Genomic DNA, 57,671 nt, shown 5'->3' on the forward strand with positions numbered 1-57,671 from the left:
CCGAACGAGCTGGTCTCGACGCTGGAGAAAACCGGCGCCACGGTCACCGCGCTCAGCGGCCCGGTCACGGTCCCAGCCACCCGCGGCACCATCCACTTGTACGCACAAAGCGGCCACTGGAGCATCGTGCTGCCCCCGTCGGCCGGAGTGCCCGACGTGGAGAACCTCGACCACGCCCTGGTCGAGCGGCTGGTCTTCAGCGAAGCGCTGGCCCTCGACCCCGGCGACAAGCGCATCACCTACGTCGGCGGCGACTACCCGGCCGACTGGCTCGCCGGCGAAGTCGACGCGGGCCGCGCCGCCCTCGCGATCCTGATCGCACCCGTGACCGTGGCCGACTTCGTGGCCGTGAACCTCGCCCGGGAGAAGCTCCCGCGCAAGTCGACCTGGTTCACCCCGAAAGCCCGCGCCGGCCTCGTCACCGCCCAGCTCTCCTAGCGGTTTCCGGTTGATCATGAACCTTCGGTCATGATCAACCGGCGTGTCGTGTTCCTGGCGCCCTGATCAACTCCGCAGCTCACTGATGACCTTGCTCGCTTGCTGGGGGATATCCATGCGGGGTCCCGTTGCGCTTCGTGTAGTATTCGCTGGGCGCTTCCCACGGGGAGCGCTACGCGGGCGTAGCTCAATGGTAGAGCCTCAGTCTTCCAAACTGATTACGTGAGTTCGATTCTCATCGCCCGCTCCACATGTGAGGCCCAGGTCACGGACATGATCCGAGACCTGGGCCTCATCCGTTAGCGCATCGGCCCTTGTCGTCCAAGCTGGATCAATTCGGTCCTGAGAATCACCGCCAACGCGGTCGGGACTGTGCCCACACCAGTGCGGCGATCTCGTCAGTGCACGATGAGCAGAAGATGTCGTTCTTGCGCGCGGCGACCCTGTGACACCACGAGCACATCCTCTCGGGTGGCCGGCAGTGTCGCCATGACCCGAGCATCACGAACCCGCCCCTTCCACGGGATTCATGGGACTGAAGAGCCCGGAGCAGCTGATCTTGGCGGACTGTGTGCTGGTATCGGGGCCCGATCGCCTCAGGAGGCCGGCTTTACGAGTGGATCGAACGGCATCATGTCGCCTGCGCGCCTCAACCAAGCTGGCGTCACGCCGACGAACTCCTCCTTTGACTGGCGACCGGACCGCTAAAGCGACGGTGGTCCCTGTTGCTGATTCGCCGCGAGCTCCACATTCGTCCCCGACAGGCTGCTGGACATGCCGGTCTCCAGGAAGACGTCGATGGCTGCCGTTGGTCACATGTGGCGGGCCATGTCCCCGTCCTGCGTCCGCGGGATGGCCATGCCAACCTTCTTCGCGCAGAAGTCGATGACCGCATCGAGGCTGGAGACGCAGGATTACCAGCTCCGTACACACGGTAACCTTGATCGAATTCGAGACCATCGACCCGACCTCCTTGGCCTCTTGATAGTTCACCAAATAAACCGACGCCTATATAGATGTAAGACATCTTACGAGCCCCATGAAGCCCTGGCAAGATGTCTTACATGCCGAGGTGCGCTAGTCGCCTAGCGCACGTACGCTGGAGTTGTCTTACGTCGTACAAGCAGGTGAGCAGTGGTGTCGGTGATCGAACCGTCCAAGTCGCAATACGTCCAGATCGCCGAACTTCTTCAGCGGCGTATCGACGACGGCACGTATCCGCCTGGTTCTGTCCTGCCGAGCGAGCCCGATCTCGCGAATGAACTGAACGTCTCGCGAGTGACCGTCAACAAGGCGGTAACCCTGCTCAGGGCCAGTGGCGCGGTGAAGGTGCGGCGTGGAGCGGGCACCTTCGTTCGCAGCCTGCCGAAGATCCCCCGTGATGCGGTGGCCCGCTTCGCGGCGCGAGGCCAGGGCACCGGAGCCGGTCAGGTCGAGATCACGAAGCTCAACCTGCAATCACGTACGGCCTACCTGCACATCGGCGAGGTGACGGCACCGCCGGAGGTAGACCGGCTTCTCCAGCTCAACGGCCGGCCCGCGCTCGTTCGCAGCCGGGTCCTGTTCGCCAACGAGGAGCCGACGCAGCTCGCCGACTCGTACTACCCGTGGGCGCTCGTCAAGAACAGCAACCTGACCGAGCCGGACGTCGGAAAAGGCGGCTCGTACGGACGCCTCGCAGACCTGGGACACGGACCCGTCCGGTTCACCGAGGACATCAACGTCCGCATGCCCACAGACGACGAACGCCGGAGGCTGGAGATCGAGCCGACGCTGCCCGTCTTCGAGATCACGCATGTCGCGTACGCCGAAGGCGATCAACCGGTCAGCGTGACGATCCACGTCATGCCCGGCCACCTCTGGACTCTGCGCTACGGCTGGAACGACATGGCCGGCGAAGGCGCGCAAGGATGATCGAGGTCAGATCCGCCACGGCTGCTGCTCCTGGTCGCCCGGAGAATGAGGATGCCGTCTTCCAAGTCGGGAACCTGGTCGGAGTTCTCGATGGCGTCACGCAAGCTGATGGGGTCGACTCCGGATGCATCCATGGAGCAGCTTGGTACGTGCGCCGTCTTGCTAGGCGGCTCGCCGAGCAGCACAGCGCCGACCCCGCCAAGCCGTTGAAGGAGATCCTGGCTGAGGCCATCTCGGCGGTGCGTGACGACCACCCTGACTGCGACCTCACCGCACCGACCACGCCGGCCGCGACCGTCTGCCTTGTGCGAGTCGACGCGGGTCGCTTCGACTATCTGGTCTTGTGCGACGTGACCCTGGTGCTGGAAGTCGAGGGTGAGGTCCAGGCCATCACCGACGACCGCTTTGAGCAGATCATTACCCGGCTGCGCCGGGCGCCCGCCGACTCAGATGACGCGTTCGCGGCCAACCGCGGCTACACCCCGGGTAAGTGGGACTTCACCAACCGCGACGGCGGTTACTGGATCGCTGCCGCTGAACCCGCCGCTGCCGCGCACGCGATCACCGGAAGCCTGCCAGCGCACGGTGATGGAAGCCCTAGCCGGATCGCGCTCCTGACGGACGGAGCCGCCTGCGCCGTCGACTCGCTCGGCATCTTGACCTGGCCAGCCTTGTTGAAGGTCCTCAGCGACGAAGGGCCGAGCGAACTCATCCGTCAGGTACGCGAGGCGGAGCGCCGCCGCAATGCCGCCGGCCGCGTCGTGGGTAAGCCACACGACGATGCGACCGCAGCCGTTCTGGTCATCACGGAGGAACCATGACCCTGCCCCGCCACTCCGTCAGCGTCACTGGAGTCGTCGTAGACGATCAGGACCGTGTTCTCGTCATCCAGCGGCGCGACAACGGCCGATGGGAACTGCCAGGCGGAGTTCTGGAGCTGGACGAGTCCATCCCGGACGGCATGAAGCGCGAAGTCCTGGAGGAGACGGGCGTCCACGTCGAACCTGTACGCCTCACTGGCGTCTACAAGAACATTAAGGTCGGCGTCGTCGCCCTGGTGTTTCTCGCTCGCTACGTCTCCGGCACGCCGATCACCACAGACGAGTCGCAGGCCGTCGAATGGTGGACCGTCGATGATGTCCGAGCCAGGATGCCGGAAGTCTACGCCGTCAGAGCGCTCGATGCGCTTCAGGCCACTAGTCCCGCCGTCCGAATCCATGATGGAGTGACGCTAATCGGTTAGAGCTACATCGTCCGGTCACTCAGAACGATGCTTACGGGCCGATCCTCTGTGATCGCCCGTGACATACTCATGGCGCTCCGTCACATCCCTCTACGCTGATGGTGGTGGCCGTGCCCGAAGCAGACGACTTGGACGTAGTTGATCAGCTTGCAGATGCGATCGACGAGCCCGAGGAGGATTCGTCCAGCCCCTTCTTCGTCAGCAAGAAGGCAGCCGCAGTTCTCAAGCACGAGATCTTGCGTCAGTACGTGACGCCATTTGTGAGTAAGATCGGACTATACGCTAAGGATCGTAGGGTCGTATTCCTCGATGGGTATGCAGGTCCGGGAACCTATTCGGACGGCACTCCGGGCTCTCCTGCCCTCATTCTCGGATCTGCTCAATCGGTGGCGGCGTTTCGCACGCTCGAATGCTACTTTGTGGAGCGTAGTCGGCAGGATTATCTGCGGCTGAGGGCGCTCGTGGAGCAACTGTCGGCGACTGGAATCGTGGCCGAAGCACTGAAGGGGCGCGTCGAGAGCCACCTTGATTACGTACTGGAGAAGGCTAAGGGCGCGCCGCTGCTAGCCTTTCTGGATCCGTTCGGCCTCGGAATCAGCTTCGAGGACCTTACCCAGAAGATATTTGGCCCTGCGCGGCCCCATGTCGCAGGTGGCACCGAGGTCCTCCTGAACTTCTCTTCGAACGCCGTTCGACGGATCGGCGGGCTGCTCCTGACGGAAAAGGCAGTGAAAAATCGCGATGTCACGCTCGCTCGAATGGACGAGGTATGCGGCGGTGATTGGTGGCGGGCGGTCTTCCTTGCTGCGCCCGACAATGCATCGGCGGTCGAGGCAATAGCGAATGGATACGCCGACCGAGTATGCAGGCAGGTCGGTGCCGTTGCATGGACAGTTGCCGTTCGAAACCGTAGGCATCACCAGCCGATCTATCACCTTGTGTTCTTCACACGGCACTGGGACGGCGTCTGGCTATTCGGCGAGGCAAACTCCATTGCCCAGGCGGCTTGGCGACGTGAATGCGCGCCGCCGCATGTTCCGGACGACAACGCACTTTTCGATCTCGGTGATCCCTTCGACGCCGAAGAGGCGACACGGGAGGAGAGCTGGGTAATTGAGGTCATGGCAAATATTCAAAGACTTCTTGCCGAGATTGGTGCGTTCCAGCTACAAAGCTTCCACGCTGCTGTGCTTGGGAGCGCCATCGATCATGCACGCAAAAAGCACATCCGGGAGGCGGTTAAGCGTCTGTACAAGGCGGGCGCGACTGGATGTGATGGCAAGGGAGACGTCGAGAAATTTGTGCTTACACCCTCGACTGCCGCCTAGACTCGTAAGAGTTCGTGCCCGACATATGTGTCAGGCATCTCGTCCCAGACTTGTCCGTCTAGGACGCGGCCACCTGACTTCGGGGTTGGTCCACCCCACTGCTTGAAGAAGAAGGGAACGTTGCTGCGTACGCAGACGTCTCGCAGCTGGCGAATTGCGGCCGCATCGACGGCCCGATACTGAGGCCCGCTCTCGCCGCCGGCTATGACCCAGTCGATATTCCGTAGGTGTAGATCCGGCAGTGCTCCCAGGAGCGGCTCACAGGAAAGAAATCGAACTGCTGCGGGAACGTCTCGCAAATGATCCGCTCTGTTAACGACCTTATTGTTCTCGATGGAGACGCCGACCCATACATTCGCTGGCCAGTCAATCAATCCCGCTAGTCGCCGAAGGCGTAGGGAGCGCTTGGTCAGTATCTGATAGGTGTGCTGTGGAGTTTCACGCATCGTATCGAAGACGTCGGCGATGAACGAGAGTGGAACCTTCGCGTGGAAGAGGTCGCTCATGGAGTTAACGAACACCAGGCGAGGCCGTTTCCATCGACGTGGCAAAGCGAGCGAGTCATGATGCAGCGTCACGCCAAATCCGGGGCCCGACGTCCGCGGGTCGCCGTCGTTCTGGTACCTGGGCTGACCCATAGCCTTCAGTCGTTTTGCCAAGGTCAGGGCGTAGCAGTTGTCGCATCCAGCCGACACACGATCGCATCCAGTTGACGGATTCCACGTGGCCTCGGTCCATTCGATCTGGCTGCGATCTCCCATGGTCGTATCCTTCCGCGGACCTGTCGGAAAAGCAGGAACTGTAGGGCGTGTCAACCACAGTTTTAGTCAGGCTAACCTACCCTTGCGGGTTTGTCGAACGTTCGTTCGATGATAAGTGGGAAGTCTGTGGATCATGCGGGCATCGCACGCTAACAATATTCCTGGATGGACAGCCTCGTCGGGCTGAGCGGTCAGAATCTCTTCGGCCAGCCGACGAGTTGCCCTGCGCGAATTCTCCCTGGGAAGGTCAACGGCAGTCGAACGCTCGTGACGCAGCACGTTCGATGGACTTGATTGCCGAATTCTTCTCTACAGGATCAAGGCGGCCCGCAAGCGGCCCGCAAGCGGGCCGCGCCGTGCCGCTTTCGCCGCCGCGGCTATACCTTCGGCCCGCCGCGCGGCGGCGGCCGGCGCACAGTTGGCGACGTCCGGCATCCTGAGGAACTACGGCATCATGTCATCGACGATGAGTGCCAGAGCGACGACGCCAAGCCGTTCCGGTCGTCATCGGCGCGGTCGACTCGGGCTGTTGAAGACCTGTGCCTCCGGCGGGGGCGCTCCGGCTCCAGGATGGCCGACGCGCGTACGCGACGAGAGGTAAGGGAGTGGTTGAGCTGGGGTATGCCATCCCGCCCGCCATCGACCCAGGCTGAAGCCTTCAAGATTCCCCTGAGCGGGTCAAGGTCGTTCAGTCGTGGAGTGCTCCACCTTGACCCGCTCAGGGGAATCTTGACCACGGTGTGTGGGTCGACGGCAGACGGGATGGCATCAGGCGGGTGGCGTGCGTGCGGCTACCGCTGTACGTAACGCTCACCCCGCTTGGGAGTACTCCATGGCAGGGGCCTACATCTGCGGTTACCGTGATGGAGTGTCCGCCCCACCTGCGCGCTTCGACGAGGCGGCCCAGCCCGTCCAGTACCTGCCACGTGACGGGGCACTGGTGCGCTGTCCGCGGTGCGACGGCCGTGCGGTAGTTCGGTCTTGTCGCGTGACCTGTTCGAGTTGCGGATATGTCGGGGACTCCGGCCGGTCGTATCCCGGGCCGGTGTGGATCCATGCGTCAGGCCGGTGTGGCGCCTGTGGGCGGAGGCTGACCTACCAGGCCAGCCGTTCGCGCTGGTCGGGTCAACCCCGCACGCGATGGCTGCGCTGCCCCTGCGGCAAGGCGACCCGGCTACCGCTGACGGTGCACGCGGTGACTGGCGGCCGGGAGGGGGTCGACCCGTGTTCGGGTCTGCCCTTGTGGCTGGCGGTGCCGTTTCGCGGTCGGGTGCTGTGGGCGATCAACGCCGACCACCTGACCTTCCTGGAGAACTACGTCGCCGCAGACCTTCGTGAGACCGCCCCCGGCAACAGCAGGTTGGCCAGCCGGATTCCGGCCTGGATCAAGTCGGCCAAGAACCGCGACGACATTCTGCGAGCACTCGCCCGCCTGCGGGCAAGGCTGGACGATCCGCAGCAGTGACCCGCGGGGGTCGGCAATGCTCCCGTGGCAGCATGTCGTCGTGATCGTGCCGCTGATTCCCGATACGGCCGCCTGGGACTGGGATATCCTCTCGTACAACGGGGCAACTCTCGTCCTGGCCGCCGCGCCCGACCTGACATACGGCCATCACTTCGAAGTGGCGTTCACGGATCTGAGCTATTTGGCGCTGCCCGCCAGTTTCGACAATCCCGAGTTCCGTGAGCCCACCGCCGAGGAGACGGCATACGTCGCGCGGTGTATCGGCGAGCAACCGAGGGTGCTCGTGGCTTTTGATATCGACGCGATGTCGGGCGGTGGCAAGGTGTCGTGTCTTGTGGCGGCGGACGCTTGCGAGGTCCGTGAAGGGTTCGTTCCGCGCGGAGGCGTGGGCCATTAGCGGGCCATTAGGCGGTTCCGCGGACGGTCGCCAACGGTCATGATCGGGCATATCGGCAGTGCGTCTGAGCAGACGTTTCGGGTATCACGGTCAGTTGATCGAGTTCTTCCAAACTGATTACGTGAGTTCGATTCTCATCGCCCGCTCCACACATGAAGCCCAGGTCACTGACCTGGGCTTCATCATGCCCAGGCCCGAGAGCCTTCGAGCTGGACGACCACCCCGGCGTCGGTGGACCGGAGGCTCAGGCAGAGCACGCGTTGATCGATGAGCCAGCCCAGCTTGCGACAGTCCGATGCGTCGTCGCCTAGGTTCCAGCCGCGCTCGACGAGGTGATCGCGAAGTCGCCGTTCGATCGCCTCGGTGGAATCGGCTCGGGTGCTGCTGATGGTGATGTTGCGATAGCAAACCGCCATCCCGCAGTCGTCGCCTTCGTCTGACGCGATCGTCAAGCCGTCGGGCAGCGGGGACAGCACGCTGGGACTGGTGTGCAGCTCCTCAGAGTCGACCATGAGGAGCATGGCCGGCGCGCATAGGCAGAACAGCCCGGCCAGGTGAAGAGCGAGGACGATGTACGCCGCCTTCGCAGTGGCGGCCGGCGTCGTCGCCTGGAACGAGCGCCGTTCTATCGAGCGGCCGATCGCGATGAGCGCGAGCGCCGCGAGCGGGTATGCGAAAAGCATGTCGGTGCCGCCGGGCAGGGGCAGTCCGCGCGCCAGTCCGAAGACGATCCCGACGGGCACGAGCACGAGCATCGCGCCCACGATGATGCCGATGAGGCGGGTCCGGGTGATCGCCGCCCAACCGAGCAGCGGCAACAGCATCGTGACGCAGGCGATGATGACGAGGTCGGCGAGGGGCATCGCCGCATCGTATGCAGATCCCGCGTTGTCCGGGGTCGTGTATGAATTTTGTGCATCGAATGTAGTCGACGTCTCTAGCCTCGGTTGCTGTCCACAAGTGACCAACCTCGACAGGAGGCGTCCGGTGAGCTCTCTCCGACTACGTGGGGCGCTCGTCGCGCTCGCGGCAACGGCCCTGGTCGTGACCGCGGGGGCGACGGCTCTCGCGGCGAGCACGTCGACTTTCCCGCTGGCCGACCCTGACACCGTCCTGGCGAAGGACGGCTCGTACGTCACCTATGGCACGACCGTCGGCGCCGGGAAGGGTACGCGTTGCGGCGCGACCGGCCGGCTGTTCGTGCCCGTTCTCGTCCACGGCTCCGGCAGTGCTGTCGGCATGGCCAACTGTGCGGCGTACGACGCGCTTCCGTCTGGGCCGGGTGCCTGGGCTGAGCCCGACGGTGCGATCTGGGCACCGGGTGTCGCGCGGTTCGGCGACCGGTTCTTCATGTTCTATACGGCCTCCCGCAAGGGCTCCGGCCAGAAATGCATCGGCCGGGCGATTTCCAGTAGCGCTCGCGGTCCGTTCGTCAACCAGGGCGAATGGGCCTGCCCCGACGCGGGTCGGTGGGCGCTCGACGCCAATCCCTTCGTTGCCGGCGGGAATCTGTATGTGACCTACCGGGATGACGCGATCGCGACGGGTGCGGAGACCGGCATCTCCACCGTCCGGACCGACAGCGAGGGCCGTGCGATCTGGGACACCCGGCGCGACATGCTCAAGAGCACCGACATCACCTGGGATACCGCGAAGACCAGCGGTGGTACGCATGTCGTGGAGAACCCGTCGATGTGGAAGGCCGCCGACGGGGACTGGTACCTGATGTACTCGGGCAACAACTGGGACAGCCCCCGGTACGCGACCGGCATCGCGAACTGCGGTACCACCCCGCTGCCGGGCTCGCGCTGTACGCCCATCCGCGAGGGTGTGGCGCGTCCCTTCTTCGGCTTCACCGGAGCGGCCGGGCTCAACCCGATCCGCGGTCTTCCCGGCAATCATCAGGGTCCCGGCGGGATGGACGTCTTCACCGCCGCCGACGGCACCTACCGCGTGGTCTGGCACTGGTGGGACGGGGCCACCCGGTTCCCGATGACCGGCGTGCTGACCCGGCCCTCCTCCGGCTTCCTCGTGTCCTGACCGCTGCTTCGACAAAGGAGATCCGTGATGCCAATCAGTAGACGACGCGCGCTCGGCCTGGCCGGTGGCGCCGCCCTCGCCGGAGCTACCGGCGCGCTGGGCCTGGCCGAGTCCGCCGGTGCGGCGACCGCTTGGCGAAACCTCGGCGTCGTCACCGCCAACATCGGCCGAGACAACCTCGGCCAGCGGGAGGCCGCGATCGTCGCCGTCCGCAACGCCCTCAGCATGGAAGGTCCCCAGGACCGGCCGCTCGTCGGCTGGCAGGAGATCGGCGAGGGCGACGGCGACGAGAAGGAGAAGGGCTGGATCAACGAGCACTTCGGGCCGTACTACAACAACCTGCACCTGAACGACGGCGGGCACCTCGTCCCGATGTCCGTGCCCAAGGTGTACACGGTGCTCGCCCAGCGGGTCACACCGGTTCACCCGGGCAAGGAAGGGGTTTCGCCGAACCGAGTCATCACCGAGGTCCTCCTGGGCGCGGCCGACGACCCGGCGCTCAAGTTCGCCTTCGTCAACACGCACTTCGTGGCCGGGGCGTACAACGGGAAGGAAGACCCGTATGAGGCGTGGCGGGACCGGATGTGGGCGCTGCACTTCGACACCCTCCGGAACACCGTCATGGAATATTGGCGTACGCGTGGCTATCCGGTGATCTGGACCGGCGACACCAACCGTGACCCGATGCCGAAGCTGTACCCAGAGCGGGAGACGCGGGCCTTCGGCTCCGGCATCGATCACATCGGCTGGATCCAGGGCACGAACGGCGTACAGATCCAGCTGCGGAACACGAAGGTCGTCCCGATGAACGTCGACGGCCACGACGCCCGGGTGGCGGTGCTCCAGCTCCGCCGGGTCTGACGCGCCGACCTTTCGCGCCCGGCATTCCTCGGTGGGATGCCGGGCGTCGACGCAGTTTCTGTTATCGATCTGTTTCGCGTGCATCTCCTACATGAGGATCACCGGATCGATCGGGGAGAGACATGTCAAGGTCAGCAACAACAAGCAGCCGGGCAACGGGGTTCAGCCTGGGCAGATCCGCCCGCGTCGCAGTGGCGTCAGTGGCGGCCGGCGTACTGGTGATGGCCGGAATCGTCGCCGGAGGCACCGCGGCCAACGCGGCGACGGTGGCGGCTTTCCCCGGCGCCGCGGTTCCGGCGATGTATGCGACCGGCGGCCGCGGTGGCGACGTCTACCACGTCACCAATCTCACCGACAACGCCGGCAGCCCGCAGGCGGGATCACTGCGATACGGCATCACGACCGTTCCCAGCGGTGGCCGGACGATCGTCTTCGACGTGGCAGGCACCATCAAGCTGTCGCCGGCCGGGCGGCAGGGCTGGCTGACGATCAACGCGAGCAACCTGACCATCGCCGGGCAGACCGCGCCCAAACCCGGCATCACGATCATGGGCCAGGCCACGAAGGTCACCGGGAAGAACGTCATCATCCGGCACGTGAAGTTCCGGCCCGGCAAGGATCAGGCCAATCCAGAGTCGGCGACCAACGACGGGATCTGGATCACTGGGGACAGCGTCATCGTCGACCACGTCTCGGTCAGTTGGGCCGACGACGAGGGGATCAGCGTCAGCGACGCCGCCGGTCAGGTCACGGTGCAGTACGCCATCGTGTCCGACGGGCTCAATTACAACGGTCACAGCTACGGAGCCCTGGTCGGCAGCGACGTCACCGGCTCGAACGTCGCGTACCACCACAACCTGTTCGCCCACCAGGTCAGCCGGCTGCCGCGGCTAGGCAACGAGACCGGTGCGGTGAACAACGTCGAGTGGAGCAACAACGTCATCTTCGAGGGCAAGGGCTACAGCGGTGCCGACCAGCTCGCCAACGGCAACTTCGTCGGCAACACCTACCTGCGGCAGAATTCCAGCAATCCTGAGGTCTACACCGGGGCCACCGGAACGGCGGCGTACATCTCGGGCAACCGAGCCGACTATGACGGCGACTCGAACCTGACCAACGGCGTGGACATCGCCTGGGACCGGTTCACCAGCGTGCCGACGCACAACTCCAGCCGTTTCACCGTCCCCAACGTGACCACCGAGTCGGCCGGTGCCGCGCTGACCAAGGTCCTCGACAGCTCCGGCGCGTTCTGGTGGGCGCGCGACGCCGTCGACACCCGGGTGATCAGCGACACCCGCTCGACCAGCGGCTCGGTCATCAACGATCCCAACTCTACCGAGTGGAACAACCTTTGGAACGCCGCGCAGGTGAGCAGCCCCAGCGGCTGGGACACCGACCGCGACGGTATGCCGAACGCCTGGGAGGCGGCGGCCGGGCTGAACCCGAGCGCCGACGACCACAACGGCGACGCGGACGGCGACGGGTACCGCAACATCGAGGAGTACCTCGACTACGCCGCTCAGGGCAGCAAGACTCTGCCGACGACCTCGCCCACCACTTCGCCGACGGCGTCCACCTCACCGTCGACCGTACCCACGACGCCCCCGCCCGGTGGTGCGTGCTCGGCTGCGTACCAGACGGTCAATTCTTGGCCGGATGGATTCCAAGGTGAGGTGACGGTGACGGCCGGCACCGCGGCGATCAGCGGTTGGAGCGTCAAATGGACGCTTGCCGGCGGCCAGACGGTCAGCCAGACCTGGAACGGCCGACTCGCCGTGAGCGGCACGGCGGCGACGGTGACCAACGAGTCCTACAACGGGGCGTTGGCGGCGGGAGCGTCGACCACGTTCGGCTTCACCGCAGCCGGCACCGCGACCGCACCGACGATGACCTGCACCAGCCCGTAGCGATCGGCCCGCCGCCGTGCCGCTCGTCGGGCGCACGGCGGCGGGGCCAGGTCTGGCGGCATCATGGTCAGGTGATCAATGGCGAACCCGACGACGTCGCACGCTACGTCACCGGAGGAACACGTCGGTACCTCGACCTGCTGCATGGCAGGTTTCTCTCGCGTCCAGACGACCAGCGCGCCGAATTCGTCCGTGCGTTGGTTCACGATTCCCAGACGATCAGCGACGAGCATCTTGCCCTCCTCCTGACGGGGCGCTTGGACTTGGGCGGCTGGCAGCCGAGAATCGTCGCGGCGTGGCTCGTCGGCATAGGCCGACGCGCCACGTTCCGGAGGCCGATCGGCGAGCTGCTGCTGGCGAGCGACATGACCTATGCGGGCCAGGGATACTGTGTCGCCCTGGCGGCACTGGGCACGGAGGAAGACGCCCGCATTCTTGCCGAATACCTCGATCGCTACCTGCCGCAGATCGAGCGTCGATACGACCAGCGCTGGGCGATGGCTGCTTTGGTCCATCTCGACTCGGTACGCGGAACCCACATCGCGGATTCATACCTGACTGTCGACGGACCCTGGCAGCGTTGGGTGAATGGGCTTCCCAATCAGCCTATTGAGTTCGAGTACCTGCGGTCCCGAATCGCTGATGCGTGCGCGCTCCAGTGATGCTGCGACGGTGCAGGAACGGATCTCGCCCGAAACGTCGAAGCCCGGACCTGCGCGAGGCGGGTCCGGGCTTTCCGAAACGAGCGGCTAGAGCTCGGCGACGAATTCGCGAATGTCGCCGACATAAAGGTCGGTCGCCTCGTGGGCGGCGTAGTGCCCACCGGCGTTGCGCGGGCCGCCCTTCGGGAGGTCGGCGTCGTACTTGCGCCAGCGGACGACGTTCGCGTGGTCGCGCTCGACCAGCGGCCGGATCGACTGGAAGTCGCCGGCGAAGATGGCCACGCCCAGCGGTGTGGTCGTCGGGCCTTCCGGCTTCTCGTCGGTGTGGGCGTCCTCGTAGTAGAAGCGGATCGCCGAGCCGGAGGTGCCGGTCAGCCAGTAGATCGCGGTGTTGGCGATGACGAAGTCCGCGTCGAGCGATTCGCCCATGAGCTGGGCGTTCCAGGCGAGCAGGCCCACCGGCGAGTCGGCCAGCGCGAACGCGAGGGTCTGCGGCTGCTGCGAGTGGAGAACGTTGAACGAGAACATGTTCTCGTAGAACCACTGCAGGTGCTGGAGGGCGGCGTAGTCCTCGGGGCCGAACGTCGCGAACTCGGCCGAGTCGCCGGACGGGAACGAGAACGCCTGCGTCACGTGGACGCCGATCACCTTGTCGGGCGCGACGCGGCCCATTTCCGGCGCGATCATCGAACCGGCGTCGTTGCCCGCCGCGACGTAGCGCTCGTAACCGAGGCGGTTCATCAGCTCGACCCAGGCGCGGGTGGTGCGGAAGCGGTTCCAGCCCGCCGAGCGGGTCGGGCCGGAGAAGCCGAAGCCGGGCAGCGACGGGATCACCAGGTGGAAGGCCGGCGCCGCCGAGTCGGCCGGGTTGGTGAGCGGCTCGATGACGTCCAGGAACTCGACGACCGAGCCGGGCCAGCCGTGCGTGAGGATCATCGGCGTCGCGTCCTCGCGCGGCGAGCGTACGTGCAGGAAGTGGATGTCTTCGCCGTCGATCTCGGTGGTGAACTGCGGGTACGCGTTCAGCCGAGCCTCCAGCGCCCGCCAGTCGAACGTCGTCCGCCAGTGCTCGACGAGCGTGCGTACGCGGTCGTTGGTCATGCCGTGGGAACCGTCGGCCCCGGGCAGCTCGTTCGGCCAGATGATCCGGTCGAGGCGGGCGGCGAGGTCGTCGAGCTGCGCCTGGGCGACGTCGACGCGGAAGGGGCGGATCGCGGTCATCGGAGCCTCCAACTGGAGCGGAATGTTTCGTTCCGTCTCAGCATAGCAGAACGGAACGCTCCATTCCAATGCCGATGACGGGGCAGGTCAGGTTCATTCACCTGTCCGGCTCGGTTAAACGGCGGTTTGCTGGAGCATCCGGCAACGAACGGCGACAAACGGGAGGTGGACGGTGTCCGGATCGGTGCTTCATCGAGTAGCCATGGCGTTCGGCCTGGCGGCGGCAGTCGTGATCACACCGGTGAGCGCACACGCGGGGCAGGTGGCCAAGGCCCTGATTGTCGGTGGCTTGGGGGTGGAGGGCGACGGCTTCTACAGCGAGCTGGTCGCGGTCACGACCTTCGCGATCCGGCTGCCGGTGCCGCAGCCGACCGAGGTCGACGTCACCGTCTTCGACGTGGACGGGACGGTGCTGGGAGGCACCAGTACGCAGGACGCCCCCCAGTTCGGCTACGACATCTGCCTGACGCATGCGCTCCATCGGGGCGGCGTACCGGTCGGGGTGGTCGGCATCAGCGGCGATGGGATCGATCAAGACGACATGATTGCGGCGGCCGGCCGCACAGGGTTTGCCATTACTGACTGAACGGGCGACCGAATCAGCACTGGAGTGCACTGTGGAATGGCCCATTCCCGAACGGGGTACGCCCCACGCCTGAGATGCTCGCAATGCCTGGTGATCGTCGGGTACGTTGCCGAACACCCAGTTCAACGTACCCCTGGAGCGCCATTGTGTTGAAGCGTGCCTCGATGCTGATCGCCGCCTCCGTCGCGAGTCTCGCGGTCGTGCTGCCCTCGTCCCCGGCATTCGCGGCCAACCCGCGAATCATGTTCACGAAGGTCGTCGTGGACCCGTCCGGAAAGGACACGACGGCCAATTCGCAGCTCGTCCGTGAGGTCGCCACGCTCAAGAACACCACGAGCAAGGCGATCACGCTGACGAACTGGACCGTGCGCGACAAGTCCAACCACGTCTACAAGTTCGGCACGTTCACGCTGGGCGCCGGCAAGTCGGTGCGCCTGCACACCGGCAAGGGCGCCAACACCAGCACCGACCGCTACTGGGGGCTCGGCTGGTACGTCTGGAACAACACCGGCGACGCGGCGTACGTGCGGGACGCGTCCGGGCGGGCGGTCGACTCCTGCTCGTGGGGCAACGTCGACGTCAAGTACTGCTGATCGCATTGGGCCGCTGGAACAACCTCCAGCGGCCCCTCAGCGACGAGTCAGCAATAGAGGTTGCCGCCCGCGGTCGTACCGAGGATCTGGACGAACTGCTGGTACGCCGTGACGCGGCTCTGCACCTGGCCGGGGTTGCCGCCGTTGCATTCGAGCGAGCCGTTGATGCTGCGGATGGTCTCGCCGAAACCGGCTCCGTTGACCATCGCGTTATGCGCCGTCATCGTGCCCGGCCCGGTCTGGGTGTTCCAGTACCAGAGCGCCGTACGCCAAGCGACCGCCGCGTCGGTCTCGACGAGCCACGGGTTGGTGAGCAGCGGGAGACCGAGCGCGTCGCCGGCGGCCTTGTAGTTGAAGTTCCAGCTCAGCTGGATCGGGCCGCGGCCGTAGTAGTTGGCCGCGCCGGCCGGGCAGCCGTACGACTGGCTCAGGTCGCAATAGGTGCCCCGGTTGATCTCCGTGATGTAGACGAGTCCACCGGTTTCGTGGTTGACGTTGGCGAGGAAGGCCGCGGCCTCCTGGCGGCGTACGGTGTCGGTGCCCGTGGCGGCGAACGCCGGGTAGGAGCTGAGGGCCGCGACGAGACCCTGGTACGTGTAGAAGGAGTTCCGGCTCGGGAACATCTGGTTGAACTGGATTTCGCTGACGACGAAGCCGCCCGGGTTGGTAGGCGGGGGAGTGGTGCCGCCGCCGCTGCAGGCGTACGGGTCCCAGTACCAGGTGCTGATCGTGGGGTCATAGCCGGGATTGCCGTGCTCGGCGATGTAGTAGTTGCCGTTCGTGTAGCGGACGATCGCACCGGTGTCGTACCAGGTGCCGGCGGTCCAGTTCGGATAGGCGCAACCGCCGCCGGGCGGCGGCGTCGATCCGCCGCACGTGCCCTGGTCGGCCCAGACGTCCGCGCCGCCCGGGGTCTCGTTCTGCGTCCACCACTTGGCCCGCCAGTTGTGGCCGTTGTAGGAGGCCGTCATCCCGCCTGTGTAGACCGCCGAGGACTGCCAAGGCGTCACGCAGTCCGCCGCCGTGGCCATGCCGGCGGGCAGCACCGCTACCACCGCGCCGGCGATCGTGATCATGAGTGTCGCCGCCAGAACGCGTACGCGCGACATCGATACTCCTTCCCGCAGGAATATATTGATGCGCATACGTTACATGGTTTTAGCAAAGTTCCCTAACAGTTTCCGTCGTAACCCAACCGTTACCGAATTCCCGTTGACCGTGAGCTGGGTCACGGCAAAAGATGTGAGCGTTAACAACCCCCATCTACCTCTGGAAACAACTCGCATCGCGCAGAAATGTGAGCGTTAACATCCCCCGTTCCTGAGGAGTGCCATGAAGATCGCGAAGCTGGCCGCGGCTGCGGCCGGCCTGCTCATCGCGGCGGGCCTGACGGCCTGTGGCGACACCACGAAGACGATCGACCAGCAGTCGAGCGCCGGCGCCGCCGGAGCGCTCGTCGGCGTCACGATGCCCACCAAGTCCTCGGAGCGGTGGATCCACGACGGGGACAACCTCAAGAGCCAGCTCGAGGCGCTCGGGTACAAGGTGGACCTCCAGTACGCCGAGAACGACATCCCCACCCAGGTCAACCAGATCGAGAACCAGATCACCAAGGGCGCGAAGCTGCTGATCGTCGCCTCGATCGACGGGACCGCGCTGACCACGCAGCTGCAGGAGGCGGCGGACAAGAAGATCCCGGTGATCGCGTACGACCGGCTGATCCGCAAGTCGCCCAACGTGGACTATTACGCGACCTTCGACAACTACAAGGTCGGCGTGCAGCAGGCGACCTCGTTGCTGGTCGGGCTCGGCCTGAAGAAGCAGGACGGCACCGACGGCACCGCGAAGGGCCCGTTCAACATCGAGCTGTTCGCCGGGTCGCCGGACGACAACAACGCCACCTTCTTCTTCAACGGCGCGATGGACACCCTCAAGCCGTACATCGACAAGGGCACCCTCGTCGTCAAGAGCGGGGAGACCGAGTTCAGGACGGTCGCGATCCTGCGCTGGGACCCGATGACGGCCCAGCGACGCATGGAGGACCTGCTCACGAAGGCGTACGCCAAGGGCGGCAAGGTCCAGGGCGTGCTGTCGCCCTACGACGGTCTGTCGATCGGCATCCTGTCGGCGCTGAAGAGCAACGGCTACGGCACGGCCGGTCAGCCCTACCCGATCGTGACCGGCCAGGACGCCGAGGTCGCCTCGGTGAAGTCGATCATCGCCGGTGAGCAGTACGCGACGATCTACAAGGACACCCGCGAGTTGGCGAAGGTCACCGTGAAGATGGCCGACGCGGTCCTCAAGGGCGGCAAGCCCGAGGTCAACAACACCAAGGACTACGACAACGGCGTGAAGGTCGTCCCGTCCTACCTGCTCGAGCCGGTGGTGGTCTACAAGGACAACTACCAGAAGGCGCTCATCGACACCGGCTACTACACGGCCGACCAGCTCAAGTAGCACGAGTGTCCGGCCGGGCCGTGCGACGGCCCGGCCGGGCATGCGATCACCGACCTGCGGCCGGCGCTCGCAGGCCTGAGACTGAGCCAGCCGATGACCGGCCGAGGGCCGGTCAAGAGCGAGGGAGATCACCGTGATCCTGCAGATGCGGGACATCACCAAGACGTTCCCCGGGGTCATCGCGCTCAAGGACGTCAACCTGACGGTACGCCGCGGCGAGATCCACGCGATCTGCGGCGAGAACGGCGCCGGGAAGTCGACGCTGATGAAGGTGCTGTCGGGTGTCTACCCGCACGGCTCCTACTCGGGTGACATCGAGTTCGACGGCGAGCCGTGCCGGTTCGCCGACATCCGGGGCAGCGAGCGGCGCGGGATCGTCATCATCCATCAGGAACTGGCGCTCTGCCCGAACCTCTCGATCGAGGAGAACATCTTCCTCGGCAACGAGCGCGCCAGGCACGGCGTCATCGACTGGATGCGTACGCACTCCGAGGCGGCCGCGTTGCTTCAGCGGGTGGGGCTGTCCGAGCATCCGGCGACGCCGGCCATGGACCTCGGGGTCGGCAAGCAGCAACTGGTCGAGATCGCCAAGGCGCTGTCCAAAGAGGTCCGGCTGCTGATCCTCGACGAGCCGACCGCCGCGCTGAACGACGAGGACTCCGCACACCTGCTGGATCTCCTGCGGGGCCTGCGCGACGAGGGGATCACCTGCGTGATCATCTCGCACAAGCTGAACGAGATCGAGGCGATCGCCGACTCCGTGACGATCCTGCGGGACGGCCGCACCATCGAGACCCTCGACATGGTGAACGACAACGTCACCGAGGACCGCATCATCGCCGGGATGGTCGGCCGGGACCTGGAGCACCGCTTCCCCGAGCATGTGCCGAACATCGGCGAGGAGGTGCTGCGGATCGAGGACTGGACGGTGCACAGCCCGACTCAGCACGGCCGGGTCGTCGTCGCCGGTGCGAACCTGCGGCTGCGGCGCGGCGAGATCGTCGGGCTGGCCGGGCTGATGGGCGCCGGCCGGACCGAGCTGGCGATGAGCGTGTTCGGGCGCAGTTACGGCATCGGCATCTCCGGCCGCGTCTACAAGGACGGCGTCGAGGTGCATCTGCGTACGGTGCGGGACGCGATCCGCCACGGCATCGCGTACGCCACGGAGGACCGCAAGCGCTACGGCCTGAACCTCATCGAGGACATCAAGCGCAACGTGTCGGCGGCCGCGCTGACGAAGCTGGCCACCGCGGGCTGGGTCCACGAGAACGAGGAGTACCGGGTCGCCACCGGATTTCAGGCGAGCATGAACATCAAGGCGCCGACCGTCTCGGCGATCACCGGGAAGCTCAGCGGCGGCAACCAGCAGAAGGTCGTGCTGTCGAAGTGGCTGTTCACCGACGCCGACGTGCTGATCCTCGACGAGCCCACCCGGGGCATCGACGTCGGGGCCAAGTACGAGATCTATTCGATCATCAACCAGATGGCCGACCAGGGCAAAGCGGTGTTGGTGATCTCCTCCGAGCTGCCCGAGCTGCTCGGCGTCTGCGATCGCGTCTACGCGATGTCGGCCGGCCGGATCACCGGCGAGGTCGCCCGCGCCGAGGCGACGCCGGAGCGGCTCATGCAGTACATGACCAAGGTGAAGGAGCAGTAGTCACCATGACCAGCGTCGGCCCTACGACCGGCCCGAGCACCGCCGTCCCGGTGGTGCCGGAACCTCAGGCCGCGGCACCGGACCGATTCGGTGGCCGGCACTTCACGGCGAACCTTCGCCAGAACGGCATCTACATCGCGTTCGCGCTGATCATCGTGCTGTTCGAGATCCTGACCCGCGGCGACCTGCTGACCCCGCAGAACGTGTCGAACCTGGTCGTGCAGAACTCGTACATCCTGATCCTGGCGATCGGGATGATCCTGATCATCATCTCCGGGCACATCGACCTGTCCGCCGGTTCGGTGGTCGCCGTGACCGGGGCGATCTCGGCCGTGCTGATGGTCAACCACGATGTGCCGTGGCCGCTGGCCCTGCTCATCACGGTGCTCGCCGGAGCCGCCATCGGCGCGTGGCAGGGCTACTGGGTGGCGTACTTCGGCATCCCGGCGTTCATCGTGACGCTGGCCGGCATGCTCGTCTTCCGGGCGCTGACCCTGTCGGTCCTGGGCAACCAGGGCATCGGGCCGTTCCCGGACGAGGTGCGGACGATCGCCAACGGCTTCATGCCGACCTATCTCGGCAACATCGGGCTCGGCCCGCTCGACGGCGCAGACCTGTTCACCCTGATCCTCGGGGTCGGGCTGGTGGCGGGGATCGTCGCGACGCAGTGGAGCGGCCGGGTCGGGCGTACGCGCTACGGGCAGTCGGTCGAGCCGTTCGCGCTGTTCATCGCGAAGATCGTCGTCGCCGCGATCGTGGTCATGTTCGTCATCGTCCAGCTCGCCCGGGCCAAGAACCTACCGTGGGTGCTGGTGCTGCTCGCGGTGCTGGTCCTGGCGTACTCGCTGCTGACGAACCGGGCCGTGTTCGGCCGCCACATCTACGCCATCGGCGGCAACCTCAACGCGGCCACGCTGTCCGGCATCAAGGTCAAGTCGGTCACCTTCTGGCTGTTCGTCAACATGGGCGTCCTGGCCGCCGTGGCCGGCATCGTCTTCGCCGGCCGGCTCAACCAGGCCGGTCCCACCGCGGGCAACGGCTTCGAGCTGGACGCGATCGCGGCCGCGTTCATCGGCGGCGCGGCGGTCCAGGGCGGCGTGGGCAAGGTGGTCGGCGCGATCACCGGCGGCCTCATCATGGGAGTCATCAACAACGGCATGTCGCTCATCGGCGCACCCAGCGAGCAGGTGATGCTCTTCAAGGGGCTCGTGCTGCTGGCGGCGGTCGCGTTCGACGTGTTCACCAAGCGCCGCGCAGGGGCCGCGCGCTGAGCCGAAGTAAGATCACCGGGCGAGGATCGGGGGAGGACGGAGACGATGGCAGAGCAGCAGCCGCCGGTCATGGCCGACGTCGCCAAGCTGGCCGGGGTCTCCCACCAGACCGTGTCCCGCGTCCTCAACGACCATCGCAACGTGCGGCCGGAGACCCGGTCCCGGGTGCTGGCGGCGATCGAGGAACTGGGCTACCGGCCCAACTCCGCCGCCCGCACCCTGGTCACCCGCAAGTCGCAGACGCTCGGCGTGATCAGCTTCGACACCACCCTCTACGGGCCCGCCTCGATGCTGTACGGGATCGAGCAGGCGGCCCGAGCGGCGAACTACTTCGTCAGCATCGCCAGCCTCCGCTCGATCGATCGCGGGTCGCTCCTGGACGCCGTCGGGCGGCTGCGCGATCAGGCCGTCGAGGGGATCGTCGTGATCGCCCCGCAGACGCCCGTGGCGGGCGCGCTGGAGGTCGCTGCGTCTGGCGTACCACTTGTCGGAGTAGCTTGCGGCGCCTCGGAGAACGTGCCGACCGTCGGCATCGACCAGCGCGGTGGCGGCGAGCTGGTCACGCGGCACCTGCTGGAGCGCGGGCACCGCACGGTCCACCACGTGGCCGGGCCGCTGGAATGGCTGGACGCGGTGGGCCGGCTGGAGGGCTGGCGCGCGGAGCTGACGCGGGCCGGCGCGCCGGTGCCGGAGCCGGTGACGGGCGACTGGAGCGCGGAGTCGGGGTACGCGGCGGGCCGGCGGCTGGCGGCGGACCCGGAGGTGACCGCGGTCTTCTGCGCCAACGACCACATGGCGCTCGGCCTGTTGCGCGCGTTCCACGAGGTGGGCCGGTCGGTCCCGGGGGACGTGAGCGTGGTCGGCTTCGACGACATCCCCGAGACGTCGTTCTTCCAGCCGCCGTTGACGACCGTACGCCAGGACTTCGGCGAGCTGGGCCGGCTGTCGCTCCGCCTGCTGGTGGACCGGCTGACCGGCGGCGGTTCGGGGCCGCCTGAGCATGTCGAGTTGCCCCCGACGCTGATCATCCGCGAGAGCACCCGCTGAAAGCCCGTCGACCCCCGAAGGACTGCCATGAATGTTAACGCTCACAGTTACGAGGATCGCTACGTCGTCGGTGTGGACTTCGGTACGCTGTCCGGCCGCGCCGTCGTGGTCCGGGTGTCCGACGGCGCGGAGGTGGGCACCGGCGTCCATGAGTACGCCCACGGCGTGGTGGAGCGCGAGCTGCCGGGCACGGGCCAGAAGCTGCCGCCGGACTGGGCGTTGCAGAGCCCGCGGGACTGGCTGGACGTGCTGCGGATCGCCGTCCCGGCGGCGCTGGCCGACGGCGGAGTCGATCCCGCGCGCGTGATCGGCATCTCGACCGACTTCACCGCGTGCACCGTTCTCCCGACCACTATGGACGGTACGCCGTTGTGCGAGCTGCCGGAGCTGGCCGGGCGTCCGCACGCCTGGCCGAAGCTGTGGAAGCACCACGCCGCGCAGAAGCAAGCCGACCGGATCAACCGGCTGGCGCATGAGCGCGGCGAGCCGTGGATCGCGCGCTACGGCGGCAAGATCTCCTCCGAGTGGCAGTACGCCAAAGCGCTCCAGGTGCTCGAGGAGGACCCGCTCGTCTACGAGCGCACCGAGCGGTGGATCGAGGCGGCCGACTGGATCGTCTGGCAGCTCACCGGAATCGAGACCCGCAACACCTGCACCGCCGGGTACAAGGGGATCTTCCAGGACGGCAGCTACCCGTCGCCGGACTACCTCGCGGCGCTGCACCCCTCGTTCGTGGACTTCCCTGAGACGCGATTGTCGAAGACGCTGTCCCCGCTGGGCGCGCTGGTCGGCGGCCTGGTCGACATCGGGACCGGCCTGCCGATCGGCATCGCGGTCGCCACCGGCAACGTGGACGCGCACGTCACCGCGCCCGCCGCGCAGGCGGTCGAGAACGGCCGGCTGCTGGCCATCATGGGCACCTCCACCTGCCACGTCCTCAACGGGTCGGCCCTCGTCGACGTGCCCGGCATCTGTGGCGTCGTCGACGGCGGGATCACCGCGGGCTCGTTCGGCTACGAAGCCGGGCAGAGCGCGGTCGGCGACATCTTCGCCTGGTGGCTGCGGACCGGCGTGCCGGAGGCGTACCAGCGGGAGGCGGCCGCGAACGGGGAATCCCTGCACGACCTGCTCGGCCGCAAGTCCGCCGGGCAGCCGGTCGGCGCGCACGGGCTCGTCGCCCTGGACTGGATGGGCGGGAACCGCTCGATCCTGGTCGACCACGACCTGTCCGGCATCATCGCCGGGCTCACCCTCGCCACCCGGCCCGAGGAGATCTACCGGGCGCTGCTGGAGGCGACGGCGTACGGGACGCGGGTGATCATCGAGAACTTCGAGAAACACGGGATTCCGGTCACCGAGTTCATCGTCGCGGGCGGGCTCAAACAGAACGCCCTGCTCATGCAGATCTACGCCGACGTGCTGCGGCGTCCCGTCTCGGTCGCCCGCTCCGACCAGGGCCCGGCCCTCGGGTCGGCCATCCACGCGGCGGTCGCGGCGGGGGCGTACCCGGACGTGGTCGCCGCCGCCGCGGCGATGGGCGGCGTCGAGACCGCCGCCTACGAGCCCGACCACGCCAACTCCGACGTCTACGACCAGCTCTTCGCGGAATACCGCCTGCTCCACGACACCTTCGCGGGTCGAGGTCTGCTCCACCGCCTGCGGGAGATCCGCAACACCGCCCTCACGCCGGCGCCTGATCGAGATCAGGCCGGAAGCATCGCGGAAGGAACGCTCCGATGACTCTCCAACTGGTACGCCGGCAGGTGTGTGAGTTGCACGCCGAACTGGTCCGCTACGGACTCGTCGTGTGGACCGCGGGGAACGTGTCGGCCCGCGTACCAGGCGAGGACCTGATGGTGATCAAACCGTCGGGCGTCGGATACGACGAGCTGACCCCGGAGGCGATGGTCGTGTGCGACCTGGACGGCAACCTCGTCGCGGGCGACTACGCGCCGTCCAGCGACACCGCCGCCCACGCCTACGTCTACCGGCATCGACCGGACGTCGGCGGCGTCGTGCACACCCACTCCACGTACGCCAGCGCCTGGGCCGCGCGCGGCGAGCCGGTGCCCTGCGTACTGACCGCGATGGCGGACGAGTTCGGCGGGGAGATCCCGGTCGGGCCGTTCGCCCTGATCGGCGGGGACGACATCGGCCGCGGCATCGTCGAGACCCTCGACGGCCACCGCTCCCCGGCCGTGCTCATGCGCAACCACGGGGTGTTCACCATCGGGCGTACCGCGAAGGCCGCCGTGAAGGCCGCCGTGATGACCGAGGACGTCGCCCGGACGGTCCACCTCGCCCGTGCGTACGGCGAACCCGTGCCCATCGACGGCAAGGACGTCGATGCCCTGTACGACCGGTACCAGAACGTCTACGGCCAGCGATCCACAACGGACGGAGCAATTGTGAGATGACGACATCCGATTACCGCATCTGGTTCCTGACCGGCAGCCAGGGCCTCTACGGTGACGAGACGCTCCGGCAGGTCGCCGAGCAGTCCCAGCAGATCGCCCGCGCGCTGGCCGAGCGGCTGCCCGCCACGCTGGAGTGGCGCCCGGTGCTGACCGACGCCGCGGAGATCCGGCGCGTGATGCTGGCCGCCAACGCCGACGACACCTGCGTCGGCGTGATCGCGTGGATGCACACCTTCTCCCCGGCGAAGATGTGGATCGCCGGCCTCGACGCGCTTGCCAAGCCGCTGCTGCACCTGCACACTCAGGCCAACCAGGAACTGCCCTGGGCGACCATCGACATGGACTTCATGAACCTGAACCAGGCGGCGCACGGCGACCGTGAGTTCGGGTACATCCAGTCCCGGCTGGGCGTGGCACGCAAGACCGTCGCCGGGCACGTCGACGACCCGTCGGTGGCCGAGCGGATCAGCACGTGGGCGCGGGCCGCCACCGGAGCCTTCGAGATGAAGACCCTGAAGCTGGCCCGGTTCGGCGACAACATGCGCGACGTCGCGGTGACGGAGGGCGACAAGGTCGAGGCCCAGCGCCGCTTCGGCGTCTCGGTGAACACGTACGGCGTCAACGATCTCGTCGCCGTGGTCGACGGAGTCGAGGACTTCCGCGTCAGCGAACTGGTCAAGGAGTACGAGGCGACCTATCGGGTGGCCGAGGCGCTGCGCGCCGGCGGCGAGCGCCACGACTCGCTCCGGTACGCCGCCCGCATCGAGCTGGGCCTCCGCGAGTTCCTGACGGCCGGCGGCTTCCGGGCGTTCACGACGAACTTCGAAGACCTCGGCGGCCTGCGGCAGCTGCCGGGCCTGGCCGTGCAGCGGCTGATGGCAGACGGGTACGGCTTCGGCGGCGAAGGCGACTGGAAGACCGCCGTCCTCGTCCGCACGCTCAAGACGGCGGCGGCCGGGCTGCCCGGCGGCACGTCGTTCATGGAGGACTACACCTACCACCTGGCCCCCGGTCAGGAGCTGGTCCTGGGCGCGCACATGCTGGAGATCTGCCCGTCGATCGCCGGCACCATGCCGACCTGTGAGATCCATCCGCTGTCCATCGGCGGCCGGGAAGACCCGGTCCGGCTCGTCTTCGACGCCCAGGCCGGTCCGGCCGTCGTCGCCGGGCTCGCCGACATGGGCGACCGGTTCCGCCTGGTCGCCAACGAGATCGACGTCGTCCCACCGCCCCAGCCGCTGCCGAAGCTCCCCGTCGCCCGTGCGGTCTGGCGGCCACGGCCGGAGCTGCGTACATCGGCCGAGGCGTGGCTGACCGCAGGTGCGCCGCACCACACGGTCTTCTCCGCCGCGGTCGGCGTCGACCTGCTCACCGACCTCGCCGAGATGACCGGGGTCGAGCTGCTCGTCATCGACGCCGACACGACGATGCGGCAGTTCACCAAGGAACTCCGCTGGAATCAGGCGTACTACCGCCTAGCCGCCGGCCTCTAACCTCCGCCGCTCTCCCGCGTTGATCATGGAGTTAACCGTTGTGTCGACGGTGTGTCACCACCGGAAACGCCATGATCAACGCGAGAGGGAGAGGGCTAGGGCGGCGAGGATGGCGAGGGCGTAGGCGAAGGAGGCGGCGGCGATCAGGCGTACTCGGGTCGGCTCGGTCCACGGCAGCCGCGCCGCCAGCCAGGCGATCGCGGGCAACACCAGCACGCCGTGCAGGCTCACGCCGTGGAGCGGCTTCAAGAAGCCACCCAACTGGTACGCCGACTGCTGCTCGCCGGAGTTCACCAGCGTCACGCCCCGGGCGATCATCGCCGCGCCGGAGGCGAGCGCGATGATCATCGTGGCGAACCCCGTACGCAACGCCAGCCGCAGGCTCGGTGACTGGGCGGGGTCGCCGCGGAAGGCGTACCAAGCCATGGCGAGCAGGACCGCCACGAGAATGAAGCCGCCCGCGGCCAGCATCATCGCGATGGCCCGATTGACCGGGGTCTCCATGTTGAAGTGTGAGGGGACCCCGCGCCAGGCCTGGACGGTGATGCCCGCGACCTCGACCACGCAGTCGGCCGCGAACACCGCGAGCAGCCAGCGAGGCGCGCGGAGGTAGCCGCTGAGCCAGGTGACGGTGAGTAGCGTCAGGCCGAAGGACAGCCCGAACGTCGTGGGCTTGCGCCAGGAGACCGGGCCTTCCCACGGACCGCCGTCGATCGCGAAGACGAGCAGATGGAAGAGTCCGCTGGCGATCAGCGCGAGACCGACGGCGTAGCAGCGGCGGCGGAGGGTCATGCCTGCGATCCTCGCGGGCAGAGCGCGACGCCGCGTCCTGCCCTAGGCGGCATCGCGTCTACTCCCGAGGGAGTACACGCCGCCCAGACTACTTAGTCGCTTATGGAGTAGGCCCTACCGCGAACCGGATGGGTAACCGGCGTGTGCCGGTGAGCAAAGCTGATCATGCTGGGTCTCATGAATCCTTTGAAGACAGCCGCTCTGGCAGTCGCGGCTGCGCTGGCGCTGGTGGCTTCGTCCGCCGCACCGGTACAGGCGCAATCCTGGCGTGGCACGGTCGTTTCGCGTACTCCGGTCTTCGGAATGGATCCGGAGCAGGTCAAGGACTTCCTCACGCCCATCGGCGTCTGGGTGCCCGAAGCCCGGCACGGCGTGGACGCGTACCGGATCGTGTACCGCACGGTCGATGTGCACGGACGCAGCACGACCGCTAGCACCCTCGTGGTGCTGCCACGCGACGGTGCGCGTCGGCTGAAGCCGGCGGTTTGGCTGCACGGCACGCAATCCGACCGGCAGGACGCGCCCTCGGTGAGTCCATGCTGCGATCGCGCGGCAGGTGTGCTGTTCGCTTCGTTGGGCTATGCCGCGACGGCACCGGATTACCTCGGCCTGGGCGAGGGCCCGGGCACACATCCCTACTTCCACGCCCCGACGATGGTGAGCGCATCCATCGACGCTCTGCGCGCGACGAGAGCGGTTGCGGCGCGATCCGGCCGACTGGTCACCGGAGCGACCTCAGTCTCCGGCTTCTCCGAAGGCGCCAATGCCGCCTTCCTCCTGGCCAAAGCCTTGCAAGACGGAGCTGACCGGAGGTTCTCCTTGGGTGCGTTGGCACCGATCAGCGGCGCCTACCGGCTGTTCGACATCGAGTGGCCGGCCGCCCTGGGCGGCGACGTCGACCCCGCCGCGGCCGCGTACTACCTGGCCTACCTCACAGTCGCGTGGGACCGCGTCTACGACCTCTACGACGACGAGTCGGAGGTCTTCCAGGCCCCGTACGCCGGCCATGTCGCGGAGTTGTTCGACGGGGAACACACGATGGACGAAACACTCGACGCGCTGCCCGCGGCACCAGGCGACCTGCTCCAGCAGGAGTACGCCGACCGGCTGATCCGCCCGACCGGCCTCCTGGCGAAAGCCGCCGAAGTCAACGACGTGGCATGCCGCGATTTCGCCCCAACGGCACCGGTACGCATGTACGCGGCGCATGGCGATCCGGAGGCCGTCTTCGCCAACAGCCTCGCCTGTCAGGAGTCCCTGCGCGGCGCCGACGTGAGCCTGACGGACGTGGGCGACGTCAACCACGTCACGTCCCTCGTGCTGTCGGTCCCCCAGGTCGCACGATGGTTCGCGACGCTGGTCTGACCGGGCTTGCCTCGTCGGCTGCCGAACTCCAGTGCGGTAGCCGACGAGGCACTCAGAGGTCGATCGGGTTCGAGCAGAACAGGTGCTGGACCGATGTCGTGGAGCTGAGGTGCGGCACCGTCTCGTCGGCGGCCAGGCCCTTCGCCTCGGACGCGCGGACGACGCCGAGACAGAAAACGATCTGCTCGACCGGATCCGGCAGCGAGATCGCGCCGTCGCCGTAGTCGTCGCCGTAAGGATGGTTGCGCTTCAGCGGCAGCGGCACCGTGAGCTGCTCGCCGACCGACTGGCCCGGCGGGACCTTCGTGACGCCGACCCGGAACGCCTGCGCCCAGCTCACCTTGTCGGTGTCGGGCATGGCGAAGGCCCGCTTGCCGATCTCGACCACATGCGTGCCGCTACGCCCGACGATGTAGACGGCGTTGGGATCCGTCTTGCCGCCCGCCGGTACGCGATTCAGCACGAGCAGCTCATCCGGAGACTGATTGGTCAGCTGGTACGTGATGTGCACCGACTGGCCCTCGACGCGGACGTCGGCGGTGAACCCGACCGCCGGCGGAGCACCGCTCGCGGGCGGGTCGGCGGGCTCGGCCGGAGCGGCCGAACAGCCGCCCAGGAGCGCCGCCAGCCCACCCGCGAACAACCTCTTAGTACGCGTCACGGTGCGGCGCCCCCATTTCCTCGCGGAGGCCGTTCTCCGTCAGGTCGAAGCGGTGCTTCGAGTAGATGTTGGTCGGCGTGTTCGGGTCGCCGTCCTCGTCGATCGGCAGGCCGGCCGCTTCGCGCTCCCGGTTGGGCACACCGGGATTGTCCGGGCCGGAGTAGTCGCCGGGCGCGAGGGAATCGTTCATGTAGTCGTAGACGTGCGCCATCTCGTGGTACAGCACGGCCACCGGCGGACCTTGGACCGTCTGCCCGTTGCCCATGGTCAGCTCGTCCAGGTGCACGTTGAGGTTGATGGTGTTGTCGCCGCCGGAGTGGCTGGCGGTGCTGTTGTTCGGGTCGGCGGGGTTGTTGTACTCCTTGATCGTCAGGGAGTCGCCGTCATCGTGCCAGAGCCACCAGCCGCCCTCGGTCTTGTCGTGCCCGGCCTGCAACTCGGTCAGCATCTGCTGGCCGCGCGGCGAGGACGCCAGCATGTCCAGGTCGGCCTCGATACGCGCCTTGAACTCCGGCGAGCCCTCGACGTTGATGAAGGTCTGGAAGTCCTTGATCTCGACGGTCACGTTCTGCTCGGCGCCGACCGAGGTGTCGTTCTTCTCCCCGAACACCTTGTCCTGGCCGGTCCCGCCATAGGTCGTGTCGTTGTCGCGACCGGCGTAGACCACGTCGTCGCCGGCCCCGGCGCGGAGGGTGTCGTTGCCTCGGCCGCCGGAGATGATGTCGTTGCCGGCCCCGCCGTAGATCGCGTCGTCGCCCTTGCCGCCCTCGAGGTAGTCCTGACCCTCGCCGCCGCTGATCTGGTCGCGGCCGTCGAGCCCGTAGACGGTGTCGTCGCCCATGCCGCCGGACAGGATGTTGTCGCCGAAGCCACCGTCCACATAGTCCCGATCGGCGCCGCCCGAGACGCGGTCGTTGCCCGCCCCGGCGGTGATCCGGTCCCGGCCGTCCAGCCCCAGGATCGTCTCGTCGCCGTCGCCGCCGGAGATGATGTCGTCGCCCTCGCCACCCAGCAGCGTCACGTGCACGTTGGTGCCCTTGGCCACGCTGATCGTGTCGTTGCCGTCGCCGCCGCGCACCACGATGTCGGCGCCGGCGGGGAAGTAGTACTTCGTGCCGTTGATCGTGACGATCTGCTGACCGGTCTTCGGGTCGACGCTGATCTGCACGTCGTCGTCGCCCGTGCCGGTGTTGACGATGACCTTGTTGCCGTCGTAGATCACGCCGGTGTCGTTCGCCTCGGGCGGCATGGTGAACGGGTCGGTGCTGCCGTCGGCGACGGCCAGCCAGTTGGCGGCGACCGACTTGAACTTCGCCTGTGCCTTCGAGAAGTCGCTGACGCAGTCGTTCAGGATGTCGTCGAGATCGCCGCGGATCTGTGCGCACCGCGTCATCGAGTCATGGACGACCTTGGCCTCGGCGTCGTCCTCCGGGCTGAACGTCAGGTGATAGGTCCCGTCGTAGGTGAACTGGACCGAGACGACCTTGCCCCACTCCTCGGTGAGGTGCGACTGACTCGACCGCAGCGCACCCGCCGCCTTCTCCAGCGCGGCGGCGGCCGCGGTCGACGCCTCCTCGGCGGCGTCCAGATCGGCGATGAGCTTCTTGCGGTGACCGTCGAACGAGTCGGCCGCCGGACCCTCCCACGCGCCGTTGACCAGCGCCTTGGCCGCCCGGTCGACGTCGTCGGCCGACGTCTTGACCGCGGTGGTCACGGCTCGCCACTGGGTCGCGCCGCTGTCCAGCTGATCGGGCCGCGCGTGCAGATCCCAGACATCCATCGTGGAGATCGGCGCGGGCTTCGTCGTCGTCGGGCCGTCCGGCTCGGGCCTCACTATGCGTCTCCTGCCTTCGGGCCGTGCTCGGTCAGATCGGGATGTTGCGGTGATTGCGCTGCTGCTGCCGGGCCTTCGCCGCGGCGTCGTCATCAGCCTTCTTGTACGCGAACGCGATGCGGTAGAGCCGATCCATGTCGCCTTCGAGGACGGCGACGAGCCGCCCGATGGTGACGTCGGCGGCGTCGACCGTCTGGTCCTGAGCCTGAGCCACGGCAGCCGCCCCGATGCTGTCACCGAAAGCGGTCGCGGGCACGGCCAGCGGACCCTGCGCGGCCCGCCAGGCGTCGTCGATCTGCTGCGACGACCGCAGCATCTGGTCGGCGACCCGGGTCAACTCGACGGGGTCGGCGCGGACTTCATTGGACACGTTCCCGAGCGTATCGACGGCCACGTCCGAGGTCGACCCGTCGGACTACGCCTGTGGATAAGTCACTGTGGACAGTGGCGGTGAGCTGCTATTACTGCTGGCTTTCCCGCTGGGCGCGGCCCTTCCCGCTGGGCGCGGCCCTTCCCGCTGGGCGCGGCCCTTCCCGCTGGGCGCGGCCCTTCCCGCTGGGCGCGGCCCTTCCCGCTGGGCGCGGCCTTTTTCCGCTGGGCGCGGCCTTTTTCCGCTGGGCGCGGCCTTTCCCGCTGGATCAGGGATATGGGTCGAATCTTGGCCGATTTAGGGCCCACATCCCTGATCTGGTGCCCATGCCGAGAGGTGCCAATCCCGAGGCGTGCGGATTCCCGGGCTTGCGGCCAGGGGCGTCAGCCGACGCCGCGCAACCAGTTCCAGGCCTCGACGAGCCAGCTGATCCGGGTGAGATAAGTGACTCCGGAGGCGGCCCAGAACAGCCCGGCGACCGCGTGCGAAACCCAGGCGGAGCGGCGCACGCGGCCGAAGGTGCGCTCCAGGACGACCAGACCGAGCAGGCGGCTGAGGCCGAAGAGGAACGCGCCGACGACGAGGATCACCACGAGGGCGAGGGCGGCCCCGGCCTGGTCGCCGGAGCTGGCCGACACGGCGAACAGACCCCAGCAGGCGACCAGTACGGCCGCGCCGACGAGGCTCCAGCGACCGCCGCGGCGTAGCTGGCGCAGTCGCTGCCGCAGTGGCACCGTGGGCTGCTTGAGGGGGCCCCGGGTGATGATCCCGGGCCCGCCGACGTCCGTCGGCTCCTCGAAGGTGAGGGTCGGCTCGCCGACCGACGCCGACCGGCCCACCGCCGCGACGCCGGGGGAGTAACCGACGTTTCCCGGCGAAGGGTGCAGGTGATGCGTCGGCTCCTCGGTTGCCGAGAGATCGATGGTCTTGTCCAGACCATGGCGTTTCTGCTCGCTCACGTGCCCTCCCCTGGCCCGACCGTGCGACGACGCCCGACCGTGCGGCGACCCGAACAGCGTAGTTCTTCCCTGCGACAGTGCCACGGGCTACGGTCGAACCATGGAACCGGACGTCGAGCGGGGCTTGCGAAGCCTCGTCGGAGCGGGATCGTCACAGGTCAGCGTGGTTGCCGCGATGAGGGCCCGGGATGCGAGCCGACCCACCGAGGAAGATCTCGCCCGCGCCGAGGAGTCCCTGCTGATCGTGCGCCGGGGCTGGGTGCCCCGAGACGAGCTGCCCCGCCGCTGACGGATTACGGCAGTTCCGGAACGATCCGCGTCTTCTCGTACTCGGCGACCTGGGCGATGCGCCGCGCGTGCCGGGGGTTCTGCGAGAACGGCGTCGCGAGGAAGGTCTCGGCGATGCTGGTCGCCTCGTCGAGCGTGTGCTGCCGGGCACCGATGCCGACGATGTTGGCGTCGTTGTGCTCGCGGCTGAGTTGGGCGGTTTCCACGTTCCAGGCCAGCGCGGCGCGTACGCCCTCGACCTTGTTCGCGGCGATCTGCTCGCCGTTGCCGGAGCCGCCGATGACGATCCCCAGGCTGCCCGGGTCGGCCACCACAGCGGCGCCGGTCGCGAGGCAGAAAGCGGGGTAGTCGTCGTCCGGGTCGAACGTGCTCGGGCCGATGTCGACGATCTCGTAACCGAGGCTGGCCAGGTGGCTGACGAGGTGCACCTTCAGCTCGTAGCCGGCGTGGTCGGATCCCAGGTAGACGCGCATGGCGCTGAGTCTTCCAGCCCGTCGGCCGCGGAGGTTGTCGGGGTGGCCGGATTTGAACCGACGGCCTTCCGCTCCCAAAGCGGACGCGCTACCAAACTGCGCCACACCCCGAAGCGCCGCCCGTGGCGGCGCACGCGTCAGTCTATGCACAACGCGGGCGTACGCGCGTCACCGGTTCCCGGGCACGGATCGCGGTGTCGCGAACAACTGCGGATCATTTTCGCGAATCGCCTTACGTGCCTCCGTCTGGGGCGTGACCATGAGTAGGTGACCAGTGACTCCTCGTGGCTGAGCGATGTCGCCCGAGCATTCCAGGGCGACTGGTACGGCCCGCTCCTGGTCGCTCTGGCCTGCCTTGTCGCCGTGGTTCTCCTGGTACGCGCGACCGCTCCGGCGGTACGCCAGGCGACCACCACCCTGCACCGGCGGCGGCCCGCCGTCAGCCCGTATCCGGGCCGGCACGTCGCCCCGCCCGGGTGGAAGCCGGTGACCGGATTGGCGCGGAGCGGACAGGGCGAGGCCGGGTGACCTCTTCCGGCGTACCCGCCGGAAACCTGCGTGAGCCGTCCTGTCGTATAGGCGACCCGTCGACCCTGTGGGGCGGCGGAGTTCGTCTCGGCGGGCAGTCGATGTCTGTTCCGCGGCGTCGCCGCGTGCGTGCCGTCACAACCCCCGGTGGGGTTCAGTCCGTAGCAGCCGGGCGGGACTCCACCGGGCTTTTGTCCGGTTCGGCGAGGCGGCCGCCCCTGGGCTTTTGTCCGGTTTGACGCGGCCGGCAGGGGCTCGGGACGACTACGCAGTGTGACATCTGTCGGGAACGCCTGGCCCGATGCGGGCACTCGCCTATGTATTCGCCTACACTCGACCGGGCTTCAAGTAGCCCTTGCCACGTTGCCTGCATGATTCAAGGAGTACGTCTGTGAAGAGCACCGTCGAGACTCTGAGCCCGACCCGGGTGCGGCTCGCCATCGAGGTGCCGTTCGCCGAGCTCGAGCCGAGCCTCATGAAGGCGTACCGGGAGATCGGCGCGCAGGTCACCATCCCCGGCTTCCGCAAGGGCAAGGTGCCGGCCCAGGTCATCGACCAGCGGGTCGGTCGCGGCGCGGTGCTGCAGGAGGCGGTCGAGGAGGCCATCCCGCAGCAGATCGTCGCCGCCGTGAAGGAGCACGACGTCAAGCTGCTCGGCCGCCCGGAGGTCGACATCCAGGAGTTCGCCGACGGCCAGCCGCTGAAGTTCACCGCCGAGGTGGACGTCCGGCCCGAGGTCGAGCTGCCCGAGCTGTCCGCGATCTCCGTCGAGGTGGACCCGATCCAGATCGACGACAGCGAGATCGAGACCCAGGTCGACGGGCTGCGGCAGCGGTTCGCCACGCTGAAGACGGTCGAGCGCGCCGCCGCTGACGGCGACTTCGTCCAGATCGACCTCCTGGCGACGGTCGACGGCGCCGAGGTCGAGGGCGGTCAGGCCAGCAACGTCTCGCACGAGGTCGGCTCCGGCCAGCTGCTGCCCGGCCTGGACGAGGTCCTCGTCGGCCTGTCGGCCGGCGACGAGCAGAGCTTCGTCACCCAGCTGGTGGGCGGCGACCACGCCGGCAAGGACGCGGACGTCAAGGTCACCGTCCGGACCGTCAAGGAGAAGGAACTCCCCGAGCTGGACGACGAGTTCGCCGGCCTGGCCAGCGAGTTCGACACTCTCGACGAGCTGCGCGGCAACCTGAGCGAGCGGCTGACCCGGGTCAAGAAGGTCGAGCAGCTCTACGCGGCTCGCGACAAGGCGCTCACCGAGATCGTCAAGCTCAGCGGAGTCCCGGCCCCCGAGGGTGTGGTACGCGACGAGGTAGCCCAGCGCAAGCAGTCGATGGCGCAGGAGCTGGAGCGGGTCGGCGCCTCCCTCGCGGAGTACCTCGAGGCCGAGGAGAAGACCGAGGAGCAGATCGACGCCGAGCTGGCCGAGGCGGCCACCGAGGGCGTCAAGATCCAGCTCGTCCTCGACGCCCTGGCCGACGCCAACGACATCCAGGTCAGCGACGACGAGTTCGGGCACGAGATCGTGCACCGGGCGCAGCGCGTCGGCATGGCCCCGCAGGCCTACTACGACCAGCTGGTCCAGGCCGGTCTGGCCGCCTCCGTCTTCGGCGACGTGCGCCGGGGCAAGGCGCTCGCCCAGATCATGGAGAGCGTGATCATGAAGGACACCGACGGGAACGTGCTGACCCTGGACGACCTCCGGGGTGCCGATGACCACGAGGGTCACGACCACGACTGACCGCGTACGCGGGACGAGGGCGGCAGGGACGGCGAGTCTCGGCCGCCCTCGCTGCGTTGATCCAGACGCCTGCGCCCACAGCGAACACCAGGCGATCTGGGAAGGGTTCGTCGTAGCGAGGGGTTAGGGTCGGCGTACGACACTTGAACATCAGAAGGGTTGGCATGAGCGAGCTTCACCTCCCACCGCAGATGCGGGGGTCCGACCAAATCGGTCTCGGTCTCGACGACTCGATCTACAACCGGCTGCTCAAGGAACGCATCATCTTCCTGGGCAGCGAGGTCAACACGCAGGTGTCGAACCGGATCTGTGCTCAGCTGCTGCTGCTGTCGGCTGAAGACCCCGAGCGGGACATCACCATCTTCATCAACTCGCCGGGCGGGTCGGTCTACGACGGCATGGCGATCTACGACGCCATGCAGTACGTACCGAACGACATCTCGACCGTCGCGCTGGGCATGGCGGCCAGCATGGGCCAGATGCTGCTGTGCGCGGGCGCCAAGGGCAAGCGGTACGCGTTGAAGCACGCCCGGATCATGATGCACCAGGCGTCCGGCGGCATCGGCGGCACCGCGGCCGACATCGCGATCCAGGCCGAGCAGATGATCCAGACCAAGCGCCTGATGATCGACCTGATCGCGCAGCACACCGGGCAGACCGTCAGCCAGATCGAGCTCGACTCCGATCGGGACCGCTGGTTCACCGCCGAGGACGCCCGCGATTACGGTTTCATCGATCACGTCATCGAGGGTGTCTCCCCGGTGCCGGTGGGGAACTGAAGGAGATAGAGCTAAATGTCTGACTTCGCTCCGGTGACCAACCGGTACGTGCTGCCGCAGTTCGTCGAGAAGACGGCGCTCGGCGAGCGGGCCATGGACCCGTACTCGAAGCTCTTCGACGAGCGCGTGATCTTCCTGGGCGTCCAGGTCGACGACGCCTCCGCCAACGACATCATGGCGCAGCTGCTCGTCCTCGAGGCCCGGGACCCGGACCGGGACATCACGATGTACATCAACTCGCCCGGTGGATCGTTCACGGCGATGACCGCCATCTACGACACCATGCAGTACATCCGCCCGGACATCATGACGGTCTGCCTCGGGCAGGCCGCCAGCGCCGCAGCCGTGCTGCTCGCGGCGGGGACGCCGGGTAAGCGTCTCGCCCTCACGAACTCCCGGATCATCATCCACCAGCCCGCCACCGAAGGTGGTTACGGGCAGGGCTCGGACATCGAGATCCAGGCGCGTGAGATCATGCGGATGCGGAACAACCTGGAGGAGCTGCTCGCCCGTCACTCGGGTCAGGAGCTCGACAAGGTCAAGAAGGACATCGACCGGGACAAGATTCTGACGGCGGACGAGGCCAAGGACTACGGTCTGGTCGACACTGTTCTCGCCAGCCGGAAGAAGACGCCGCTCGCGGCCGTTCGGTAAGATCTCCACACAGCTCCACGCGAGTCAGGGAGCGCCTGCGGCGACACGCGAGGGCGCTCCCTGACTCGGTGAAACAAGCCGACAAAGGGTAACGTCAAGTCGGCAAAGACGCGCTCCCCGTCACCGGTGTCAGACCGACGGGCGGCGACAGCAGGGCCAACGGGCGAGGGAGAGTCGTAGGTGGCACGTATCGGCGATGGCGGCGACCTGCTGAAGTGCTCCTTCTGCGGCAAGTCGCAGCGCCAGGTGAAGAAGCTCATCGCGGGACCGGGCGTCTACATCTGCGACGAATGCATCGACCTCTGCAACGAGATCATCGAGGAGGAGCTGGCCGGCGAGGACCAGGTCCGCTTCGAGGAGTTGCCGAAGCCGGTCGAGATCTGCCAATTCCTCGATCAATACGTGATCGGGCAGGAGCAGGCCAAGAAGGCGCTCGCGGTGGCGGTCTACAACCACTACAAGCGCATCCAGGCGGACACCGGCGGCCACGGGCACCGCGACGGCGAGGCCGTCGAGCTGCAGAAGTCGAACATCATGATGATCGGCCCGACCGGGTGCGGGAAGACCCACCTGGCGCAGACCCTGGCCCGCATGCTGAACGTCCCGTTCGCGATCGCCGACGCGACCGCGCTGACCGAGGCAGGCTATGTCGGCGAGGACGTCGAGAACATCCTCCTCAAGCTGATCCAGGCCGCCGACTGGGACATCAAGCGCGCCGAGACCGGCATCGTCTACATCGACGAGATCGACAAGATCTCCCGCAAGTCCGACAGCCCCTCGATCACCCGTGACGTCTCCGGCGAGGGCGTGCAGCAGGCACTGCTGAAGATCCTCGAAGGCACCGTCGCCAACGTCCCGCCGCAGGGCGGCCGCAAGCACCCGAACCAGGAGTTCGTGTCGATCGACACCACGAACATCCTGTTCATCTGCGGCGGCGCGTTCGCCGGCCTGGAGGAGATCATCGAGGGCCGGACCGGCAGCAGCGGTCTCGGCTTCGGCTCGCACCTGCGGGCGGTCTCCGAGCGTAAGACCGACGACATCCTGGCCCAGGTCATGCCCGAGGACCTGCTGAAGTTCGGGATGATCCCCGAGTTCATCGGCCGGCTCCCGGTGCTGACCAACGTCCGCAGCCTCGACCGCACGGCGCTGGTCCGGATCCTCTCCGAGCCGCGCAACGCGTTGGTAAAGCAGTACCAGCGACTCTTCGAGCTGGACAACGTCGCCCTGGAGTTCGAGCCGACCGCCCTGGAGGCGATCGCCGACCAGGCGATGCTGCGCGGCACCGGAGCGCGGGGGCTGCGCGCGATCCTCGAAGAGGTTCTGCTGTCGGTCATGTACGAGGTGCCGAGCGACCCCAACGCCGAGAAGGTCCAGATCACCAGGGCCACGGTGCTGGAGAAGGTCTACCCGACCATCGTGCCCCGCGACTTCGTCGGTCGCCGGGCGCGGCACCGCGGTGAGGAACGCTCCGCGTAATCAGCTGGGCTCGGCGTCCCAGAGTGCAGGAGAGCGCTCCCACGGACGCCCGCTCGCCGGTGTAGTTTCGACGGCATGTCTCCGCGCTGGTCGGTAGCGACCATTTTCGCCGTCCACGGCTCCATCAGCGGCAGTCTCGCCGCCCGGATGCCCTGGATCGCCGATCATGTCGGTCTCGCCGGCGGTGGTGTCGGAAAGCTCGGGTACGCCCTGGTCATGCCGTCCGTCGGCGCGATTCTGACGATGCCCTTCGCCGGCCGCGTGGTGCATCGTCTGGGCGGTCGACGGGCCACCCTCCTGCTGCTCACCGGCTGGGCGCTGGCCCTGACCCTGATCTCCTTCATGCCCACGCTGCCCACGCTGGCGGTGGCCATGTTCCTCGCGGGCGCCTTCGCGGGAACAGCCGACATGGCGATGAACGCCGAGGGCATCGCGGTCGAGCGGCAGCTGGGCCGATCCATCATGTCGAGTCTGCACGGTGGCTGGAGCATCGGCGGCTTCCTCGCGGGCGGCGTCGGCTGGCTGCTGGCCCATAACGACGTCTCCGGCCGGGCGAACTTCATCGGCGCCACCCTCGTCGCGATCGTCGTCGCGGTGTGGGCCTGTTCGTACCTCCCGTCGCAGACTCCCGTCGAGGACGAGGAGGAGGACGACGGCGCGCCCAGGTTCGCGTTGCCGAAGGGTCCGATCCTCATCATCGGCCTGGTCGGCTTCGCCGCGATCTTCGCGGAGGCGGCGTCGGCGGACTGGAGCGCCGTCTACCTCGTCAACCGGCTCGGCGCGGGCGATGCGACCGGCGCGGTGGCGTACGCCTGCTTCGCGGGCGCGATGACGCTCGGCCGGCTCACCGGAGACGCCGTCGTACGCCGCTGGGGTCCAGTGCCGACCGTACGCGTCGCCGGGGTTCTCGGCGTCCTCGGTGGAGTGCTTATTGTGATCGCCGGAGTGGCTGGTGACTCCCTAGGGGCGAAGATCGCGGCGATCGGCGGGTTCGCCTTGGTCGGCATCGGGATCGCCGTGGTGGTGCCGCTGGCCTTCGCTGCTGCCGGGCACAGCGCGGAGAGCACGGCGACCCGGGCCCACGCCATCGCCGGCGTCGCCACGGTGTCGTACGGGGCCGGTTTGGCCGCGCCCGGCATCGTCGGCGGGATCGCGAACCTCACCTCGCTCACGGTGTCCTTCGCGGTGGTCACGGTGCTGATCCTCGTGATGACGCTCGCCGCTCCCGCTCTGCGCTCGGCCGACATCGTGCACAGCCGCGAACCCGAGTCCGTCACCGCCTGACACTCGCTCCCACAGCTCGAATCGATCATTGGCCTACGGAGTTGATCAGGGTCCCCGGCACGCGACACGCCGGTCGATCATGACCGAAAGTTCATGATCAACGGGAAGGGGTCGACGGGGAAGGGGTCGACGGGGAAGCGGGGGCGGGGCGTTAGGTGCGTTGGCGGATGAGGCGGCGATCGTGTTCGCGCGGCGGCATCGTCACGAGCATCATGAACCGGGCCGGCACGTCCGTCGGGTTCGCATAGGTGTGCGTACGGTCGGCGATCAGGTCGATCGTCTGTCCGGCGTAGACGGTGTGCTCCTCGCCGCCGACGGTCACGACCAGGGTTCCGGCGAGCACGGAGATGACTTCGCGCGTACCGGGGCGGTGGTCGTCGGGGGAGTGGGTCTCGTGCGGGGCGAGCCGCCAGTCCCAGAGTTCCGTGTCTTGCAGGCCGCGCAGCAGTCGCGCGGTGCCGCCTCGGCCGCCGCGCCACAGGACCGGCGCCTCCTCGTACTCGCTCACGTGGACGGTGCGGTCGACCGCGGGTTCCAGGAGACGGGCGACGGTGACACCGAACGCGTCGGCGACCCGGGACAGCGTCCCGATACTGGGGTTGGTCCGCGCACCCTCGATCTGCACGAGCATGCCCTTGCTGACGCCGGAGCGTCCGGACAGCTCGTCCAGCGACCATCCGCGTCCGGTACGCAGCGCTCGTACATGGAGTGCCACCGCCGCGTTGAGTTCCTCAGCGGACGAGGCGATCGACGCCGTGACCGGCGACGTGTCGGCTACCACACTGTCCTCCACGGTCAATATCGTGATACCACTGCCCAGGTGTACGCGATCACCCTCGCCGCTGCCTGCGCCCTGATCTGGGGCGCGTCGGACTTCTGCGGCGGAAAGGCGTCGCAGCGCGCTCATCCGCTCTCCGTGACCGTGCTCTCGCAAATACTCGGTCTTCCGATGATCGCACTGATGATGGTCGTCATCCCCGGCACGCCACGCGGTGTTGACCTGCTATGGGGCGCGGCGGCGGGCGTACTCGGGCTTTTCGGGATAGTCCTGCTCTACCGTGGGCTGTCCCAGGGCGCCATGGCGGTGGTCGCTCCGACGACCGCGGTGACCTCGGCGATCGTGCCGATCCTGGGTGGGCTGCTCCAGGGGGAACGTCCCGCACCCGCGGCGCTCGCCGGAGCGTTCTGCGCGGTCGCTGCGATCGGGCTGGTGAGCCTCGCCCCAAGCCGACCGGGGGAACCTGCGAAGGTGAGCGTGGCCACCGTCGGCCTCGCCCTGCTCGCCGGCGCCTGTTTCGGCGGCTTCTTCATCATCCTCGGCTTCGCTGACGCCGATGCGGGCCTCTGGCCGATGCTCGGTGTCCGGGCTTCGTCACTCGCCGTCGGTTTGTTCCTGGTGTGGAAGGCCGGCGCACGACTGCGCCTCGACGGGCGTACGACGCTCGCGCTCGCGGCAGCGGCAGGTCTCGGCGACACTCTGGCCAACGGCTTCTACCTGCTTGCGGTCCAGCGGGGCGATCTCTCGGTCATCGCGCCGATCGCGGCGCTCTATCCGGCCAGCACCGTGTTGCTCGCGCTTCTCGTGGAGAAAGAACGCATGCGGCCACTGCAATTCGCCGGTCTAGGACTCGCCGCACTCGCGCTCGTGCTCACCGCCACGTGACAATCCACAATGGTCACGATCCGCGTTTCACCCTCTTGACCAGCGAGTACGCCGAATGGAGCGGGCGTCGATCGTGAGTGTGACGGGGGACAACGACCCCCGATTTGCGAGCGGCGTAGGGCATCGCGTAATGTTCTCTCTGCCAGCGCGGCACGGACGAGAACGACGAGGGTTACCTCGGCGGGAGGCCGGAGCGCGAATCCTCGAGTGATGCAGGCCCCCGGTGGGGGTGTGCGAAGTCGGTCGGGTAGGCTGGACGAGTTGCCCCTGATGCGGCCCGGCGGAAGTCGGGTGGTTGATGGTGTGTGCTTGTTCTTTGAGAACTCAACAGGGTGCTTGTAAAGCCAGTGCCAAAGTATGCACATATCATCCTCGTGATGATTCCTTTGGTTGCACCATTGATTTGGTGTTGCCAGGATTTTTGAATTCTTTGTTGGAGAGTTTGATCCTGGCTCAGGACGAACGCTGGCGGCGTGCTTAACACATGCAAGTCGAGCGGAAAGGCCCTTCGGGGTACTCGAGCGGCGAACGGGTGAGTAACACGTGAGTAACCTGCCCCGGGCTCTGGGATAACTGTCGGAAACGATGGCTAATACCGGATATACACATTTGATCGCATGGTTGGGTGTGGAAAGTTTTTCGGCTTGGGATGGGCTCGCGGCCTATCAGCTTGTTGGTGGGGTGATGGCCTACCAAGGCTTTGACGGGTAGCCGGCCTGAGAGGGCGACCGGCCACACTGGGACTGAGACACGGCCCAGACTCCTACGGGAGGCAGCAGTGGGGAATATTGCACAATGGGCGAAAGCCTGATGCAGCGACGCCGCGTGAGGGATGACGGCCTTCGGGTTGTAAACCTCTTTCAGCAGGGACGAAGCGCAAGTGACGGTACCTGCAGAAGAAGCGCCGGCCAACTACGTGCCAGCAGCCGCGGTAAGACGTAGGGCGCGAGCGTTGTCCGGATTTATTGGGCGTAAAGAGCTCGTAGGCGGCTCGTTGCGTCAACCGTGAAAACCCGGGGCTTAACTTCGGGCTTGCGGTTGATACGGGCGGGCTGGAGTTCGGTAGGGGAGACTGGAATTCCTGGTGTAGCGGTGAAATGCGCAGATATCAGGAGGAACACCGGTGGCGAAGGCGGGTCTCTGGGCCGATACTGACGCTGAGGAGCGAAAGCGTGGGGAGCGAACAGGATTAGATACCCTGGTAGTCCACGCTGTAAACGTTGGGCGCTAGGTGTGGGGGGCCTCTCCGGTTTCCTGTGCCGTAGCTAACGCATTAAGCGCCCCGCCTGGGGAGTACGGCCGCAAGGCTAAAACTCAAAGGAATTGACGGGGGCCCGCACAAGCGGCGGAGCATGCGGATTAATTCGATGCAACGCGAAGAACCTTACCTGGGTTTGACATCACCGGAAATCTCGCAGAGATGCGGGGTCCTTCGGGGTCGGTGACAGGTGGTGCATGGCTGTCGTCAGCTCGTGTCGTGAGATGTTGGGTTAAGTCCCGCAACGAGCGCAACCCTCGTTCCATGTTGCCAGCGGGTTATGCCGGGGACTCATGGGAGACTGCCGGGGTCAACTCGGAGGAAGGTGGGGATGACGTCAAGTCATCATGCCCCTTATGTCCAGGGCTTCACGCATGCTACAATGGCCGGTACAATGGGCTGCGATGCCGTAAGGTGGAGCGAATCCCAAAAAGCCGGTCTCAGTTCGGATCGGGGTCTGCAACTCGACCCCGTGAAGTCGGAGTCGCTAGTAATCGCAGATCAGCATTGCTGCGGTGAATACGTTCCCGGGCCTTGTACACACCGCCCGTCACGTCACGAAAGTCGGCAACACCCGAAGCCCGTGGCCTAACCCTTGTGGAGGGAGCGGTCGAAGGTGGGGCTGGCGATTGGGACGAAGTCGTAACAAGGTAGCCGTACCGGAAGGTGCGGCTGGATCACCTCCTTTCTAAGGAGCACCTCCCCTGTGAAAGCAGGGCAGGACCTCACGGATGGCGAATGTCTGTCCGGGGGGCTCAATTGGCGGAGACACTGGTTAGTCTGGGCCGGCAACGGCCGACCTCTTAGTACTGCGGGGCGAAAGTTCTGCGTGGAACAGGGTTGGTGCGGCTGGTATCGGATGATGAGCACCCTGTTGGGTATCTGAGAGAACAAGCCTCTGGGGCGGTTTTCTTGGGTCCGATCACGCCTTGATCTTCATACCGTCAGCTCTTCGGAGTCTGGGCTGGTGTTGGTCTGGTGGGTTGTGGTTGGTTGTTTGTTGAGATGTGGATAGTGGACGCGAGCATCTTGTTTCTCTGCATGTTTTTGACATGTTTGTAGAAGCCGAGAAGTATCTATCTGTCTTTGGTCAAGTTGTTAAGGGCGGACGGTGGATGCCTTGGCACCAGGAGCCGATGAAGGACGTGGGAGGCCGCGATAGGCCTGGGGGAGCTGTCAACCTAGCTGTGATCCCAGGGTGTCCGAATGGGGGAACCCAGCACGAGTCATGTCGTGTTACCTGCACCTGAATTCATAGGGTGTAGGGGGGAACGCCGGGAAGTGAAACATCTCAGTACCGGCAGGAAGAGAAAACAATAGTGATTCCGTGAGTAGTGGCGAGCGAAAGCGGATGTAGCCTAAACTTTGCGTGTGTGATACCTGTCAGGGGTTGCACGTGGGGGGTTGTGGGATGCCACGGATCGGGCTGACAACCGGTCGAGGAGTTACAAAATCTGGGGTTAGTCGAAGCGCATGGGAAGGCGCACCGTAGACGGTGATAGTCCGGTAGGTGAAAGTTCCAGATCTCCTGTGGCGTGTCCCGAGTAGCGGCGGACTCCTGTAATCTGCCGTGAATCTGCCAGGACCACCTGGTAAGGCTGAATACTACCTGGTGACCGATAGCGGACAAGTACCGTGAGGGAATGGTGAAAAGTACCCCGGGAGGGGAGTGAAATAGTACCTGAAACCGTTCGCCTACAATCCGTCGGAGCTGACAGCGTAAGCTGAAGGTGACGGCGTGCCTTTTGAAGAATGAGCCTGCGAGTTAGTGGCATGTGGCGAGGTTAACCCGGGTGGGGTAGCCGTAGCGAAAGCGAGTCTGAATAGGGCGGTTCAGTCGCGTGTCCTAGACCCGAAGCGGAGTGATCTAGCCATGGGCAGGCTGAAGCGAAGGTAAGACTTCGTGGAGGGCCGAACCCACCAACGTTGAAAAGTTGGGGGATGACCTGTGGTTAGGGGTGAAAGGCCAATCAAACTCCGTGATAGCTGGTTCTCCCCGAAATGCATTTAGGTGCAGCGTCACGTGTTTCTTGCCGGAGGTAGAGCTACTGGATGGCCTAGGGGGCCTACAAGCTTACCGAAGTCAGCTAAACTCCGAATGCCGGTAAGTGAGAGCGTGGCAGTGAGACTGCGGGGGATAAGCTTCGTAGTCGAGAGGGAAACAGCCCAGATCGCCGGCTAAGGCCCCTAAGCGTGTGCTAAGTGGGAAAGGATGTGGGATCGCGCAGACAACCAGGAGGTTGGCTTAGAAGCAGCCACCCTTGAAAGAGTGCGTAATAGCTCACTGGTCAAGTGGTTCCGCGCCGACAATGTAGCGGGGCTCAAGCACACCGCCGAAGCCGTGGCACTCACACTTTGCTCGGCCGGATGTACCTGCGGGTCTCCGGTCTAGGCGTGTGGGTGGGTAGGGGAGCGTCGTGCGTGCGGGGAAGCGGCAGGGTGACCTAGCCGTGGAGCGCGTGCGAGTGAGAATGCAGGCATGAGTAGCGAAAGCAGGGTGAGAAACCCTGCCGCCGGATGACCAAGGGTTCCAGAGTCAAGCTTATCTGCTCTGGGTGAGTCGGGACCTAAGGCGAGGCCGAGAGGCGTAGTCGATGGACAACGGGTTGATATTCCCGTACCCGCGAAGCAGCGTCAACGCTGAACCTCACTGTACTAACCTCCTGCGGGAGCGGAGGCCTTCGGGCTGAGGCTTTTGTGGTTGGGATCTTGGTGGGTAGTAGGTGAGCGATGGGGTGACGCAGGAAGGTAGCTGAGCCCGGCCGGTGGTTGTGCCGGGGTAAGCGTGTAGCCCGTGCCATAGGTAAATCCGTGGCACATGGGGGTGAGACGTGATGCCGAGCCGTATCAGGTGAAGTCAGTGATCCTATGCTGCCGAGAAAAGCCTCTAGCGAGTTGTGAGCGGCCCGTACCCGAAACCGACACAGGTGGTCAGGTAGAGAATACCGAGGCGACGGGCGAACTGTGGTTAAGGAACTCGGCAAATTGCCCCCGTAACTTAGGGAGAAGGGGGGCCTCTGCTGGTGATGGCACATGCTGTCTGAGCTGGTGGGGGTCGCAGAGAGCAGGGGGAAGCGACTGTTTACTAAAAACACAGGTCCATGCGAAGTCGTAAGACGCTGTATATGGACTGACGCCTGCCCGGTGCTGGAACGTTAAGGGGACCGGTTAGCCTCACGGCGAAGCTGAGAACTTAAGCGCCAGTAAACGGCGGTGGTAACTATAACCATCCTAAGGTAGCGAAATTCCTTGTCGGGTAAGTTCCGACCTGCACGAATGGCGTAACGACTTCCCCACTGTCTCAACCACAGGCCCGGCGAAATTGCACTACGAGTAAAGATGCTCGTTACGCGCGGCAGGACGGAAAGACCCCGGGACCTTTACTATAGCTTGACATTGGTATTCGGACTCAATTGTGTAGGATAGGTGGGAGCCTGTGAAGCTCGGACGCCAGTTCGGGTGGAGGCAACGTTGAAATACCACTCTGTTGTGTTTGGGTATCTAACTTCGGACCGTTATCCGGTTCAGGGACAGTGTCTGGTGGGTAGTTTAACTGGGGCGGTTGCCTCCTAAAGGGTAACGGAGGCGCCCAAAGGTTCCCTCAGCCTGGTTGGCAATCAGGTGTTGAGTGCAAGTGCACAAGGGAGCTTGACTGTGAGACTGACGGGTCGAGCAGGGACGAAAGTCGGGACTAGTGATCCGGCACTGGCTTGTGGAAGCGGTGTCGCTCAACGGATAAAAGGTACCCCGGGGATAACAGGCTGATCTTCCCCAAGAGTCCATATCGACGGGATGGTTTGGCACCTCGATGTCGGCTCGTCGCATCCTGGGGCTGTAGCAGGTCCCAAGGGTTGGGCTGTTCGCCCATTAAAGCGGTACGCGAGCTGGGTTTAGAACGTCGTGAGACAGTTCGGTCCCTATCCGCCGTGCGCGCAGGAGACTTGAGAAGGGCTGTCCCTAGTACGAGAGGACCGGGACGGACGAACCTCTGGTGTGCCAGTTGTACCGCCAGGTGCATGGCTGGTTGGCTACGTTCGGAAGGGATAACCGCTGAAAGCATCTAAGCGGGAAGCTCGCTTCAAGATGAGGTCTCCCACCACGTGAGTGGGTAAGGCCCCCAGGTAGACGACTGGGTTGATAGGCCAGACATGTAAGCTCGGTAACGGGTTCAGTGGACTGGTACTAATAGGCCGAGGACTTGACTAAAACATTCGACGATAGATTCGTCTTGTTGCTCGCGTTCACTTTTCACATCACGACCAGCAACCACTCGTAGCCGGATTTGGGCTCGTGGTTTGACAGGTTGATAGTGTTACGGCGGTCATGGCGGAGGGGAAACGCCCGGTTACATTCCGAACCCGGAAGCTAAGCCCTCCAGCGCCGATGGTACTGCACCGGGGACGGTGTGGGAGAGTAGGACACCGCCGGACAAACTTTCAATTAGCCCCCGCGAAAGCGGGGGCTAATTGCATTTCCGCATCCAATGCATTGGGCGCCCGATTGCGCCCAATTGCGGAGCGCTTAGTTCCGGTGCTGGACCGCCGTACGCAGATCACGGAGCAGCTGCGCGGACTCGTCGGCATTCCGCTGCGGGAACATCGCGAGTGCGATGCTGCCGTAGTCGGCCCAGCCGCAGATAGTCATGGTCGCATCCGATCCTTCGGCTGCTCCGCAGCGCATCACGCCACCGAGCGGTCCCGCGTCCACGGCGCGGACGTCGCGTACGCCGCCGGCCTGGTCGTCGAGGAGGGCGAACAGCTCGTCGAGCTCCTTCTCCGGGCGGCCGAGGAAGGCGGTACCGCCGACGAAGAGCACCGATCGCGCGGCTTGGGCCGGATCGCCGTAGACCCCGGCCACCGTCTCGTCGAGGGAGAAGCCCGCGTCGAGCACCGTACGCAGATCGTCGGCGGCCGACTTCGCGGCGTCGGTCGTGTCGAGGGTGAGGCCGGCCGCGGTGGCCGGAGTGGTCAGGGTGGCATCCTTCTGCGCCAGCATGCGGTATCCCGTCGGGCCCAGCGTGATCCCTGCGGCGAGTACGCCACATCCGACGACTGAGCCGGTCATCGCGACCCAGCGGCGCCGACGTGACCATCCAGCCCAAGGGTTGCGGCTCTTCGTGGTACTCGTGAGGATGTCGGCCGGTTCGGTGGACACGACCGTCGTTTGTGGCTCCGACGCTGATCGCGCTGCCGGTACCTGCTCTGTGCGTACCTTATCGTGCTGCTCTGTCATGATTTCGACCTCCCGAGACCCGCGGAGCTTAGCAAGCGCGAGTCTGTTCGCCGTGACTCCACGGCGGACAAAGCAAGGGCCGGGCCTGACGGCCCGGCCGTTGTGCGAGTCGTCAGCGGTGCTGGATGGTCTGCCGGAAGTCGAGCAGAAGCTTGGCCGCCTCGGCGGAGCCGCGGTCGAAGAACATCACCATGCCGAGCGCGCCGTGGTCGGCCCATCCACAGATCGACAGCTTGACGCCGCCGGTGACCGAGGTCGCGCACTCGGCGCGGCCGCCGAGCGGTCCGGCCGGGATGGCTTTACGGTCGGCGAGCTGGAGGCCGCCGGATTCGATCGCGTCGTACGCCGCGTTCAGTTCGGCTTGCGGGCGCAGGATGAGTTTGCTGCCCGCGAAGATCATGATGATCTTCTGCTGCGCGTCGGTCTCCTTGTGGTAGACGCCGGCGGCGGTGGTCTTGAACCCGGCGCCCTGCCGCAGGTCGCTGTCCATCTGGTCGCCGATCGACTTCAATTCGGCCGAGGTGGACCGCGGGTATCCGGCGATCGTGTCCGGGGCGGCGACGGTCGCGGGGTATTCGGCCATGATCGGCTTGCCGAAGACGTATCCGGCGACGCCGCCGGCGAGGACGAGGACGATCGCTGCCGCGAGGAAGACCTTGAGACCGGTGCGCTTGCGCGGCGGTTGGTCGGCGGCCGGAGTGGAATCGAATCCGCTCGCGGGCGGCACGGCCGGGGTGAAACCGGTGGCCGAGGCGGCTGGCGGTGCCGGATCGTCGCGCGTCGCCTGGCGAGGGAAGACCTGGCGGGGGTACTCGGCGGTGCGCTGGTCCTGATACTGGTCCTGCCGGTAGGGGTCTTGCTGCTGCGCCCCGTCGTTCAGTTCGCCGAGGCTGGCGTACGGGTCGTGGGGTTCGTCGCCGTAACCGCCGGACGGCTGGTAGCCGTGCTGCGGCCGGTACCCGGCGGATCCCTGTTGTGCGCGGTCGCGCTCAACGCGGGAAGACGGCTGCGAGCCGCCGGAGGGGTAGGTCACGGTTTGGCTCCTTTTCAGGGGTGCCGGGCGATCGTAAACGGTCTCAGCGCCCCGGGGCCACCGCCGCGGACGGGCGTACCGAGCCGGTCCGTAGACTGACCTGGTGACCGAGACTGCCCAGAACACCCCTTCGACCGTCGAGCTCGCCGCCGCGTACCAGCCCGGTGAGGTGGAGCAACGCCGATATGAGCAGTGGGTCGAGGGCGGGCATTTCAGCGCCGATGCCGCGAGTGACAAGCCTCCGTTCACCATCGTCATCCCGCCGCCGAACGTGACCGGATCGTTGCACATCGGTCACGCCCTTGACCACACCATCCAGGACTCCATCGTCCGCCGCAAGCGGATGCAGGGTTACGAGACGCTGTGGCTGCCCGGCATGGACCACGCGGGCATCGCCACCCAGAACGTCGTCGAGCGCAAGCTCGCCGCCGAGGGCCTGTCGCGGCACGATCTGGGCCGCGAGGCGTTCGTCAAGAAGGTCTGGGAGTGGAAGGCCGAGTCCGGCGGCACGATCCTCGGCCAGATGCGCCGGCTCGGCGACTCCGTCGACTGGAGCCGCGAGCGGTTCACCATGGACGACGGTCTGTCCCGCGCAGTGCAGACGATCTTCAAGCGGCTCTACGACGACGGCCTGATCTACCGGGCCGAGCGCATCATCAACTGGTGCCCGCGCTGTCTCACGGCGCTGTCGGACATCGAGGTGGAGCACTCCGACGACGAGGGCGAGCTGGTCTCGATCCGCTACGGCTCCGCTCGGGAGCCGGACCAGCAGCTCAGCGGCGAGGGGGAAGACGCGATCGTGGTCGCCACCACCCGCGTCGAGACGATGCTGGGTGACACGGCGGTCGCGGTGCACCCCGACGACGAGCGTTACCAGCACCTGATCGGCACCGAGGTCGAGCTGCCGTTCACCGGGCGCATGATCCCGATCGTCGCCGACGAGCACGTCGACCCGGCCTTCGGCACCGGCGCGGTCAAGGTGACCCCGGCGCACGACCCCAACGACTTCGAGATCGGCCAGCGGCACTCGCTGCCCTCGCTGACCATCATGGACGAGCGCGGCGTCGTCACGGCGCACGGCCCGTTCGAGGGGCTCGACCGGTTCGAGGCGCGCCCGGCGATCGTGGCCGCGCTGCGCGAGCAGGGTCGCATCGTCGCCGAGAAGCGCCCGTACGTGCACGCCGTCGGCCACTGCTCCCGATGCAAGACCACTGTGGAGCCTCGCCTGTCGTTGCAGTGGTTCGTCAACACCGGCCCGCTGGCCAAGGCGGCCGGCGACGCCGTGCGCGACGGCCGCGTCCGTATCGAGCCGGTCGAGCTGGCCAAGCGCTACTTCGCCTGGGTCGACAACATGCACGACTGGTGCATCTCGCGGCAGCTGTGGTGGGGCCATCGCATCCCGGTCTGGTACGGCCCGGCCGGCGAGGTCGTCTGCGTCGGCCCCGACGAGCAGCCGCCGTCCGGCGACGGCTGGAGGCAGGACGAGGACGTCCTCGATACCTGGTTCTCCAGCGCGCTGTGGCCGTTCTCCACGCTCGGCTGGCCGGAGCCGACCGCCGACCTGGCCAAGTTCTACCCGACCAACGTCCTGGTCACCGGCTACGACATCCTCTTCTTCTGGGTCGCCAGGATGATGATGTTCGGCCTCTACGCGATGGACGGCAAGCAGCCGTTCGACGTCGTGGCGCTGCACGGCATGGTCCGCGACCAGTACGGCAAGAAGATGTCGAAGTCGTTCGGCAACGTCGTCGACCCGCTGGACTGGATGGACCGCTTCGGTGCCGACGCCACCCGGTTCGCCCTCGCCCGCGGCTCGAACCCGGGCTCGGACGTGGCCGTCAGCGAGGAGTGGGTGCAGGGCTCCCGCAACTTCTGCAACAAGCTGTGGAACGCCACCCGGTTCGCGTTGCTCAACGGCGCGACCGTCGAAGGCGCGCTGCCGACCGAGCTGTCCGCTGTGGACCGCTGGATCCTGTCCCGGCTGCAGCACACCATCACCGAGGTCGACGAGTACTTCGACGGCTTCGAGTTCGGGAAGGCCTGCGACGCGCTGTTCCACTTCGCCTGGGACGACGTCTGCGACTGGTACGTCGAGCTGGCCAAGCCGGTGCTCGCCGGCGGCGGCGAGGCGGCCGAGCGTACCCGGCGGGTTCTGGGGCATGTCCTCGACCAACTCCTGCGGCTCCTGAACCCGGTCATCCCCTTCGTCACCGACGAACTGTGGTCGGCGCTCACCCGCCAGGCCACGGTGGTCTCGCAGGCATGGCCGACGGTCGAGCCCCGGCTCGTCGACGATGCGGCCGAGGCCGAGCTGGAGGCGCTCCAGCGCGTGGTCACCGAGGTCCGCCGGTTCCGGGCCGACCAGGGGCTCAAGCCGGGTCAGCGGGTGGCGGCGACGCTCGCGGGCCTCGAGTCTGTGGGCATTTCGGGCCACGAGGACCTCATCTTCTCGTTGGTACGCCTGGAGCACGCCGCCGACGGGTTCGCCGCGACGGCCACGCTGACCGTCGTCGGGGGAGTGACGGTCGCGCTCGACACCCGGGGCAGCATCGACGTCGCCGCCGAACGCGCGCGGCTGACCAAGGACCGGGTGGCCGCCGAGAAGGAGGCCGCCCAGTGCCGGGCGAAGCTGGGCAACGAGGCGTTCACCGCGAAGGCTCCGGCCGAGGTGGTCGCCAAGATCGAGCAGCGGCTGGCGGCGGCGGAGTCCGACCTCGCGCGCATCGACGCCGCTCTTGCCGCCCTTCCGGCGGCGTGACGGGGGGATCATGAGCGACGACGTAACGGACAAGATGCGGGCCGCCGAGGCGGAGCTGGAAGGCCGCGGCTTCACCCGGATGGTGTTCGACCTCGGGCGCATCACCGAGCTGCTCGACGTGCTCGGCAGTCCACAGCGGGCGTACCCGTCGATCCATCTGACCGGCACGAACGGCAAGACGTCGACGGCCCGGATGATCGACAGCCTGCTCCGGGCGTACGGGTTGCACACAGGTCGCTACACCAGCCCGCATCTGGAGACCGTCCGGGAACGGATCAGCCTCGACGGCGACCCCGTCGACGAGGAGTGGTTCACCCGGATCTACGACGAGGTCGCGCCGGTGGCCGCGCTGCTCGACGCCCGTAACGACGAACCGCTGACCTACTTCGACATGACCACGGCGCTGGCCTTCGCGACCTTCGCCGACGCGCCGGTGGACGTGGGCGTGGTCGAGGTCGGGCTCGGCGGCGCCGACGACTCGACGAACGTCCTGCAGGCGGGCGTCACGGTGATCACCCCGATCGGGCTGGACCACACCGAGTGGCTCGGCGACACGATCTACGACATCGCGCTGGCCAAGTCCGGGATCGTCCACGCCGGCTCGACGCTGATCTGCGCGCAGCAGCCGGAGGAGGCCCTGGAGCCGATCCTGGAGCGCTGCGCCGAGGTCGGCGCGACCATCGCCCGCGAGGGGCTGGAGTTCGGCGTGGTCCAGCGGAACGTGGCGCTCGGCGGCCAGGTGCTGACCCTCCAGGGGCTCGGTGGGATCTACCAGGACATCTTCATCCCGCTGCACGGCGCGCACCAGGCGCAGAACGCCGCGGTGGCGCTGGCCGCCGTCGAGGCTTTCCTCGGTGCCGGAGCCACCAGCGGCAAGGTCAAGCAGCTCGATGTCGAGCTGGTCCGGGAGGGCTTCGCCTCGGCCAGCTCGCCCGGCCGGCTGGAGCGCGTACGCAGCGCCCCGGCGATCCTGCTGGACGCCGCGCACAACCCGCACGGGATGGCGGCGACCGTCGCGGCGCTGACCGAGGAGTTCACCTTCCACCGCCTCGTCGGCGTCCTCGCGGCGTTCGCCGACAAGGACGTGTCCGGTGTGCTGGAGCTGCTGGAGCCGGTGCTCGACGAGATCGTGGTCAGCCGCAACTCGTCGCCCCGGTCGATGGCCCCCGACCAGCTCGGCGAGCTGGCCATCGAGATCTTCGGGGAGGATCGCGTTCACGTCGTCCCCGACCTGCCCGACGCCATCTCCGAGGCGGTCGTCCTGGCCGAGGAGGACCAGGACGGCCCGCTCAGCGGAGTCGGCGTGCTCATCACCGGCTCGGTCGTGACCGTGGCCGACGCGCGGAGGCTGTTGAAGCGATGACCGAGGTCAAACCATCCGGATTGCGTAACCCCGAGAAGGCCGTCCGCGGGCTCGGCGCGGCCGCGCTGTCGCTCGAAGGTCTCACCCTGCTACTGGGCATCGCCCCGATCCGGATGCTCGGCACCGGCCATCCGACGGCGGCGATCATCATCCTGATCGTCACGGCCCTCGCGGCTTTCACCCTCGCCGGGATGATGGGCCGGCCGTGGGCCTGGCCCGCCGGCGGAGTGCTGCAGATCGTGTTGATCGCGGGCGGGCTCGCCCATTGGATGATCGCCGCGGTCGGGGTGACCTTCGGGCTCGCCTGGCTCTACGTGCTCAAGGTACGCCGCACGATCCTGTCCTGACCGGACTCGCTCAGTGGCGGGAGCGCCACTGGGTGAGGTTCACCGCGTGCCCGTCCGGGTCGCGGAAGGCGGCCGCCCACAGCTCCAGGCGCTCGCCCCGGTTGACCACGCGCGGGGCGTAGGTGAAGGTGACGCCCTGCTCGACGAGGTCGGCGTGCACCCGGTCGAGGTCGTCGACCTCCAGGTTCAGGTGGGTGAGGCGGCGGTTGCCCGCGGTCAGGTCCTCGGCCCGGCGCAGCACGATGCGGGTGTCGCCGGAGGACATCACGGCGTTGCCGTAGCCGCTGTCGATCTCGTCGAAGCCCAGCAGATCGCGGTAGAAGGCGACCGAGCGGTCCACGTCGGCCACCAGCAGCGTCACGCCGACGGCGTTCACCGATCCGGCGCCGCGCGCGGAGTACGCCGGGATCGGGTCCACCGGCGGTTCGGCGTGCCCGAGGTAGCCCTCGTTCTCCGGGCTGGTCCGGGGATTCGGTGGCAGGTCGCCCAGGGCGGACGGGGTCGCCTCGGAGAAGTCGATGACGTCGACCCGCAGGGGCGCCTCCGGTCCGGCCTCCGGCCCGTCGATGATCTGCCCTTCGAGCACCTGGGTCGTCGCGCCCGCACCTTCGGCCGCCTCTTCGCGTACGTCGTCGCGACGGGGCTCGCCGCGGCGGCGTGGGCTGGGACGACGGCGGAGCGGCAGGTCCGGCCCCTCCGGCCCGTCCTCGTAGGCCGGCGGCCCCTGCGCGGCTCGCGCGGCGGCGACCTCGTCGGCCAGGTCGGAGTCCCGGTAGCCGGCGAGGTCCTCGCGATCGTCGTCGTCGTCGTAGTCCTCGAACCGCATCGGCCCGGCCTGGTGGCCCGTGCGATCGTCGTACAACGGTTCCTCGTCGTCTATGAGGCCCTCGTACTCGGAGTACGCGTCGTCCTGGTAGCGCTGCGTGTGGGTGAGGATCTCGTCCCAGAGGACGCGTACGCGACGGATGTCGTCGACGGCCACCCGGACCGGGAGGACGTCGCCGACGGTCGGCCACTTCGCCACCGGCACCCGCGGATCGCGTACGCGCACCGACGCCGGCGGGTGGCCGGGGGCCTCGATCTGCAGGTGCATCTCGATCCGGCCGTGGGTCAGCGTCGCGGGCGGCTCGGTCGCCTCCAGCACGTGCGCCGTGCCGACGACGAACGCCCGGTCGGCCCCGCGGAACGACGAGGTCAGCATGAGGGCGACGGCCAGGATGAGCATCGCGACGCCGACGGCGCCGAGCGGCCAGCTCGTCAGTCCGAGGCCGGCCATCGCGGTGAAGACACCGAGTGAGCCCAAGGCCACCGCACCGGTCGCGCGTACTGCCCCGACTTTCTTCCGCTGGCCGTTTGCCACGTTTCGTCCCTCCCCGGCGACCGCGTCCCCCAACGACCCGATCGTGCCACAGCGGGGGGAGTCGGCGTCTTGAGTAAACATAGGGGGGCGTCGTGGCGTTTCGGAAGGGCCGATCGGGTGTGGCTGATGGGGGGTTCACGGTGGCTTGCCCGACTCGATCGGTAGTCTGCTGATGAACCACGCTCACAAAAAGGGCGCAGTCCGAAACCCAGGAGGAATGCTCGTGGCCGAGCGCACGCTCGTACTGATCAAGCCGGACGCGGTACGCCGGGGGCTGGTCGGGGAGATCATCAGCCGGCTCGAGCGCAAGGGGCTCGGGATCGATGCGCTGGTGCTGCGCACGATGGACGCCGAGCTGGCCGACGCGCACTACGCCGAGCACGTGGAGCGGCCGTTCTACCCGCCGCTGAAGCAGTTCATGACCTCGGGTCCGCTGGTCGCGGCGATCGTCACCGGCGACGAGGCGATCGCCGTCGTGCGTACGCTCGTCGGCGCGACCGACGGCCGGGCGGCCGCCGCCGGCACCATCCGGGGCGACCTGTCGCTGTCCAACCGCGAGAACCTGGTGCACGCCTCGGACTCCACCGAGTCCGCCGAGCGCGAGATCAAGCTCTGGTTCCCGGACCTCGTCTGAGCTACCGGTAACGCCGGTTGGAACGCCGGTATCTTGCAGGCGCCGTCGCCACCCTCCTCGATCGACGGTGCACGAGTCCAGGCGTAGCCATGTAGCCGGGAGACCAGATGTCCGAACCCCTTGAACTCACCGTCCTGTTGCCTTGCCTCGACGAGGCCGAGACGCTGAAGGTGTGCGTCGAAAAGGCTCAGATCAGCCTGCAGTCGCTCGGCATCCGCGGCGAGGTGCTGGTCAGCGACAACGGTTCGACGGACGGCTCGCAGGCGATCGCGGAGGCGGCCGGGGCTCGGGTCGTGGCCGCCCCGGTGCGCGGCTACGGCGGCGCCCTGATCAACGGCATCGAACACGCTCGCGGTAGGTACGTCATCATGGCGGACGCCGACGACTCTTACGACCTGACCGACCTCGAGCCGTTCGTCACGGCCCTCCGTGCGGGCCACGACATCGTCATGGGCAACCGGTTCCGAGGCGGGATCGCGCCGGCGGCGATGCCTCCGCTGCACCGCTATCTCGGTAACCCGGTGCTCTCGTGGCTAGGCCGGGTCCTGTTCGGACTGAAGGTCCGGGACTTCCACTGCGGCATGCGCGGGTTCGACCGCGACCGCGTACGCGCGCTGCAGCTGTGCATGCCGGGCATGGAGTTCGCCTCCGAGATGGTGGTCCGGGCCGCCCTGGCGGGGTACGACATCACCGAGGTGCCGACCCGGCTGCACCGCGACGGCCGCAGCCGACCGCCCCATCTGCGGACCTGGCGGGACGGTTGGCGTCACCTGCGCTTCCTCCTGGTCTTCGCGCCGCAGCGAGCAGTCGTCTGGCCGGGGACGGTGCTGTTCCTGGTGGGTATGCTCGGCGTTGTCGCGCTGACGCCCGGGCCGGTGGCGATCGGCGGCGTGCGCATGGACGTCAACGTCCTCGTCTACGCCTGTTTCGCCGTCCTAGTCGGGGCGCAGCTGATTCTGGTGGGCGGGTTCGCTGAGGTCTACGGCCGAGTCGAGGGCATCACCCGGGGTGCCCGGCTGCATCGCTGGGTCACGTTGCTCAAATTCGAACGGTGCGCCGCCTATGGTCTGCTGCTGATCACGGTGGGAATCGCCGGAACGGCCTTCGCGGTCGGCCAGTGGGGCGAGACCGGCTTCGGCGACCTCGATCCGACCGGCACCGTACGCATCGTGCTGCCGTCGGCGACCGCGATCGGCCTCGGTGTGATGGTGATGTTCTCGGGTCTGCTCGCCAGTCTGATGACGCTGCGCGGCATCGCCACGGTCACGATCCCGGCCCAGGCGACCGGCGACGGCACCGAGCGCCAGCCCGTCAGCCGATAGCCGCCGGCCGAGAGCGCTACGACTTGGGGGCTTGCCAGGTCGCGGCGGTGTCGTTGTTGATCGCCTCGAAGAGGGAAGCGGCGACCGCCTTGTTGGCGTACACCACGCTTTGTGTACCTTCCCAGCCGCCGCCCGAGGTCGGGTTGGTGATGAACCGAATGCGGCTGGTGTTCATTCCGCGTAGTTCCATAGCCGTCCCGAACAGGTCGAAACCCTTGTCGGCGGAGATCGCCCCGGCGGTGGCCTTCAGAAAATTGTTGAGCTTGACCGGATCGGTCAGGATGCCGGCGCTTGTCGCCTTGGCGAGAACCGCCCGGATGACCTGCTGCTGATGCTTGATCCGGGAGAAGTCGCCGTTGGCGAACTGCTTGCGCTGACGGGAATAGTCCAACGCCTCGGCACCGTCCAGATGCTGCGGACCGGCCTTGAACTTCCGGTACGGCGGATGGATGGAGGTGAAGTTCTTCTCGACGTCCACCTCGATGCCGCCCAGCGCGTCGACGACCTGGGCGAACCCGGCGAAGTCGATGACCACCACGTGGTCGATCCGCACCTTCGAGTACGCCTCGACGGTCCGCACCATGAGTGGAATGCCGCCCCAGGCGAAGGCGGCGTTGATCTTCGCCTTCACCCCGCCGTGACCGTTCTTGGCCCGGGGAATGTCCAACCAGGTGTCGCGCGGAATGGAGACGATCTGCGCGCTCGAGCGGTCGGCCGCCACGTGCGCCAGCATGATCGTGTCGGTGCGGGAACCGTCGGTGTCCGGGTCGCGTGAGTCGCTGCCCAGGATCAGGAGGTTCACGGCCTTGGTGGTCTGCACCGGCTTGGCCGGGCGCTCGGACTCCACGACCTCGGCGAACGCGTCCACCCGGGTCACCTTGTTCTCCACCGACTTGAGGTAGAGCCGAAGCCCCACCACGCTGCCAGCGGCGACCAGCGCCAGCGTCACCAGGCTCCACAGCGTCACGCGCAACCAGCGGCGGCGCTTCGGCGCCGGAGCGGCCGACGGCGGCGCCACCTGAGAATCCGAGTCTTCGACGTTATCGCCCCCGTGGGCGATCTCCTGGGGATCGATGCTTGGATCGGCATCCGAGGGGATCGACATGGAACCAGAGGATACCGGCCTGCCACTACACCGACGGTCAGGCGATTTCCGGGACGGCCAGGGCCGCCGTGTTAGCATGCCCAGCCGGTCCGGGCCCGTCGCGGACCGGGTTCGATCGAGGGGGCGTGTCGCGTGAGGCAGGACAGACCAGCTCCGGCCGTCCGCGCGTTGCCGTCGACGCCGCTGCGGGCTCGCGTACGCAACGTCCTGCGCGCCGTCAAACGGCGTACCCGTCAGAAGCGTTCGGTCCCGGCTTGGAGCGAACGGGCCGGCGATGCGACCCGAATGGCAGCAGACTCGGGCCGAGTGGAAATCACCGTCGGCACCGTCGGAGAGCTGCGGCGGCTCGTCTCGAGCCACCTGACGCCAGACGAGGCGACCGGGTTCGACCTCACCATTCAGTCGTGGAGCCGGCCCTGGCCGGACTGGGTAGGGCGGACGCCCGCCCTGACGGGGCTGCTGCGGCAGAAGCTCAGTCTTCCGGACGGGGACGGCAGGGTGGTCCTCAGTTGGACGTTCGGTCGGCCCGTACCAGTCTCGCGGCTGCTGGGCGCTGCGCTCATGCTGCTCAGCCCGGTCCGGCCGCTACCGGGCGTACTCACCGCCGATGTGCTCGTCGACGGTCCCCGTCCGGCCT

The 57,671-nt window shown here is 66.9% G+C and carries 50 protein-coding genes, 3 tRNA genes and 3 rRNA genes (2 of these 56 cut by a window edge); 40 read left to right on the forward strand and 16 right to left on the reverse strand.

The window, feature by feature from the left end; translation table 11 throughout:
• The 6 genes from HDA40_RS29190 to tcmP form a co-directional block, all read left to right on the forward strand.
• Nucleotides 1-438: the 3' portion of a DUF1015 family protein gene (locus tag HDA40_RS29190; protein WP_253761010.1), read on the forward strand. 771 nt of this gene lie to the left of the window's left edge; 438 of the gene's 1,209 nt are visible here — the last part of the coding sequence; its start codon lies beyond the left edge, outside the window; its stop codon occupies nt 436-438.
• A gap of 176 nt (nt 439-614) precedes the next feature.
• A tRNA-Gly gene (locus HDA40_RS29195) sits at nt 615-688 on the forward strand.
• An 893-nt stretch (nt 689-1,581) separates the two neighbouring features.
• Nucleotides 1,582-2,352 (forward strand): GntR family transcriptional regulator, encoded by a 771-nt coding sequence (locus HDA40_RS42245; protein ID WP_253761011.1) that lies wholly within the window; start codon nt 1,582-1,584, stop codon nt 2,350-2,352.
• Nucleotides 2,349-3,173: a protein phosphatase 2C domain-containing protein gene (locus HDA40_RS29205; RefSeq protein ID WP_253761012.1), complete on the forward strand. Its 825-nt coding sequence runs from the start codon at nt 2,349-2,351 to the stop codon at nt 3,171-3,173. The genes HDA40_RS42245 and HDA40_RS29205 overlap by 4 nt, the downstream gene beginning before the upstream one ends.
• Nucleotides 3,170-3,595, forward strand: coding sequence for an NUDIX hydrolase (locus HDA40_RS29210; protein WP_253761013.1), 426 nt, complete (start codon nt 3,170-3,172; stop codon nt 3,593-3,595). The genes HDA40_RS29205 and HDA40_RS29210 overlap by 4 nt, the downstream gene beginning before the upstream one ends.
• Nucleotides 3,596-3,699: 104 nt before the next feature.
• Nucleotides 3,700-4,923, forward strand: a complete 1,224-nt coding sequence (gene tcmP / locus HDA40_RS29215) for a three-Cys-motif partner protein TcmP (RefSeq protein ID WP_253761014.1) — start codon at nt 3,700-3,702, stop codon at nt 4,921-4,923.
• Here tcmP and HDA40_RS29220 read toward each other — a convergent pair.
• A complete protein-coding gene (locus HDA40_RS29220) occupies nt 4,920-5,684 on the reverse strand; it encodes a DUF5131 family protein (protein ID WP_253761015.1) in 765 nt (254 codons plus the stop codon). The two genes, tcmP and HDA40_RS29220, sit on opposite strands and share 4 nt — an antisense overlap.
• 1,195 nt (nt 5,685-6,879) lie before the next feature.
• On the opposite strand from HDA40_RS29220, the gene HDA40_RS29225 reads away from it, so the two are divergent.
• The 3 genes from HDA40_RS29225 to HDA40_RS29235 all read left to right on the forward strand — a co-directional run bounded on the left by HDA40_RS29225 (nt 6,880) and on the right by HDA40_RS29235 (nt 7,695).
• Nucleotides 6,880-7,149 carry a hypothetical protein gene (locus tag HDA40_RS29225; protein WP_253761016.1) on the forward strand — a complete coding sequence of 90 codons (270 nt, stop codon included), beginning with the start codon at nt 6,880-6,882 and terminating at the stop codon, nt 7,147-7,149.
• A gap of 40 nt (nt 7,150-7,189) precedes the next feature.
• Nucleotides 7,190-7,546: a hypothetical protein gene (locus HDA40_RS29230; RefSeq protein WP_253761017.1), complete on the forward strand. Its 357-nt coding sequence runs from the start codon at nt 7,190-7,192 to the stop codon at nt 7,544-7,546.
• A gap of 19 nt (nt 7,547-7,565) precedes the next feature.
• A tRNA-OTHER gene (locus HDA40_RS29235) sits at nt 7,566-7,695 on the forward strand.
• A gap of 33 nt (nt 7,696-7,728) precedes the next feature.
• Here the strand turns inward: HDA40_RS29235 and HDA40_RS29240 are convergent.
• Complete coding sequence (locus HDA40_RS29240) at nt 7,729-8,409, reverse strand: hypothetical protein (RefSeq protein WP_253761018.1); 681 nt, start codon at nt 8,407-8,409, stop codon at nt 7,729-7,731.
• 124 nt (nt 8,410-8,533) lie between these two features.
• Here HDA40_RS29240 and HDA40_RS29245 point away from each other — a divergent pair, with 124 nt between their 5' ends.
• The 4 genes from HDA40_RS29245 to HDA40_RS29260 all read left to right on the forward strand — a co-directional run bounded on the left by HDA40_RS29245 (nt 8,534) and on the right by HDA40_RS29260 (nt 13,016).
• Complete coding sequence (locus tag HDA40_RS29245; protein ID WP_253761019.1) at nt 8,534-9,586, forward strand: family 43 glycosylhydrolase; 1,053 nt, start codon at nt 8,534-8,536, stop codon at nt 9,584-9,586.
• Nucleotides 9,587-9,613: 27 nt separating this feature from the next.
• Nucleotides 9,614-10,447: a hypothetical protein gene (locus tag HDA40_RS29250; protein ID WP_253761020.1), complete on the forward strand. Its 834-nt coding sequence runs from the start codon at nt 9,614-9,616 to the stop codon at nt 10,445-10,447.
• A 200-nt stretch (nt 10,448-10,647) separates the two neighbouring features.
• Entirely contained in the window at nt 10,648-12,354 is a 1,707-nt protein-coding gene (locus HDA40_RS29255) for a cellulose binding domain-containing protein (RefSeq protein ID WP_253761021.1), read from the forward strand.
• 71 nt (nt 12,355-12,425) lie between these two features.
• The gene (locus HDA40_RS29260; RefSeq protein WP_253761022.1) at nt 12,426-13,016 is read left to right on the forward strand and encodes a DUF6000 family protein; all 591 of its coding nucleotides are present in this window, start codon (nt 12,426-12,428) and stop codon (nt 13,014-13,016) included.
• Between the two features lie 87 nt (nt 13,017-13,103).
• Here the strand turns inward: HDA40_RS29260 and HDA40_RS29265 are convergent, their stop codons facing one another.
• Nucleotides 13,104-14,237 carry an epoxide hydrolase family protein gene (locus HDA40_RS29265; protein ID WP_253761023.1) on the reverse strand — a complete coding sequence of 378 codons (1,134 nt, stop codon included), beginning with the start codon at nt 14,235-14,237 and terminating at the stop codon, nt 13,104-13,106.
• Nucleotides 14,238-14,439: 202 nt separating this feature from the next.
• On the opposite strand from HDA40_RS29265, the gene HDA40_RS29270 reads away from it, so the two are divergent.
• Together HDA40_RS29270 and HDA40_RS29275 are read left to right on the forward strand one after the other, a co-directional pair.
• Nucleotides 14,440-14,823 (forward strand): hypothetical protein, encoded by a 384-nt coding sequence (locus HDA40_RS29270; protein ID WP_253761024.1) that lies wholly within the window; start codon nt 14,440-14,442, stop codon nt 14,821-14,823.
• A 164-nt stretch (nt 14,824-14,987) separates the two neighbouring features.
• Complete coding sequence (locus HDA40_RS29275) at nt 14,988-15,416, forward strand: lamin tail domain-containing protein (RefSeq protein ID WP_253761025.1); 429 nt, start codon at nt 14,988-14,990, stop codon at nt 15,414-15,416.
• A 47-nt stretch (nt 15,417-15,463) separates the two neighbouring features.
• Here HDA40_RS29275 and HDA40_RS29280 read toward each other — a convergent pair whose 3' ends face one another.
• Nucleotides 15,464-16,525, reverse strand: a complete 1,062-nt coding sequence (locus HDA40_RS29280; RefSeq protein ID WP_253761026.1) for a glycoside hydrolase family 19 protein — start codon at nt 16,523-16,525, stop codon at nt 15,464-15,466.
• 223 nt (nt 16,526-16,748) lie between these two features.
• On the opposite strand from HDA40_RS29280, the gene chvE reads away from it, so the two are divergent.
• The 7 genes from chvE to araA all read left to right on the forward strand — a co-directional run bounded on the left by chvE (nt 16,749) and on the right by araA (nt 25,758).
• On the forward strand, nt 16,749-17,873 hold the full coding sequence (chvE, locus tag HDA40_RS29285; protein WP_253761027.1) for a multiple monosaccharide ABC transporter substrate-binding protein: 1,125 nt from the start codon (nt 16,749-16,751) through the stop codon (nt 17,871-17,873).
• 145 nt (nt 17,874-18,018) lie between these two features.
• Nucleotides 18,019-19,530: a multiple monosaccharide ABC transporter ATP-binding protein gene (gene mmsA, locus HDA40_RS29290; protein ID WP_253763854.1), complete on the forward strand. Its 1,512-nt coding sequence runs from the start codon at nt 18,019-18,021 to the stop codon at nt 19,528-19,530.
• Between the two features lie 5 nt (nt 19,531-19,535).
• Nucleotides 19,536-20,801, forward strand: a complete 1,266-nt coding sequence (mmsB, locus tag HDA40_RS29295) for a multiple monosaccharide ABC transporter permease (RefSeq protein ID WP_253761028.1) — start codon at nt 19,536-19,538, stop codon at nt 20,799-20,801.
• Between the two features lie 45 nt (nt 20,802-20,846).
• Complete coding sequence (locus tag HDA40_RS29300; RefSeq protein WP_253761029.1) at nt 20,847-21,848, forward strand: LacI family DNA-binding transcriptional regulator; 1,002 nt, start codon at nt 20,847-20,849, stop codon at nt 21,846-21,848.
• A 27-nt stretch (nt 21,849-21,875) separates the two neighbouring features.
• The gene (gene araB / locus HDA40_RS29305; protein WP_253761030.1) at nt 21,876-23,588 is read left to right on the forward strand and encodes a ribulokinase; all 1,713 of its coding nucleotides are present in this window, start codon (nt 21,876-21,878) and stop codon (nt 23,586-23,588) included.
• Nucleotides 23,585-24,265: an L-ribulose-5-phosphate 4-epimerase gene (locus HDA40_RS29310; RefSeq protein ID WP_253761031.1), complete on the forward strand. Its 681-nt coding sequence runs from the start codon at nt 23,585-23,587 to the stop codon at nt 24,263-24,265. Before araB ends, HDA40_RS29310 begins: the two co-directional genes overlap by 4 nt.
• Nucleotides 24,262-25,758, forward strand: coding sequence for an L-arabinose isomerase (araA, locus tag HDA40_RS29315; protein WP_253761032.1), 1,497 nt, complete (start codon nt 24,262-24,264; stop codon nt 25,756-25,758). Before HDA40_RS29310 ends, araA begins: the two co-directional genes overlap by 4 nt.
• 75 nt (nt 25,759-25,833) lie before the next feature.
• Here the strand turns inward: araA and HDA40_RS29320 are convergent, their stop codons facing one another.
• A complete protein-coding gene (locus HDA40_RS29320) occupies nt 25,834-26,550 on the reverse strand; it encodes a hypothetical protein (protein ID WP_253761033.1) in 717 nt (238 codons plus the stop codon).
• A gap of 177 nt (nt 26,551-26,727) precedes the next feature.
• On the opposite strand from HDA40_RS29320, the gene HDA40_RS29325 reads away from it, so the two are divergent.
• Nucleotides 26,728-27,915 carry a lipase gene (locus HDA40_RS29325; protein ID WP_253761034.1) on the forward strand — a complete coding sequence of 396 codons (1,188 nt, stop codon included), beginning with the start codon at nt 26,728-26,730 and terminating at the stop codon, nt 27,913-27,915.
• 52 nt (nt 27,916-27,967) lie between these two features.
• On the opposite strand, the gene HDA40_RS29330 is transcribed toward HDA40_RS29325, so the two are convergent.
• From HDA40_RS29330 to HDA40_RS29345, 4 genes are all read right to left on the reverse strand, one after another.
• On the reverse strand, nt 27,968-28,576 hold the full coding sequence (locus tag HDA40_RS29330) for a hypothetical protein (protein ID WP_253761035.1): 609 nt from the start codon (nt 28,574-28,576) through the stop codon (nt 27,968-27,970).
• Nucleotides 28,563-30,410: a M91 family zinc metallopeptidase gene (locus HDA40_RS29335; protein WP_253761036.1), complete on the reverse strand. Its 1,848-nt coding sequence runs from the start codon at nt 30,408-30,410 to the stop codon at nt 28,563-28,565. The genes HDA40_RS29330 and HDA40_RS29335 overlap by 14 nt, the downstream gene beginning before the upstream one ends.
• A 31-nt stretch (nt 30,411-30,441) precedes the next feature.
• Nucleotides 30,442-30,780, reverse strand: coding sequence for a hypothetical protein (locus HDA40_RS29340; RefSeq protein ID WP_253761037.1), 339 nt, complete (start codon nt 30,778-30,780; stop codon nt 30,442-30,444).
• 383 nt (nt 30,781-31,163) lie between these two features.
• Nucleotides 31,164-31,739, reverse strand: coding sequence for a hypothetical protein (locus HDA40_RS29345; protein ID WP_253761038.1), 576 nt, complete (start codon nt 31,737-31,739; stop codon nt 31,164-31,166).
• Nucleotides 31,740-31,839: 100 nt separating this feature from the next.
• Between HDA40_RS29345 and HDA40_RS42250 the strand changes: the two genes are divergently transcribed.
• Nucleotides 31,840-32,028, forward strand: a complete 189-nt coding sequence (locus HDA40_RS42250) for a hypothetical protein (RefSeq protein ID WP_372503216.1) — start codon at nt 31,840-31,842, stop codon at nt 32,026-32,028.
• Between the two features lie 4 nt (nt 32,029-32,032).
• Here HDA40_RS42250 and HDA40_RS29355 read toward each other — a convergent pair whose 3' ends face one another.
• Both HDA40_RS29355 and HDA40_RS29360 read right to left on the reverse strand, forming a co-directional pair.
• Nucleotides 32,033-32,500 carry a ribose-5-phosphate isomerase gene (locus HDA40_RS29355; protein WP_253761039.1) on the reverse strand — a complete coding sequence of 156 codons (468 nt, stop codon included), beginning with the start codon at nt 32,498-32,500 and terminating at the stop codon, nt 32,033-32,035.
• Nucleotides 32,501-32,537: 37 nt separating this feature from the next.
• Nucleotides 32,538-32,611: transfer RNA gene (locus HDA40_RS29360), tRNA-Pro, on the reverse strand.
• Between the two features lie 156 nt (nt 32,612-32,767).
• Here HDA40_RS29360 and HDA40_RS29365 point away from each other — a divergent pair.
• From HDA40_RS29365 to HDA40_RS29390, 6 genes are all read left to right on the forward strand, one after another.
• Entirely contained in the window at nt 32,768-33,028 is a 261-nt protein-coding gene (locus tag HDA40_RS29365) for a hypothetical protein (protein ID WP_253761040.1), read from the forward strand.
• Between the two features lie 391 nt (nt 33,029-33,419).
• Nucleotides 33,420-34,766 carry a trigger factor gene (gene tig, locus HDA40_RS29370; RefSeq protein ID WP_253761041.1) on the forward strand — a complete coding sequence of 449 codons (1,347 nt, stop codon included), beginning with the start codon at nt 33,420-33,422 and terminating at the stop codon, nt 34,764-34,766.
• Between the two features lie 164 nt (nt 34,767-34,930).
• Nucleotides 34,931-35,545, forward strand: coding sequence for a ClpP family protease (locus HDA40_RS29375; protein ID WP_253761042.1), 615 nt, complete (start codon nt 34,931-34,933; stop codon nt 35,543-35,545).
• Between the two features lie 15 nt (nt 35,546-35,560).
• Entirely contained in the window at nt 35,561-36,199 is a 639-nt protein-coding gene (locus HDA40_RS29380; RefSeq protein ID WP_253761043.1) for an ATP-dependent Clp protease proteolytic subunit, read from the forward strand.
• A gap of 180 nt (nt 36,200-36,379) precedes the next feature.
• Entirely contained in the window at nt 36,380-37,675 is a 1,296-nt protein-coding gene (gene clpX / locus HDA40_RS29385; protein ID WP_253761044.1) for an ATP-dependent Clp protease ATP-binding subunit ClpX, read from the forward strand.
• Between the two features lie 75 nt (nt 37,676-37,750).
• A complete protein-coding gene (locus HDA40_RS29390; RefSeq protein ID WP_253761045.1) occupies nt 37,751-38,959 on the forward strand; it encodes an MFS transporter in 1,209 nt (402 codons plus the stop codon).
• Between the two features lie 151 nt (nt 38,960-39,110).
• On the opposite strand, the gene HDA40_RS29395 is transcribed toward HDA40_RS29390, so the two are convergent.
• A complete protein-coding gene (locus HDA40_RS29395; protein ID WP_253761046.1) occupies nt 39,111-39,752 on the reverse strand; it encodes a helix-turn-helix domain-containing protein in 642 nt (213 codons plus the stop codon).
• 27 nt (nt 39,753-39,779) lie between these two features.
• On the opposite strand from HDA40_RS29395, the gene HDA40_RS29400 reads away from it, so the two are divergent.
• The 4 genes from HDA40_RS29400 (at nt 39,780) to rrf (ending at nt 46,310) form a co-directional block, all read left to right on the forward strand.
• Complete coding sequence (locus HDA40_RS29400) at nt 39,780-40,622, forward strand: DMT family transporter (protein WP_253761047.1); 843 nt, start codon at nt 39,780-39,782, stop codon at nt 40,620-40,622.
• Between the two features lie 430 nt (nt 40,623-41,052).
• Nucleotides 41,053-42,568: ribosomal RNA gene (locus HDA40_RS29405) — 16S ribosomal RNA — on the forward strand.
• 400 nt (nt 42,569-42,968) lie between these two features.
• Nucleotides 42,969-46,086: ribosomal RNA gene (locus HDA40_RS29410) — 23S ribosomal RNA — on the forward strand.
• A gap of 107 nt (nt 46,087-46,193) precedes the next feature.
• Nucleotides 46,194-46,310: ribosomal RNA gene (rrf, locus tag HDA40_RS29415) — 5S ribosomal RNA — on the forward strand.
• The 16S, 23S and 5S rRNA genes sit together here, the layout of an rRNA operon.
• Before the next feature lie 91 nt (nt 46,311-46,401).
• Here the strand turns inward: rrf and HDA40_RS29420 are convergent.
• The gene (locus tag HDA40_RS29420; RefSeq protein WP_253761048.1) at nt 46,402-47,034 is read right to left on the reverse strand and encodes a hypothetical protein; all 633 of its coding nucleotides are present in this window, start codon (nt 47,032-47,034) and stop codon (nt 46,402-46,404) included.
• Nucleotides 47,035-47,224: 190 nt separating this feature from the next.
• Nucleotides 47,225-48,145, reverse strand: a complete 921-nt coding sequence (locus tag HDA40_RS29425; protein WP_253761049.1) for a hypothetical protein — start codon at nt 48,143-48,145, stop codon at nt 47,225-47,227.
• 103 nt (nt 48,146-48,248) lie between these two features.
• On the opposite strand from HDA40_RS29425, the gene HDA40_RS29430 reads away from it, so the two are divergent.
• The 3 genes from HDA40_RS29430 to HDA40_RS29440 are packed head-to-tail and all read left to right on the forward strand — an operon-like array spanning nt 48,249 to nt 52,613.
• Nucleotides 48,249-50,903, forward strand: a complete 2,655-nt coding sequence (locus HDA40_RS29430; RefSeq protein ID WP_253761050.1) for a valine--tRNA ligase — start codon at nt 48,249-48,251, stop codon at nt 50,901-50,903.
• 10 nt (nt 50,904-50,913) lie between these two features.
• Nucleotides 50,914-52,266 (forward strand): bifunctional folylpolyglutamate synthase/dihydrofolate synthase, encoded by a 1,353-nt coding sequence (locus HDA40_RS29435; protein WP_253761051.1) that lies wholly within the window; start codon nt 50,914-50,916, stop codon nt 52,264-52,266.
• Nucleotides 52,263-52,613: a DUF4233 domain-containing protein gene (locus HDA40_RS29440; protein WP_253761052.1), complete on the forward strand. Its 351-nt coding sequence runs from the start codon at nt 52,263-52,265 to the stop codon at nt 52,611-52,613. Before HDA40_RS29435 ends, HDA40_RS29440 begins: the two co-directional genes overlap by 4 nt.
• Nucleotides 52,614-52,623: 10 nt before the next feature.
• On the opposite strand, the gene HDA40_RS42255 is transcribed toward HDA40_RS29440, so the two are convergent.
• Nucleotides 52,624-53,973 carry a VOC family protein gene (locus tag HDA40_RS42255; RefSeq protein ID WP_253761053.1) on the reverse strand — a complete coding sequence of 450 codons (1,350 nt, stop codon included), beginning with the start codon at nt 53,971-53,973 and terminating at the stop codon, nt 52,624-52,626.
• A gap of 223 nt (nt 53,974-54,196) precedes the next feature.
• Between HDA40_RS42255 and ndk the strand changes: the two genes are divergently transcribed.
• Complete coding sequence (gene ndk / locus HDA40_RS29450; RefSeq protein ID WP_253761054.1) at nt 54,197-54,607, forward strand: nucleoside-diphosphate kinase; 411 nt, start codon at nt 54,197-54,199, stop codon at nt 54,605-54,607.
• Nucleotides 54,608-54,714: 107 nt separating this feature from the next.
• Complete coding sequence (locus HDA40_RS29455; protein ID WP_253761055.1) at nt 54,715-55,929, forward strand: glycosyltransferase family 2 protein; 1,215 nt, start codon at nt 54,715-54,717, stop codon at nt 55,927-55,929.
• Nucleotides 55,930-55,945: 16 nt separating this feature from the next.
• Here the strand turns inward: HDA40_RS29455 and HDA40_RS29460 are convergent, their stop codons facing one another.
• Nucleotides 55,946-57,034: an LCP family protein gene (locus HDA40_RS29460; protein ID WP_253761056.1), complete on the reverse strand. Its 1,089-nt coding sequence runs from the start codon at nt 57,032-57,034 to the stop codon at nt 55,946-55,948.
• 132 nt (nt 57,035-57,166) lie between these two features.
• On the opposite strand from HDA40_RS29460, the gene HDA40_RS29465 reads away from it, so the two are divergent.
• Nucleotides 57,167-57,671: the 5' portion of a hypothetical protein gene (locus HDA40_RS29465; protein ID WP_253761057.1), read on the forward strand. 1,277 nt of this gene lie beyond the right edge of the window; the window shows 505 of its 1,782 coding nt (coding positions 1-505); its start codon is at nt 57,167-57,169; its stop codon lies beyond the right edge, outside the window.

The organism is Hamadaea flava (assembly GCF_024172085.1).
In the GTDB taxonomy this organism is placed as follows: domain Bacteria; phylum Actinomycetota; class Actinomycetes; order Mycobacteriales; family Micromonosporaceae; genus Hamadaea; species Hamadaea flava.

Excerpts from the sequence above, each read along its gene's own strand:
- HDA40_RS29435 (WP_253761051.1), top strand. The coding sequence starts at position 50,914 with ATGAGCGACGACGTAACGGACAAGATGCGGGCCGCCGAGGCGGAGCTG.
- chvE (WP_253761027.1), top strand. The coding sequence starts at position 16,749 with ATGAAGATCGCGAAGCTGGCCGCGGCTGCGGCCGGCCTGCTCATCGCG.
- HDA40_RS29390 (WP_253761045.1), top strand. The coding sequence starts at position 37,751 with ATGTCTCCGCGCTGGTCGGTAGCGACCATTTTCGCCGTCCACGGCTCC.
- araB (WP_253761030.1), top strand. The coding sequence starts at position 21,876 with ATGAATGTTAACGCTCACAGTTACGAGGATCGCTACGTCGTCGGTGTG.
- HDA40_RS29440 (WP_253761052.1), top strand. The coding sequence starts at position 52,263 with ATGACCGAGGTCAAACCATCCGGATTGCGTAACCCCGAGAAGGCCGTC.
- araA (WP_253761032.1), top strand. The coding sequence starts at position 24,262 with ATGACGACATCCGATTACCGCATCTGGTTCCTGACCGGCAGCCAGGGC.
- HDA40_RS29310 (WP_253761031.1), top strand. The coding sequence starts at position 23,585 with ATGACTCTCCAACTGGTACGCCGGCAGGTGTGTGAGTTGCACGCCGAA.
- HDA40_RS29240 (WP_253761018.1), bottom strand. The coding sequence starts at position 8,409 with ATGCCCCTCGCCGACCTCGTCATCATCGCCTGCGTCACGATGCTGTTG.
- HDA40_RS29220 (WP_253761015.1), bottom strand. The coding sequence starts at position 5,684 with ATGGGAGATCGCAGCCAGATCGAATGGACCGAGGCCACGTGGAATCCG.
- HDA40_RS29380 (WP_253761043.1), top strand. The coding sequence starts at position 35,561 with ATGTCTGACTTCGCTCCGGTGACCAACCGGTACGTGCTGCCGCAGTTC.
- HDA40_RS29300 (WP_253761029.1), top strand. The coding sequence starts at position 20,847 with ATGGCAGAGCAGCAGCCGCCGGTCATGGCCGACGTCGCCAAGCTGGCC.
- HDA40_RS42250 (WP_372503216.1), top strand. The coding sequence starts at position 31,840 with ATGGAACCGGACGTCGAGCGGGGCTTGCGAAGCCTCGTCGGAGCGGGA.
- HDA40_RS29210 (WP_253761013.1), top strand. The coding sequence starts at position 3,170 with ATGACCCTGCCCCGCCACTCCGTCAGCGTCACTGGAGTCGTCGTAGAC.
- HDA40_RS29205 (WP_253761012.1), top strand. The coding sequence starts at position 2,349 with ATGATCGAGGTCAGATCCGCCACGGCTGCTGCTCCTGGTCGCCCGGAG.
- mmsA (WP_253763854.1), top strand. The coding sequence starts at position 18,019 with ATGCGGGACATCACCAAGACGTTCCCCGGGGTCATCGCGCTCAAGGAC.
- HDA40_RS29280 (WP_253761026.1), bottom strand. The coding sequence starts at position 16,525 with ATGTCGCGCGTACGCGTTCTGGCGGCGACACTCATGATCACGATCGCC.
- HDA40_RS29375 (WP_253761042.1), top strand. The coding sequence starts at position 34,931 with ATGAGCGAGCTTCACCTCCCACCGCAGATGCGGGGGTCCGACCAAATC.
- HDA40_RS29250 (WP_253761020.1), top strand. The coding sequence starts at position 9,614 with ATGCCAATCAGTAGACGACGCGCGCTCGGCCTGGCCGGTGGCGCCGCC.
- HDA40_RS29455 (WP_253761055.1), top strand. The coding sequence starts at position 54,715 with ATGTCCGAACCCCTTGAACTCACCGTCCTGTTGCCTTGCCTCGACGAG.
- HDA40_RS29325 (WP_253761034.1), top strand. The coding sequence starts at position 26,728 with ATGAATCCTTTGAAGACAGCCGCTCTGGCAGTCGCGGCTGCGCTGGCG.
- HDA40_RS29275 (WP_253761025.1), top strand. The coding sequence starts at position 14,988 with ATGCTGATCGCCGCCTCCGTCGCGAGTCTCGCGGTCGTGCTGCCCTCG.
- HDA40_RS29270 (WP_253761024.1), top strand. The coding sequence starts at position 14,440 with ATGGCGTTCGGCCTGGCGGCGGCAGTCGTGATCACACCGGTGAGCGCA.
- HDA40_RS29355 (WP_253761039.1), bottom strand. The coding sequence starts at position 32,500 with ATGCGCGTCTACCTGGGATCCGACCACGCCGGCTACGAGCTGAAGGTG.
- HDA40_RS29320 (WP_253761033.1), bottom strand. The coding sequence starts at position 26,550 with ATGACCCTCCGCCGCCGCTGCTACGCCGTCGGTCTCGCGCTGATCGCC.
- mmsB (WP_253761028.1), top strand. The coding sequence starts at position 19,536 with ATGACCAGCGTCGGCCCTACGACCGGCCCGAGCACCGCCGTCCCGGTG.
- HDA40_RS29460 (WP_253761056.1), bottom strand. The coding sequence starts at position 57,034 with ATGTCGATCCCCTCGGATGCCGATCCAAGCATCGATCCCCAGGAGATC.
- HDA40_RS29265 (WP_253761023.1), bottom strand. The coding sequence starts at position 14,237 with ATGACCGCGATCCGCCCCTTCCGCGTCGACGTCGCCCAGGCGCAGCTC.